This is a genomic window from Mojavia sp. (genome assembly GCF_059505145.1).
Window position 1 is genome coordinate 171227 of record NZ_JCACKA010000135.1, and the last position, 57671, is coordinate 228897.

The 57671-nt window shown below is 40.8% G+C and carries 44 protein-coding genes (1 of these 44 cut by a window edge); 23 read left to right on the plus strand and 21 right to left on the minus strand.

Annotation, left to right across the window (positions count from 1 at the left end):
* Window positions 1–98: 98 nt before the first annotated feature.
* Complete coding sequence (mnmH, locus tag AC5JL8_RS36450) at window positions 99–1166, minus strand: tRNA 2-selenouridine(34) synthase MnmH (protein ID WP_495884558.1); 1068 nt, start codon at window positions 1164–1166, stop codon at window positions 99–101.
* 764 nt (window positions 1167–1930) lie between these two features.
* Here mnmH and AC5JL8_RS36455 point away from each other — a divergent pair.
* Together AC5JL8_RS36455 and purB are read left to right on the plus strand one after the other, a co-directional pair.
* Window positions 1931–2482, plus strand: a complete 552-nt coding sequence (locus tag AC5JL8_RS36455) for a DUF421 domain-containing protein (protein WP_495884559.1) — start codon at window positions 1931–1933, stop codon at window positions 2480–2482.
* A 40-nt stretch (window positions 2483–2522) separates the two neighbouring features.
* Window positions 2523–3818, plus strand: a complete 1296-nt coding sequence (gene purB / locus AC5JL8_RS36460) for an adenylosuccinate lyase (RefSeq protein WP_495884560.1) — start codon at window positions 2523–2525, stop codon at window positions 3816–3818.
* A 601-nt stretch (window positions 3819–4419) separates the two neighbouring features.
* Here purB and AC5JL8_RS36465 read toward each other — a convergent pair.
* Together AC5JL8_RS36465 and AC5JL8_RS36470 are read right to left on the minus strand one after the other, a co-directional pair.
* On the minus strand, window positions 4420–5436 hold the full coding sequence (locus tag AC5JL8_RS36465; RefSeq protein ID WP_495884561.1) for a glycoside hydrolase family 43 protein: 1017 nt from the start codon (window positions 5434–5436) through the stop codon (window positions 4420–4422).
* Window positions 5437–5830: 394 nt separating this feature from the next.
* Window positions 5831–6640: a phytanoyl-CoA dioxygenase family protein gene (locus AC5JL8_RS36470; protein WP_495884562.1), complete on the minus strand. Its 810-nt coding sequence runs from the start codon at window positions 6638–6640 to the stop codon at window positions 5831–5833.
* A 578-nt stretch (window positions 6641–7218) separates the two neighbouring features.
* Here AC5JL8_RS36470 and AC5JL8_RS36475 point away from each other — a divergent pair.
* A complete protein-coding gene (locus AC5JL8_RS36475; protein ID WP_495884658.1) occupies window positions 7219–7791 on the plus strand; it encodes a DUF4126 domain-containing protein in 573 nt (190 codons plus the stop codon).
* A 126-nt stretch (window positions 7792–7917) separates the two neighbouring features.
* Here AC5JL8_RS36475 and hemH read toward each other — a convergent pair whose 3' ends face one another.
* On the minus strand, window positions 7918–9081 hold the full coding sequence (gene hemH / locus AC5JL8_RS36480; RefSeq protein WP_495884563.1) for a ferrochelatase: 1164 nt from the start codon (window positions 9079–9081) through the stop codon (window positions 7918–7920).
* Between the two features lie 93 nt (window positions 9082–9174).
* On the opposite strand from hemH, the gene AC5JL8_RS36485 reads away from it, so the two are divergent.
* Window positions 9175–9798, plus strand: a complete 624-nt coding sequence (locus AC5JL8_RS36485) for a class I SAM-dependent methyltransferase (RefSeq protein WP_495884564.1) — start codon at window positions 9175–9177, stop codon at window positions 9796–9798.
* A 29-nt stretch (window positions 9799–9827) separates the two neighbouring features.
* Here AC5JL8_RS36485 and AC5JL8_RS36490 read toward each other — a convergent pair whose 3' ends face one another.
* Both AC5JL8_RS36490 and AC5JL8_RS36495 read right to left on the minus strand, forming a co-directional pair.
* Complete coding sequence (locus AC5JL8_RS36490) at window positions 9828–10439, minus strand: NB-ARC domain-containing protein (RefSeq protein WP_495884565.1); 612 nt, start codon at window positions 10437–10439, stop codon at window positions 9828–9830.
* Between the two features lie 429 nt (window positions 10440–10868).
* Window positions 10869–11795, minus strand: coding sequence for a cation diffusion facilitator family transporter (locus AC5JL8_RS36495; RefSeq protein ID WP_495884566.1), 927 nt, complete (start codon window positions 11793–11795; stop codon window positions 10869–10871).
* A 1046-nt stretch (window positions 11796–12841) separates the two neighbouring features.
* Here AC5JL8_RS36495 and AC5JL8_RS36500 point away from each other — a divergent pair.
* Window positions 12842–14233: a tetratricopeptide repeat protein gene (locus AC5JL8_RS36500; RefSeq protein WP_495884567.1), complete on the plus strand. Its 1392-nt coding sequence runs from the start codon at window positions 12842–12844 to the stop codon at window positions 14231–14233.
* Between the two features lie 320 nt (window positions 14234–14553).
* On the opposite strand, the gene AC5JL8_RS36505 is transcribed toward AC5JL8_RS36500, so the two are convergent.
* Window positions 14554–14994, minus strand: a complete 441-nt coding sequence (locus AC5JL8_RS36505) for a hypothetical protein (protein WP_495884568.1) — start codon at window positions 14992–14994, stop codon at window positions 14554–14556.
* A 1225-nt stretch (window positions 14995–16219) separates the two neighbouring features.
* On the opposite strand from AC5JL8_RS36505, the gene AC5JL8_RS36510 reads away from it, so the two are divergent.
* On the plus strand, window positions 16220–21628 hold the full coding sequence (locus AC5JL8_RS36510; protein WP_495884569.1) for a PAS domain S-box protein: 5409 nt from the start codon (window positions 16220–16222) through the stop codon (window positions 21626–21628).
* Window positions 21629–21866: 238 nt separating this feature from the next.
* Here the strand turns inward: AC5JL8_RS36510 and AC5JL8_RS36515 are convergent, their stop codons facing one another.
* From AC5JL8_RS36515 to AC5JL8_RS36525, 3 genes are read right to left on the minus strand one after another with little or no spacing between them, the layout of a single operon-like run.
* Entirely contained in the window at window positions 21867–23495 is a 1629-nt protein-coding gene (locus AC5JL8_RS36515) for a CocE/NonD family hydrolase (RefSeq protein WP_495884570.1), read from the minus strand.
* Window positions 23496–23512: 17 nt separating this feature from the next.
* Window positions 23513–23755: a hypothetical protein gene (locus tag AC5JL8_RS36520; protein WP_495884670.1), complete on the minus strand. Its 243-nt coding sequence runs from the start codon at window positions 23753–23755 to the stop codon at window positions 23513–23515.
* Window positions 23688–23969 (minus strand): CHAT domain-containing protein, encoded by a 282-nt coding sequence (locus AC5JL8_RS36525; protein WP_495884571.1) that lies wholly within the window; start codon window positions 23967–23969, stop codon window positions 23688–23690. The genes AC5JL8_RS36520 and AC5JL8_RS36525 overlap by 68 nt, the downstream gene beginning before the upstream one ends.
* An 83-nt stretch (window positions 23970–24052) precedes the next feature.
* Between AC5JL8_RS36525 and AC5JL8_RS36530 the strand changes: the two genes are divergently transcribed.
* The gene (locus AC5JL8_RS36530) at window positions 24053–24379 is read left to right on the plus strand and encodes a hypothetical protein (protein WP_495884572.1); all 327 of its coding nucleotides are present in this window, start codon (window positions 24053–24055) and stop codon (window positions 24377–24379) included.
* 1061 nt (window positions 24380–25440) lie between these two features.
* Here the strand turns inward: AC5JL8_RS36530 and AC5JL8_RS36535 are convergent.
* Both AC5JL8_RS36535 and AC5JL8_RS36540 read right to left on the minus strand, forming a co-directional pair.
* Entirely contained in the window at window positions 25441–25896 is a 456-nt protein-coding gene (locus AC5JL8_RS36535) for a cupin domain-containing protein (RefSeq protein ID WP_495884573.1), read from the minus strand.
* 122 nt (window positions 25897–26018) lie between these two features.
* The gene (locus AC5JL8_RS36540) at window positions 26019–26801 is read right to left on the minus strand and encodes a cysteine hydrolase family protein (RefSeq protein WP_495884574.1); all 783 of its coding nucleotides are present in this window, start codon (window positions 26799–26801) and stop codon (window positions 26019–26021) included.
* 83 nt (window positions 26802–26884) lie between these two features.
* On the opposite strand from AC5JL8_RS36540, the gene AC5JL8_RS36545 reads away from it, so the two are divergent.
* A complete protein-coding gene (locus AC5JL8_RS36545) occupies window positions 26885–28306 on the plus strand; it encodes an amidohydrolase (RefSeq protein ID WP_495884575.1) in 1422 nt (473 codons plus the stop codon).
* A gap of 262 nt (window positions 28307–28568) precedes the next feature.
* Here the strand turns inward: AC5JL8_RS36545 and AC5JL8_RS36550 are convergent, their stop codons facing one another.
* On the minus strand, window positions 28569–28856 hold the full coding sequence (locus AC5JL8_RS36550) for a peptidase (RefSeq protein WP_495884576.1): 288 nt from the start codon (window positions 28854–28856) through the stop codon (window positions 28569–28571).
* A gap of 364 nt (window positions 28857–29220) precedes the next feature.
* Between AC5JL8_RS36550 and AC5JL8_RS36555 the strand changes: the two genes are divergently transcribed.
* Window positions 29221–30429, plus strand: coding sequence for a NupC/NupG family nucleoside CNT transporter (locus AC5JL8_RS36555; protein ID WP_495884577.1), 1209 nt, complete (start codon window positions 29221–29223; stop codon window positions 30427–30429).
* A gap of 7 nt (window positions 30430–30436) precedes the next feature.
* Here AC5JL8_RS36555 and AC5JL8_RS36560 read toward each other — a convergent pair whose 3' ends face one another.
* On the minus strand, window positions 30437–30859 hold the full coding sequence (locus tag AC5JL8_RS36560) for a hypothetical protein (RefSeq protein WP_495884578.1): 423 nt from the start codon (window positions 30857–30859) through the stop codon (window positions 30437–30439).
* A gap of 806 nt (window positions 30860–31665) precedes the next feature.
* Here AC5JL8_RS36560 and AC5JL8_RS36565 point away from each other — a divergent pair.
* Complete coding sequence (locus AC5JL8_RS36565) at window positions 31666–33690, plus strand: glycoside hydrolase family 10-like protein (RefSeq protein WP_495884579.1); 2025 nt, start codon at window positions 31666–31668, stop codon at window positions 33688–33690.
* A gap of 174 nt (window positions 33691–33864) precedes the next feature.
* Here AC5JL8_RS36565 and AC5JL8_RS36570 read toward each other — a convergent pair whose 3' ends face one another.
* The 3 genes from AC5JL8_RS36570 to glsA form a co-directional block, all read right to left on the minus strand.
* The gene (locus tag AC5JL8_RS36570) at window positions 33865–35043 is read right to left on the minus strand and encodes an acyltransferase family protein (RefSeq protein WP_495884580.1); all 1179 of its coding nucleotides are present in this window, start codon (window positions 35041–35043) and stop codon (window positions 33865–33867) included.
* Between the two features lie 715 nt (window positions 35044–35758).
* Window positions 35759–35887: a hypothetical protein gene (locus AC5JL8_RS36575; protein ID WP_495884581.1), complete on the minus strand. Its 129-nt coding sequence runs from the start codon at window positions 35885–35887 to the stop codon at window positions 35759–35761.
* Between the two features lie 633 nt (window positions 35888–36520).
* Window positions 36521–37531, minus strand: a complete 1011-nt coding sequence (glsA, locus tag AC5JL8_RS36580; RefSeq protein ID WP_495884582.1) for a glutaminase A — start codon at window positions 37529–37531, stop codon at window positions 36521–36523.
* 776 nt (window positions 37532–38307) lie between these two features.
* Between glsA and AC5JL8_RS36585 the strand changes: the two genes are divergently transcribed.
* The 4 genes from AC5JL8_RS36585 (at window position 38308) to AC5JL8_RS36600 (ending at window position 42955) form a co-directional block, all read left to right on the plus strand.
* A complete protein-coding gene (locus AC5JL8_RS36585; RefSeq protein WP_495884583.1) occupies window positions 38308–39417 on the plus strand; it encodes a septal ring lytic transglycosylase RlpA family protein in 1110 nt (369 codons plus the stop codon).
* A gap of 189 nt (window positions 39418–39606) precedes the next feature.
* Window positions 39607–41208 (plus strand): bifunctional pantoate--beta-alanine ligase/(d)CMP kinase, encoded by a 1602-nt coding sequence (locus AC5JL8_RS36590; RefSeq protein ID WP_495884584.1) that lies wholly within the window; start codon window positions 39607–39609, stop codon window positions 41206–41208.
* Between the two features lie 605 nt (window positions 41209–41813).
* Complete coding sequence (sodB, locus tag AC5JL8_RS36595; RefSeq protein WP_495884585.1) at window positions 41814–42416, plus strand: superoxide dismutase [Fe]; 603 nt, start codon at window positions 41814–41816, stop codon at window positions 42414–42416.
* A gap of 332 nt (window positions 42417–42748) precedes the next feature.
* Window positions 42749–42955, plus strand: coding sequence for a hypothetical protein (locus tag AC5JL8_RS36600; RefSeq protein ID WP_495884659.1), 207 nt, complete (start codon window positions 42749–42751; stop codon window positions 42953–42955).
* 126 nt (window positions 42956–43081) lie between these two features.
* Here AC5JL8_RS36600 and AC5JL8_RS36605 read toward each other — a convergent pair whose 3' ends face one another.
* The gene (locus tag AC5JL8_RS36605; RefSeq protein WP_495884586.1) at window positions 43082–45277 is read right to left on the minus strand and encodes a malectin domain-containing carbohydrate-binding protein; all 2196 of its coding nucleotides are present in this window, start codon (window positions 45275–45277) and stop codon (window positions 43082–43084) included.
* Between the two features lie 328 nt (window positions 45278–45605).
* Between AC5JL8_RS36605 and purM the strand changes: the two genes are divergently transcribed.
* The 8 genes from purM (at window position 45606) to AC5JL8_RS36645 (ending at window position 53712) form a co-directional block, all read left to right on the plus strand.
* The gene (gene purM / locus AC5JL8_RS36610) at window positions 45606–46661 is read left to right on the plus strand and encodes a phosphoribosylformylglycinamidine cyclo-ligase (protein WP_495884587.1); all 1056 of its coding nucleotides are present in this window, start codon (window positions 45606–45608) and stop codon (window positions 46659–46661) included.
* A 339-nt stretch (window positions 46662–47000) separates the two neighbouring features.
* Window positions 47001–47687, plus strand: coding sequence for a PHP domain-containing protein (locus tag AC5JL8_RS36615; protein WP_495884588.1), 687 nt, complete (start codon window positions 47001–47003; stop codon window positions 47685–47687).
* A 313-nt stretch (window positions 47688–48000) separates the two neighbouring features.
* Complete coding sequence (ygfZ, locus tag AC5JL8_RS36620; RefSeq protein WP_495884589.1) at window positions 48001–48984, plus strand: CAF17-like 4Fe-4S cluster assembly/insertion protein YgfZ; 984 nt, start codon at window positions 48001–48003, stop codon at window positions 48982–48984.
* Window positions 48985–49192: 208 nt separating this feature from the next.
* The gene (locus AC5JL8_RS36625) at window positions 49193–49966 is read left to right on the plus strand and encodes a class II glutamine amidotransferase (RefSeq protein ID WP_495884590.1); all 774 of its coding nucleotides are present in this window, start codon (window positions 49193–49195) and stop codon (window positions 49964–49966) included.
* Between the two features lie 423 nt (window positions 49967–50389).
* Entirely contained in the window at window positions 50390–51535 is a 1146-nt protein-coding gene (locus AC5JL8_RS36630) for a sulfate ABC transporter substrate-binding protein (RefSeq protein ID WP_495884591.1), read from the plus strand.
* Between the two features lie 171 nt (window positions 51536–51706).
* Window positions 51707–52576: a sulfate ABC transporter permease subunit CysT gene (cysT, locus tag AC5JL8_RS36635; protein ID WP_495884592.1), complete on the plus strand. Its 870-nt coding sequence runs from the start codon at window positions 51707–51709 to the stop codon at window positions 52574–52576.
* Window positions 52563–53438: a sulfate ABC transporter permease subunit CysW gene (gene cysW / locus AC5JL8_RS36640; RefSeq protein WP_495884593.1), complete on the plus strand. Its 876-nt coding sequence runs from the start codon at window positions 52563–52565 to the stop codon at window positions 53436–53438. Before cysT ends, cysW begins: the two co-directional genes overlap by 14 nt.
* 7 nt (window positions 53439–53445) lie before the next feature.
* Window positions 53446–53712 carry an NIL domain-containing protein gene (locus AC5JL8_RS36645; RefSeq protein ID WP_495884660.1) on the plus strand — a complete coding sequence of 89 codons (267 nt, stop codon included), beginning with the start codon at window positions 53446–53448 and terminating at the stop codon, window positions 53710–53712.
* A gap of 191 nt (window positions 53713–53903) precedes the next feature.
* On the opposite strand, the gene AC5JL8_RS36650 is transcribed toward AC5JL8_RS36645, so the two are convergent.
* The gene (locus AC5JL8_RS36650) at window positions 53904–54401 is read right to left on the minus strand and encodes a GNAT family N-acetyltransferase (RefSeq protein ID WP_495884594.1); all 498 of its coding nucleotides are present in this window, start codon (window positions 54399–54401) and stop codon (window positions 53904–53906) included.
* A 323-nt stretch (window positions 54402–54724) separates the two neighbouring features.
* Between AC5JL8_RS36650 and AC5JL8_RS36655 the strand changes: the two genes are divergently transcribed.
* Window positions 54725–55048 (plus strand): hypothetical protein, encoded by a 324-nt coding sequence (locus AC5JL8_RS36655; protein ID WP_495884595.1) that lies wholly within the window; start codon window positions 54725–54727, stop codon window positions 55046–55048.
* A 131-nt stretch (window positions 55049–55179) separates the two neighbouring features.
* Here the strand turns inward: AC5JL8_RS36655 and AC5JL8_RS36660 are convergent, their stop codons facing one another.
* On the minus strand, window positions 55180–55623 hold the full coding sequence (locus AC5JL8_RS36660; protein ID WP_495884596.1) for an HmpF-related protein: 444 nt from the start codon (window positions 55621–55623) through the stop codon (window positions 55180–55182).
* A gap of 119 nt (window positions 55624–55742) precedes the next feature.
* A protein-coding gene (locus AC5JL8_RS36665) for a valine--tRNA ligase (protein ID WP_495884597.1) crosses the window boundary here: on the minus strand, window positions 55743–57671 show its 3' portion. The gene runs 1080 nt beyond the window's last position; the window shows 1929 of its 3009 coding nt (coding positions 1081–3009); the start codon falls outside the window, past its right edge — the gene reads right to left on this strand; its stop codon occupies window positions 55743–55745.

Sequence of the window (57671 nt, forward strand, 5' to 3'; positions counted from 1 at the left end):
ATTCTGCTCAATACCGATAGAGGATTTTGTAGAGGATGTAAACGTAATTTTTATTAAATTTATCTATTACATCCATTACACCATCCGTTACCATATTCTCATTTTAGCGCCACACAATTCGGCAGTAAAGAATCTAACAATCTATCAATACTGCTATCAGATAAATTTTGGAGAAATAGCAATCTTTGAGATTGGCTAAAATACCGTTTTATTGAGCGACTATAAGTAGGGTCGTAGTAGGAATCCAATATATCTTGTACTAACGTTTCCCAATTACCAGCATCAATCAACTGATACCAACGACTTAATTTTTCCCAACCACAACGAGATTTGAGTTTCTCTAACTTTCGTTTTAAGATTTCAGGATAAGTTGTTAGGTGTGGATATTCTTGTAAAAGAAACTGGACTCTAGCAGCTATTGGTAGTTGAATTTCCACACAGCTAGCTTGTTTCATTTTCTCCCACAAAGACTGAGGCAAATATACTTGCCCAATTTTTGTACTTTCCGATTCTATCCACACTGGCTGATGTGGATTAAACTTTTGCAACTGTTCTAGTAGCAGACTTTCAAAGTATTTTTGTGAGGGTTGAGGCAAAAGTGTTCCTTGCCATTCTTCACCCAATAAGGAACCACGATGGTTAGCTAAACTTTCCAAGTCTAGAACTTGAGCGCCACGCTGACGCATTTTACCTAGAATGTAAGTTTTACCACTGCCAGTTAAACCACACAATATCTGGTAGGTAAATTTTTCTGGCAGATGTTCTAGCTGTTGGCGTACATAAGCACGATAAGTCTTGTATCCGCCTTCAAGCACAGTAACGCGCCAACCAATTTGCGCTAGCACCAAAGCCATGCTACCTGAACGTTGCCCACCCCGCCAGCAGTAAATTAGAGGACGGTAATCTTTATCTTTGGCCGCAAAGTGTTGACTCAGATGCTGGTAGATATTTCTGGATACTAAAGCAGCGCCGATTTTGCGCGCAGTGAAGGGACAAACTTGTTTATAAATTGTTCCCACTTCAGCACGTTCAGCATCGTTCAGCACTGGTAGATTAATCGCGCCAGGAATGTGGTCTTCTGCAAATTCACTAGGCGACCGAACATCAATGATTTCACTGTAAGTTTCAGCCCAAGGCTGCTGGGTATATGTAACTGAAGGAGGCATAAATTTTAAAATCTCACTTTTTTAGTTTTGGCACTTCCCTCACTTTAGTGGTGGAATTTTGTAATTGGGGTAATTTAAATAAATCTACGTAAAATATTAAGACAACTCCTGAAAAACCATTAATTTTTTGCTCTCATACATAAATAAGTAATACTGAGAATAGAGGCTTGTTGACTTAATATTTTGCATTGAGTAATTACGTCTAAACTGAATATTTTTGAACTTAAGCGATCGCATCTATAGTTCAATGCCTATTGCTAGTAAATGTAACTCTGCGGTCAATAATCAACTATCATCTATAAGGAATTATTTAGTAAATATAGCTTTAGGCTTAATTTATAAAAAATAAGCTATATCCGCAAGAGTGTGATCCCCATTAGAGTTAACCTTAGCAAGAGTAGTGCGATCGCACCACTTATTCTATGCCAAAAATCCAACTACTTGCAGATATTTCATGCTGAAAGTTATTGATTTTAACCTAAATTTCCTGGCTAACAGATGATATCTACCTAAAGGATGTTGCACAAATACCCTTGGTTAGATGCGAGCAACTTAAAACTCAGCTAATCTTGTTAATCGACTTATGAAGTATTTTTAGCAATCTAAGCGCCGAATCTCCAGTAGGGAAATAAGTAAATTTCATAATTGAAAGCTTGGTAATTTTATCTACCAATATGATAATTTGACCTATAATTTACGATTTAAAATTTTGGCATTTTATTAATTAAATTACAGCTTTATAAATAGGGAGAAAATCAGCGTTAATGGACAAATGGTTTTTTATAGATTGGCACGCAATTTTTGTTCCCAACATCAGCGTTCTAGAATTGATTATACGTGGGTCGCTAGTATACCTAGCATTGTTCTCAGTGCTACGTTTCCTCCCTAGCAGACAACTAGGAACTCTAGGAATTACTGATTTATTAGTAGTTGTACTATTCGCTGAAGCTGCTCAAAATGCAATGGCGAGTAATTATACATCTATTACTGAAGGAGCTATTCTGGTAGGAACTGTAATTTTTTGGAGTTACTTGCTGAACTGGTTGGGTTACAAACTTCCTCAATTTCAGCGTTTTATGAATCCTCCGCCACTGCTGCTAGTAAAAAATGGTCAGATGATTCACCGACATCTAGAACGGGAACTGATCACTGAGGAGGAGTTGATGAGTAAGTTGCGTCAGCAAAGCGTGGAATTTTTGGCTGATGTAAAGTTAGCTTATATGGAAGCTGACGGTAGCATTAGTGTCATTACATCCGACTCAAAAACTAATTCCATTACTAACGGAAAACCTAAATGGAAAAGCGATCTGCCCTAATTAAAATGTAAAATATGACGGTTGTATTCTGTGGCGGATTGTGATTGAGCGTTATACCTTGCCCGAAATGGGTAATCTGTGGAGTGAAGCCTATAAGCTAAAAACTTGGTTACAAGTAGAAATTGCTGTTTGTGAGGCGCAGGCTGAACTGGGTTACATTCCATCTCAGGCGGTTGAAGAAATTAAAGCAAAGGCGAATTTTGACCCCAAGCGGGTGCTAGAAATTGAGGCTGAAGTCCGCCACGATATGATTGCATTTTTAACAAATGTTAATGAATATGTTGGTGAAGCAGGACGCTATATACACTTGGGCTTAACCAGTTCTGATGTGCTGGATACGGCATTAGCATTGCAATTGCTTGCCAGTCTGGATGTGTTGATGCAACACCTAAAAAACTTAATTGAAGCGATTCGCCAAAAAGCCAAAGAACACCGTCATACTGTGATGATTGGACGTTCTCACGGCATTCATGCTGAACCAATGACATTTGGATTTAAGCTAGCTGGGTGGTTAGCAGAGGTGTTACGACACCAAGAACGCTTAAAAATTCTACGTGAGACAATTGCTGTTGGTAAGATTTCTGGTGCAGTGGGAACCTATGCCAATATTGAACCACGTGTAGAAGCGATCGCCTGCGAAAAACTCGGTCTTAAACCTGATACCGCCTCAACACAAGTTATTTCCCGCGATCGCCACGCCGATTATGTCCAGCAATTAGCCTTAGTTGCAGCATCTATTGAACGCTTTGCTGTAGAAATTCGCAATCTGCAAAAAACAGACGTTCTGGAAGTTGAAGAATTTTTTGCCAAAGGTCAAAAAGGTTCTTCAGCAATGCCGCATAAGCGTAATCCTATCCGTTCAGAACGGCTAACAGGAATGGCGCGGCTAGTTAGAAGTCATGCGGGTGCAGCTTTAGAAAACGTTGCACTATGGCATGAACGGGATATTTCTCATAGTTCTGTAGAACGAGTAATTTTGCCAGATGCTTGTATTTTGACGCATTTCATGCTGGTAGAAATCACCGATTTGGTGAAAAACCTACTCGTCTATCCTGAGAATATGGCACGAAATCTCAACTGCTATGGCGGAGTAGTGTTTAGCCAAAAAGTGCTACTTGCTTTGATAGACAAGGGAACTAGCCGCGAAGAGGCGTATGCGATCGTCCAAGAAAACGCTCACACTGCTTGGAACAAGCCGGAAGGTAATTTCCACGCCTTAATTACCAAAGACCCTCGTGTTACCCAAAAATTATCTCCAGCAGAAATTGAGGTATGTTTTGACCCCCAACAACATCTGCGGCATTTAGAAGAGGTTTACCAACGGTTAGGTATTTAGCTTAGATAGCAAAGTGCTGAGTGCTGATACCAATTCACGAAAATCCTGATACATATAGATTTTTTGTAGGGGTTTAGCATTGCTAAACCCTTACCCATTCTTTCCCATCTTTATCAAAATGTCATATTACTTTCTCATTTTGCTGTTTTGAATAAACAAAAAGGCATATTGCTTTCTCAAAATGCCATTTGACTTTTTCATTTTGGTGTTTTCCGCAAGCAAAATGACGTATTGCTTACTCAAAATGCCATTTGACTTTCTCATTTTGGTGTTTTCCGCAAGCAAACGGGAGTTTGCTAACTTATTTAACTTAAATGCTTTCTCATTTCAGTAGATCGCGCATTCCTTTTGGTGTGTGAGATAGTGCGTTCCTATCGTCTTGCGTCGGAAAGCAACTATCGAACCCTTAAGGGTCAACAGTCATTTATAGGACTTACCCACTGAAGTCTGAAACCCTGATCCCCCCTAACCCCCCTTAAAAAAGGGGGAACGTCTAAAGCCACGCCACTGAGGGAGTCGGGGAACCCGCAAGGGCGCAGGGCTGCCCCTTTTTAAGGGGGTTGGGGGATCTGAGTGCGTAAGTTCTTTTGCAAAAAGTCTATTATTTGCCAGAGATAGTTTGCGGCGTCCAAGTGGGGCCGTCGCAACGTGGCCCATCTGATGTCCAAATGAGTTTATCTAAACATATATGCCGCGCAGCCATGTTCATTCCCCAGGCATGGTAAACAATGTACTCAGTCTGACCATCTGGGCCCAGAACTATTGAGTTGTGTCCAGGGCCTATGACATGACCAGGAACAGATCGCAGCACCCGTGGCCCCGTTTCGTTACCCGCATCAGAGTAAGGCCCCATCACATTATCAGCTACTCCATAATCGACACCATAGTTTTCAGTTTCCCAGCGCCCACCGCTATAAAAACAATAGTAGCGATCGCCATGTTTACGAACACAAGGCCCTTCCAAAGTATGCCAATCAAAAATTTCACCGTACATCAAACGGTTGGCTAAAAATCGTTGCCAATCTGAACGCGCACGCAAGACGACTTTCCCCATGTCTGCGAGCTTCGTCATGGTTTCGAGCCGGGCTACCATCAACGCTGTACCAGCACGCACGCCACCCTCTGTATCTAGAAAATCACGGGCGTAAAATAAATACCACTGCCCGTCATCATCACGGAATGCGTGCGGGTCGATCGCAAAGGGGCAGGAATTTGGGTCTAGAAGTGGTTCGCCAACATCCTTATAGGGGCCTAACGGTGTATCGCTTGTAGCAACGCGCAACTGATGATTCTTGTCCTCATGTCCCACAGAGTAATAGAGGTAGAACGTGCCATCGCAGTAAGCAACTTCGGGGGCCCAAAAATTATCGCCAAGTGCAGGGTCTGGTCGCAACAGCGCGTTACCAACATATTCCCAGTTTAGGAAATCAAAGGAGCGTAACAGCGGAAAGACACACAGCTTGTTAGGGGAGTCAACGCCAAGCGCAGGAGCCATTTCATCTACCATTCCTTCTGCTTCTGCTGCGCCGGTTCCGATCGCATAATATACGCCCTGGTGTTCCCAGACAAAAGGGTCGGCAAAATAGCCTTTGTAGACCGGATTGGTATAAGTTTGCATCTTGATAACATCTCCAGGTATTGGCTCAATTTCGTAGAAGTGCGATTGCGCGGAGCGCAGCGCCGAAGGCGATCGCAACTAAACGATGCGATTAACGGAATGAGGATGAAAACAACAAATCATCCTCAATTTTTCTTCCCTCAGCCTCTATCTTTGTGCTGGTTCGGGTTCTTTAGTTTTTTGTAGTACAAATTAGTAAATTACGTTTAATGTGAATTAAGTCTTCAAATCTTTGTAATCTCATTGAGAGTAGGGTGGGCATTGCTCACCATTTCCCAGTTTTGGTGGGCAATGCCCACCCTACGTTTATGTTCTTTTATTTTTTTATATCAAAGACGTTATTTGTCATTAATCATTTGTACTTACCTGAGGACAAAAGATTAATGACAAATACTTAATACTTGAAATTCACGTAAGTTTCAACTTTCTCTTTTGGTAAGCGATCCACAACCTGACACCGCAATAGCTGCCTAACCTTTTCTGGCAGACTATCATAGTAGTCTTGCTCAAGAGCCAAATCGACTTTCGGAGTGTGTAACCAATGCATGGCGTAGCCCATGACTACCATTGGTCTTGGCTGACTGGTGCGATTTGGTGAACCTCGGTGTAGTGCCAAAGGCGTCCGAATCATCACATCACCTGGCTGCATATAGAAAGATTCCATCGCAATTTCACCAGTGGCAATTTTCCTCAAACCTTCTTCACGCGGTAAAAGATGAGTACCACGCGCCATTTGGAACGGGCCGTTTTCTGCTGTTACTTCCACCAATGGAAAGTTAACTGCTAGGGCGTAGAGTGGGGTTACTATCTGGTCGGAGAATAGGGGGCGATAGTCTCTATGGGTTTCCTGATATTCCGAACCCTGAAACGGGACATCAACACCCAACTGAACCATGACGTATTCTTGGTAAAACACGCGCTCAATAACACCCATAATCACTTGGTTAGCAAAAACCTCCACATTGGCAAAAGGCTTAACCCAAGGCAATGTCAGATAGTATCGAGCAATTTCGCGGGGAGCTAACCCACCTGGTTGATTTTGACGCTCCCGGAACAACAAATCAAAAGCTTGTGCCCATTCACTAATTAATTTTTTGTCAAAAAGGCCGGGAATCACACAAATTCCGTCTCTATTCAATTCTTTTGCAAATTTATCTAGGTCGGTAGCTGTAAATTTAGCTATACCTTCTATACTTTGAACCATATTTATATTCTCTCCCATTTCTAATGTTAGAGTCGAATTGCAATCGGACTCTTAACACCAAATTTTTGTAATTGCTAGATGATAATAGCGCACCAAATTCAAAATTAACCTGTCAGTTTTTGTTAGTTTTAAAGAATTTTGTAAAGATTATTAAACACGTCAACCCCCTATGGGAAGAATTTTGAATTTTGCAAAATTTAAAGTTAAAGACCTTAAGTTTGGAGTACCGCCGCTCAGATTTCTATGTGTGTTTATCTGCGGTTCGAGATAAAAAATAGACTATCTTATGCAAGAGGTTGATTATTTTACTTAGTATCTATAATTGCGATCGTATTCCCCTGCTTTAGGTACAAGTATTAAAGTTTAAAATGTGCATTAAGAGATATAAGGACTGTGGGATAAGCTCTGCGCTTTGTTTTATTCCTGCGCCAACATTTGATTAATATGACTTTACAGACAGATCAAAAGAGTACTGAGTATTTTAATATCTGATAAATTTCCATTTGTTGCTTAATTTCTGAGCAGCAATGGGTATTATAAATAACAATAATACCTTTATTAATGCTTTGAGTGGCCTGATGATTGAAATCCTGGCAACGCTTTCTGCATCTGCGGCAGCAGGAATGAGAATAGGCATACCTCTATTAATGATTGGGCTGTTGCAGGGCAATAACTTATGGTCGCAACTCCCAATTTTATCTCGCGTTTCGCCACCAATCTTGCTAGGCTTGCTCACTATTTGGTCTTTGGTTGAGCTACTGGCTTCAAAAAACATCCTGGGGCAGAGAATGCTACAACCGATAGAGTTATTATTATCCCCAATTGTGGGGGGAATCATGGGGTTAGCAGTAGTTTCATCGTCAGCAACAATAGCACCAAACTGGTTAATTGCCTTTATTGGAGGCTTGCTAGCTTTGGTACTCCAACTAGTGCAAGTCGGTTGGTTCTATCGCTTACGCGGCTTACCATTGTGGGCAGTATTTCTTCAAGATATCTTGTGCGTTGTTTTAGTAGTGTTTGCCTTTAATGCTTCCAGGACAGGAGGATTAATTACTTTAATCCTCCTTTTATTTGCAATTCGTAGCGCAAAGCATTGGTATGGCTGGTATTGGCACAATCGCCGTCGGCAGCCAACAGCTAAACGTTATTAGTGCTGAGTTCTGAATCGTAAGTTAAGAATAGGAATTTCTCTCCTTGTCTCCTTCCCAGTCCCCAACCCCCAATCCCCAGCCCCCAGTCCCCAATCCCCAACCTACGCAGTTCAGGAAGGCTAGTTACTACAAAAGGCCGATCATGTGCAACAGTCCGTGACCGGTTACTAGCTCAATGATTAAGGCGATGAAGCCAAGCATGGCAATACGACCATTCCATACTTCGGCGCTAGTTGTTATACCCCATTCCCAACGCTCTTGGGGATACATTTTGACTCTTTTCTTCATCTGGGCGGCTTGTGAAAGTTTGAAACTCGGTTGTTTGAGTGCATCAATCACTAAGTCTGCCAATGCTTTAATAAATACCGGATGGGTATTGGGCGCAGGTACACGACGGAAGTTGTGAATCCCCGACTCCTCAGCTATTTCCCGATATTCAATATCAATCTCCTGTAGTGTCTCGATGTGTTCGGAGACAAAACTAATAGGCACAACGACTAAATCTTGAATACCTTCGGCCCCTAATGCTTTTAGCGCATCTTCAGTGTAAGGTTGAAGCCACTCTACTGGGCCCACACGGCTTTGGTAAGCTAAGGTGTGGGGATTGGGACGATTGAGGGTACGCATAATCAGAACAGTACATTCCTCAATTTCTTGCTGATAGGGGTCGCCTGCTTCTTCAACGTAGCTTTTAGGCACACCATGAGCGCTGAAAAAGATATGAACCTGATCGGGATTGGGAAATTGATCGAGTTCTTGAGCAATGAGTTCTGCCATTGCTTGAAGGTAGCCTTGGTGTTTATACCAAGAGGGAATGACGGTGTAGTCGAGACGCTGAAGTTTTGGATCTTCTTGCCACAGCTTTTCTAAAAGCCGGAAACTGGAACCACTGGTGCTGATGGAAAATTGAGGATATAGAGGTAAGATTACTAAGCGTTCGATATTGTCTTGGGTTAGTTGAGCGATCGCTTCTTCAGTATAGGGATGCCAATAACGCATTCCCACATATATATTTGCTTCTTGCCCCAAATCACCCAGCTGTCGTTTCAGCGCTTCTCCTTGCGCTTCTGTAATCCGACGCAGTGGTGAACCGCCGCCGATTTGCTTGTAGTTTTCTTGAGAAGTTTTGGTGCGTCGTGAAGCAATGAACCAAGCTAGGGGTTTTTGCAACCAACGAAATGGTAGGCGAATAATTTCGGGATCGGAAAACAGGTTAAACAAAAATGGCCCAACATCTTCTAATTTATCAGGACCACCGAGATTGAGTAATAAAACGCCTACACGACCCATAGCTATTACTTTCCCCCAACCCTTTCAGTTTTTTTACTAATGTTAACAATATATCTTTATTAAATATAAAGGTTAAAAGGACGCAAAGTTTTTATGGCAACAATTTTAAGAGATTGGAGTTATCGCTATCAGTGGCTATATGATGGCATATCTGGTTTAGCAGCTTTGAGTGTTGGCGGTGAAGCTCGTTTTCGCCAACTAGCTCTACAAGGCTTAGACCTTCACTCAGACACTAAGATTTTAGATTTATGTTGCGGCAGCGGCCAAGCAACACAATTTTTAGTGAAATATTCACAAAACGTCACAGGACTGGATGCTTCACCATTATCTTTGAAACGGGCACAACAGAATGTACCTAGTGCTTCCTATGTGGAAGCTTTTGCAGAGGATATGCCCTTTATAGATAATGAGTTTGATTTGGTGCATACAAGTGTGGCACTACATGAGATGCAACCTGACCAATTGCGACAAATTATTCATGAGGTTTATCGAGTGTTGAAGCCGGGAGGAATGTTTACCTTGGTAGATTTTCACGCTCCCACAAATCATATATTCTGGCCTGGAATATCGCTGTTTTTGCTGTTGTTTGAGACGGAGACGGCTTGGCAACTTTTGCGAACTAATTTGCCTAAGTTATTGACAGCAATAGGGTTCAAGGTGGGGAACCAAACTTTATATGCGGGTGGAAGTTTGCAGGTAATCCAGGCAAAGAAATGAACTGCAAAAATTATCGAGGATATAACAGTTTAAAAAATTAAACTGTTATACCACTTTTGTGCAGATGCGGGCGAGCGCAGATGTACAATCCTCAGATGTTTATACTGCGGTTGTGCAAATAATTGAGGATACTCTCTACGTTTTTTATTGTAAGTTGTCAGCGCCCACAAAATAATTGAATCTTTACTAAAAGTTGTTTTCCAAGTTTCGCGGTTACCATTGCAGACTTCTTGTTGCGTTATTACCCGATGCAATGTCCGCCAAACCACACGACTCATAATCACTGTTAAAGCATAGTCCAGCCACACAACTGTATCAGCCCTACCCCAAACGATATCGCGTACTTTGCTGTAATTACCATCTACTACCCAGCTATTACCTGATAATACCTGAGAAACGCGATCGCGCATAACATCATCTGAAACTTCCACCCAATTGGGTTTCCAGTGCAAATAGTCTAGTTCCACATGGGGAATCTCCAGGCGCTGAGAAATTTGACGCGCCAACGTCGTTTTACCTGAACCACTAGTTCCAACTACAGAAATGCGTTGCATTGAATCGCCGCGCAATCCATTGGCTCCCCATGAGCGACTGCTGTGCATGGCTAGATGGTGATGGCAAGAGTAGTGGACTCGCACCATCAGTTAAGCTATTTTTTGATGTAAGAATTAAGGAATAAGGTTTGGCTCATCACCAGACCTTTAGATAAATCCAGTGCATAACAACATCCCGGATTAATTTACTCCTTCTTTTTTATATAGGTCATCTTCCTATGGGATGTATTTAAATTTCCAAAAAGCTGATAAGACCATGTAAGTACAGCTTGTGAATACCCAGGTGAAGATTATCAGGTGTAAACCGTATAAGTTTAAAATTTTACTTTCTCATAATTAACCGAACAAAGGTTTAGTAGCCCCAAGATGTTGTGGTATTGGAGTAAAAGTGATGAATTATTGGCGGATGTGAGTGAGGTAAGCAAGGGATTATGGTTCAACTAGATGAGAAACCCTGTCATTGGCCATTAAATTGGTCTAAGCATTTATTAGTTGTTTGTGCAAGACAACCATTATTTATTCAGGGTTCATCATGGCAAACCATTGCTCATCTTGAGTAAAAATAATATCGAGAGTTACATTCGGAAACTCTTGTTTTACAATTCCTGTAATATCGTGACGCATTGCATCTACTGCTTCGATACTTGTTAATTTATGGTCATTAGGTAGTAGCCAGTAAAGATGTAGATACATAGCCTGTCCTACTAATGTCATTCGCAAATAACGCTTAGTACAAGGCAATTTTGTTGTTGCGACATCAAGTAACTGATTAATCCGTTTTTGCAGTTCCAAATTGGGAGCGCCTAACAGAAGTTGATTCAGGCTTTCAAGGACAATTTTGGCAGGAATAGGGAAGCTGAGTAGTACTAAGATAGTGACAATTGTAGGATCTGCATAGGGAACAAACCAAGCAAAAGAAGTATTTTTAATCAATGCAACAATACTAAAGACAACTCCAACTGAAAGGCTAATTAACCCGTTAATCATCCAATTTTTGGAGTCTACGCTTACTATTGGAGATCCTGTCTTTCTGGCAATTATATTTTGTATAATCGCAATGAGCAGACAGCCAGATGCGGCGATCGCCGCATAAATTACTGCTGCCCCGGCATTCAGCGCCCTACCACCATGTAACAATGCTGCAACCGCAGAGGTAAAGGCAAACATGGACAGCCCGACAACAAGTAGCCCTTTACAAAGGTTAAGCAAGGGAGTAAATCCCGTGTAACCAAATTGGAATTTTTTCCCCTCTGGACGTTTCAACAACCGAGAAATCCACAAGGTGGCTAATCCCATAAGAAAACTAATCACATTGAAGAAGCCATCGAGCATAACTGCTGCCGATTGGATTGCTAATCCGAAGGAAATGCCTAAAATTGCCATAATTAAAGCACCACCGACAGATAAGTAGATGCCCCTTTGTTCAAGACGCGAACTATTCATAAGACTTGTGTTATGTACTTATTAATTTTGTTAACTGACTCATGCCTGTGAAACAAGCTATTGTCTATATTTATACTTATCCGTGGATATAGCAAGTGTTGTAATAAATGATGACAATTAAATGTTAGTTGTTCGTTACCCACATTTTTGCAACGGTCAAATTGTTGTGCTTACCGACCAACATCTAGCCCTGCATTGAAGTGTAGGGCTAACAGCGCAAGTCCACTCAAATAAACTTAAATATGCAGCTTAGTCCGCTTTATTAAAATTCTATTCCGAGGCGGATTGGTGAGAAAGCGGGAAAAGTTAAAAGATGCAGGAAACTACAAGTCATCAGAAGAGGGTTAACAATGCTCAGTAACTGTTATACCTCGTTGCTGTTCATCTTTGGCTGCACGCAGATTTAGTGAAGAAGCCCGCTCTCCTAACCCATAAATGCGTCCTTATGTCCGTAGTTGTGCTTGATGAATCCACCCTTGATTTTTGCTTTTTGGTGGGAGTTCTTCTCGAATAACTTGCCCTGAGCGATCGCAAAATTTTAGGCTAGCATCTACTTCAACAATTACTTTTAGTTGTTTACTAGATACAGAGCAGTTAATTATTCTACCTACAGGAAGTAGACAAAAGAATTTTCTTTAAATTTATAACTTCTACTCAAACCTAGATTCTAGGTTAACTTATCCCACAGGACGCGAAAACATCGCTTTGCTTGTTTACCCTTTAGGGACGCTACGCGAACATAAAAAGCCGTAAAATTTAGAGTCATTAATTATTGGTCATAGTGATTAGTCGTCTTATCCCTTGAATAGATAGGATTGCGCCGGTTTTTTTGAGTTCAGCAGAGAACTGATTGCCGAAAATTTTCACTAAACATACTAAGGATATATTTTACTTAAAGCTGAATATAAAGGGTTGGTAAAGGTTTAAGGAAGCAAATTTAAAGCTTATATAAAAACAGCGAAACTTTACCAAATCAACGCATAACAAACTACTAGAGAAATGCTACGTATTACTGTAATCCCTATTGGCTGCATAGCAATGCAGTCATGTTTGGCTTGGTTAATCAATACATTGCAACGCTACAGATGATAGTAGAAGAAGAACAAAATTTAGCAAACCTCCTCCGTAGGAGGCTTGCTTATTACCTAGAGAAGTTGTCAATCAGCCGACAAAGCCAAGATCAGCAAGAAGAACTGACTTGCCTGAGTCAGCTAGCAGGCATTTACGAAAAATTGTTCCAATTTCCACAAGCTTTGGAATACCATAAGCTGCTTCTTGCCTTATCTCAACGGATGGACGTTAAAGATTGGCAAGAAGTTGCTTTGTACAACATAGGTAATTGTTATCGCCAACTGAGTCAATATTATGAGTCCATCAAATACTTTACACAATTAATAAAAATTACTTGTGAGACTGGAAACAGGCTATTACATATTGCAGCTATTTGGGGGCTGGGTACTAATTACCAAAATCTGGGACAGTATCAACAAGCTATTGAGTTCTTTCAAAATCAGTTTGCCATCAGTTGTGAAATAAATGAGCGTAGTTCCCAGAAAACTGCTTTGGGATCACTTGCAAGTGTTTACCAATGCTTAGGAGATTATCAACAGGCACTTAATTACGAGCAAAAAGCTCTCGTGATTGCTCATGAAATGAAAGACATCAAAGCCACAGGAAGCTCACTAGCAAACATTGGTGGTATTTATCTTCAGCTACAGCAGTGGCAAAAATCAATTGATTATTGTAATCAAGCACTCCTGCTTGCTAGAGAAATTGACAACCACAACCTAGTGATGATTACTCTTCACATTCTCGGTCACGCATATAAAGGTCTTGATCAATATCAAACAGCAATGGCTTTTTTGACAACAGCCTTAGAAATTTCCTATCATACTGATGCTAAAAAAGTCCGAAATGCAATTTTGCAAGGCTTAAGTGATGTATGTAGTCAAATAAATCAACTTGAGCAAGCCATTGAATACAATATAGAATCTTTAAATATTAGCCGCGAAATTCGTAATAAATTTGGAGAAGCTTCTGCCCTAGCCAGGATTGCATCTACATACCAGCATCTAGGTAGACATGATAATGCTTTAGCATACTATAAACAGTCGTTGACTATTGTGCAGAATATTGGAGCTAAACACAGTCAACAACAATTATTATTTAATATTGGCAATATTTATTACTTTGAGGAGGAGTACTTTCAGGCAATGGGATTTTTGAGATCTGCTCTTATCCTAACTCAAGAAATGAAAAATACACGTGAAGAAGCTAAAATAAATTTTAAGTTAGGTGCAATTTTTCACAAGTTGAATCGTCATCAAGAAGCGGCTTTTTATTACCTTCAGTCATACACAATTTATAAAAGCTTAGGAGATGAAATTCAAGCGCAAGAAATATTAAAATCTATAAAAAAATTAGGCATAAAATTTTAAATTATTACTTTTATTTTGAACTAGACTAAATGTAATTATGGCTTCATATGGCTAACATTTGACTATTAAAAAAGTTAAATTAGAATTAATTTTTAATATTAATATTTAAGGCTGGATTAAGCTCATCCCACCCCTTGAAGGAGTGGGATTTCGCGGGCATAGGGAAGAGCCACCAATGCCCAATGCCCCAAATCAAGGGGAAGATTCATCCCACCCCTTGAAGGAGTAGGCTTTCTCGCCGGCTTTCGGTAAGTGTTAGCAATTCTTTTCTCTCCAGCCTTCAGGTGATATATAATAATCAGCTAGACATTTGCAGATAACTAAAGATGTGAATCAGAGGGTGGTTCTGCTGGTAGTGGTGGTGGCTCTGTGGGAAGCAATGTTTCTGGCGGCTCTTTTATTTGGGTTTGTAAAGCTTTGCCGAGAACGTAGGAAGTGCTGCTGATACCCAATAACCCCAAAATTTGATCTGGAATAGAGGATGGAAACGAAGGTGGTTTGGTACTAGTGATGATTAAAACCAAACTCATTGAAATGACAAAGGTAAAAATTAAGAGTTGAAAACGTGCTAAACTTGCATCACCTGAGCTTTCACTAATCAACTTAGCTAGATTAATTCCTCGCCTTCTACCTGATTTTAAATTCCAAGTTCCTTCCCAAATAAATATTAGGATAAATATTTCTAGAACGGCAACAAAGATAGTAATAAGGCAACCGATCACAAGCGCCAAGACAACGAAAAGGTCATTAATACTAGGCACGTTCTGACCTCCTCTCTCTGATAATTGAAGACAACTTACCCCAAAGGTAGGCAAAGTTGCTTCCTCCTAATGCAAATAAAAATTCTGTGCGGATTTGTGGCATTTTACATGGAAAGTTTGTAAGTTGGCATGAATTCAAGTTATGTCTAACGTCAAGCAGGTAATAAACAACAAATATCAAACTGAATATCAATAGTTGCAATCGTTCTGGGCTATAAGTTCGATTGCTTGCTTTTGTAAACAGCAATCCTCTGAAATTTATTTTCTTTGTTATGATGAGAAAAAATACAGAAGACATCAGCCCCACAAGAAATATCCAAATCTCAACCTGAATCAATTTAGATAAAAAATTAAATCCCCATTGTATTTCCAAAATTAATCCTCCATCTATATTTTTGATTTTTCAAGAAGTTCTAAGCCAGTCAATATAGTAGTAGATTCTTTTTTATACAAGAGGTTATATAATAAAAGTTTATTTTAAACAATCTAAGTTATTGCTTCTTAAAATTTATTCACTCAAAATTAGATATAAATTAATTATTCATAGATAACACGAGTCCACTTATGGGCGATCGCTACAATCTTGCTATTTTTGAGCAACGTAGTTTGTCGGAAAGCATGATGAGTAAAGACGGAGCAAAACTCATCTTAGAATGTTGTGTAGATTACATTACCCTCATACTTCTTCCATCACTGAACATTCATATAGCGATATCAAAAATTATTGGCTAATTTGGTTTTCTAAAAATTTAGAGTCTGAATCTCAGTATACTTTCGCTTAACTTAGTAATTATGATACTTCAAACTTGATTTATTACTTAATATATAAATTAAGTTAAAGATAATTTAATATTATCTTAAATTTATAGGAATCTATAACAAGCAAATCAAGGATGACTGAACATTTAAATGTGGGTTATATTTATAAAAAATTGCCAAACTTCACTAACACTTGTACTGCTTATAGGTTTTATCTTGTGAACAAAATAAACTTTGTTTTTCTTGCATCAATTAACTACTATGCCCAGAAAGTGATGAAGGGCTGAGATTTTGCATTTAATAAAGTAATTAGGAAGTTGTTTCACAAGCTTATTGCAGAGATAGCAGACAATCATATGTCTTGAAATCAGGCTTTGCAAGATTGGGTTAGACATATTCGTTTTGATATAATTATCAGTTTTACTTAAGTATTTTTCAATGATTGAAAAGAAAATCAAAAACTCATATGTCCATCGATACTCAGCAAATAAAGATTTTGTTAATTGATAATCAGCTAGAAACTTTAGATTTTTTATCCGATATTTTCATCGATCGAGGGTATCAAGTACAAAGAATATTTTCCGGGCAGATGGCAATCAATACAGTACTTGCTTCTCCTCCAAATTTGATTTTGCTCAACGTTACGAAGCCGGAAATGGATGGATATGAAGTTTTACCATATCTGAAAAATCAGAAACAAACAGAGAATATTCCCATCATTTTTATTGGTGATATAGACGAATTACCTCAAAAAATCAAAAATTTTGAATTGGGTATTTTTGATTATATTTTTATACCTTTAAAAATTGATGAGATTTTAGTACGTATAGAAAATTTACTGATTATTCAAAAGCTACTAGAGCAAGAAAAACAAGCACGTGCCGAACTGGACAGGCAAAATCTCCAACTCCAGCAAGAAATTCGAGACTGTCGTTTAGTAGAAGCTGCCCTGAAAGCCAGTGAAAGTAAATATCGCCATCTAGTGGAGACCTCACAAGACATGATTTGGTCGGTGGATATAGATGGATTGTTTACCTTTGTCAACTCTGCTGTCAAACAGTTTTACGGTTATGAACCCCAAGAAATAATTGGGCGTAACTTTACTGACTTCATCTGGCCTAACCAAGTTGCTCAGACTCAGGAACTTTTCGCTAACCTGCTCAATGGAGAGTCTGTCTTTCAACATGAAACTACCTGTCGAGCTAAAGATGGTAGTCTCCTTGAGCTAATGATGAATGCGATCGCCTTGCGAGATGAAGATGGTTTAATTGTAGGGATAACAGGCACAGCTAGCAAGATTAGAGAACGCAAACGCGCAGAACTAGTAAGAAGGGTTTCTGAAGAAAAGTTAGGATCAGCTTTTAGGTCATCTCCTGACCCGATTGGACTAAGCACGTTTCCGGATTTCTGCTATGTAGAAGTTAACGATAGTTTTTGCAAGTTTTTTGGTTATTCTCGGTCTCAGGTCATCGGTCGTACCAATCAGGAATTGCAGATTTGGGTAAATCAAGAAGAATATGCTTTTCTTTCCCAAATCCTGCAACAGACCCAAACCATTCGCAATCATGAGGTTGATGTTCGCACTGCAACTGGAGAAGTTAAGACAACTTTATTTAGTGCAGAAATTATTGTCATTGATGGGCAACAATATATACTTGGCACAGCTAAAGATATTACTGAGCGCAAACAGGCAGAAAATGAAAGCCGTTTGTTGCTGTTAACAACCCAAGCCATCACTCGCGCTATTGACGTTAACAATGCTTTAGCACTTGTCCTGCGATTAATTTGTCACAATATTAGTTGGGATTTTGCTGAAGCATGGATACCTAGTGATGATGGCACTGTTTTAGAACATAGTCTAGGCTGGCATGAAGACTCTAGCAATTTAGAAGAATTTTGTCTGCAAAGCAAAACGATTAAATTGCCTCTGGGCATAGGTTTGCCGGGGCGAGTTTGGCAAAGTAGGCAGCCAGAATGGATAGATGATGTTTCTAGCGTTGTACAACCGATTTTTCTGCGATCGCCACAAGCAGCAAAAGTAGGTTTAAAAGCAGGCTTTGGCGTTCCAATTTTGGCTGGTAACAAAGTATTGGCTGTTTTGGTATTTTTTAAAAGTAGTTCAGCGATAGTAGACAAGCGGTTGCTATTGCTAGTAGGTGCTGTTGCAGCTCAATTAGGTGCGCTAATTGAGCGCAAACTGGTAGAAGCCGCCCACAGAAAGAGCGAAGAACGTTTACAACTCGCTTTAGAAGCTAGCGATTTGGGACTATGGGATTGGAATGTTACTAATAACAAAATCTACCGTGACTGGCGATGGCAAAGAATGCTTGGGTACAAAGAAAACGAACTAGGGGATGATTTTCAAGCCTTTGAGCAATTAGTTCATCCAGAAGATTTGACCGCAGTTCAATCAGCCTTAAATGCTCATTTACAAGGTACTAAGCTAGTTTATGAAGTTGAATTTCGGATGCGCTGCGCCTCTGGAGAATGGAAGTGGATTCAGTCTCGCGGTCAGATTGTTGAGCGCGATACTTGGGGTGCGCCGCTAAGAATGACAGGTACGCACAAAGACATCACAGAACGCAAAACCCTAGAACGAGAACTAGCTTTAAGAGAAGCCCGCCTCAATGCTTTTTTCTGTAGTGCTCCTGTTGGCATGAATATATTAGATAACGAATTACGGTTTGTACAAATCAACGAACTGTTGGCAGAGATGAACGGACTATCTCAAACAGAGCATATTGGTAAAACTCTCCATGAAGCCTTACCCCAAATAGCACCCTTAGTTGCACCATTTTACGAACAGGTGCTTTTAACTGGTAAAGCTATTCTCAATATAGAAGTTAGCACTCCCTTACCCAAAGAGCCAGACATTATCCGTCACTTCCTAACTTCTTATTTTCCTATTCCTGGTGAAGGCGATCGCCCCTCTGGTGTTGGCACAGTCATTCTAGAGATTAGCGCCCGCAAATATGCAGAACAAGAATTGCGTTTAGCCAATGAACGCCTACAATATCTACTCACCTCTAGCCCTGTAGTGATTTATAGCTGCAAAACATTAGGTGATTTTGGCACTAGTTTTATGAGTGAGAACGTGAAGACAATGCTTGGCTACGAAGCACGGGAATTTGTCGAAGATTCTAGTTTCTGGCTGCGCCACGTCCACCCAGAAGATGCTGAGTATATATTAAGACAATTTTCGCAGCTAATTGAGCAGGAATCCAAATCTTACGAGTACCGCTTTTTGCACGCCGATGGAACTTACCACTGGTTATATGAACAAATTAGGTTAATCCGCGATGAAGCTGGCAATCCGATAGAATTCGTTGGTTATTGGGCAGATGTAAACGCTCGTAAGCTGGCAGAACTGGCTTTACAAGAAAGTCAGCAACGGTATCAACTTTTAGCAGAAGCTTCTCCCGCTTGTATATTCCACACAGATGTCAATGGCAATATTTTATATTTAAATCAACGCTGGAGTGATATCACTGGACTTTCTTTAGAAGAGTCCTTGGGAAGAGGTTGGACAAAGGCGATATATCCAAGCGATCGCAAAGAGCTTTTGAAAGCATCGCGGCAAGCAGCCGTATCTCAAACATTATACAAGCACGAGCATCGCTTTCTTCGTGCTGATGGCAAATGCATCTGGGTAATTTGTCAAGCATTGCCAGAAAATGGCGATGATGGAGAAATTAAAGGCTACATCGGCACAGTTACAGATATTACTGAAAGAAAACTGGCAGAAGAAGCTTTGCGAGAAAGTGCCGAACGAGAAAGAGCGATCGCCCAAGTAATTGGGAGAATGCGCCAGACATTGGATCTAGAAACTATATTTGCGGCGACAACCGAAGAATTACGGCAATTACTCAACTGCGATCGCGTCGTTGTTTATCGTTTCAATCCCGACTGGAGTGGCGAGTTTGTTTCCGAGTCGGTGGGAAGTGGTTGGATTTCTTTGATTGAAACCCAAAAATATGACCCCAGCCTCACAGACAACGCACTAGAAGATGCCGATTGCATCAAAACAATCTTGAATAATGTAGATAAGGAAATACAAAATACTTATCTGCAAACAAACCAAAGCAGTGTGTACAGCCAAGGTGAAAGTTTCTCCTGTGTCTGTGACATTTACCAAGCTGACTTTCAACCTTCTTATATCAGCCTTTTAGAGCGTTTTCAGGCCAAAGCTTATATTACTGTTCCCATCTTATGGGGTAATCAACTTTGGGGGTTATTAGCAACTTATCAAAATTCTGGCCCCCGCCAATGGAAAACAGAAGAAATCAATGTTGTAGTTCAAATTGGCAATCAACTCGGAGTTGCTTTGCAACAAGCACAGCTGCTAGCACAAACTCAAAGCCAGTCGCAAGCATTACAAGCAGCTGCGATCGCTGCTGATGCTGCCAATCGTGCTAAAAGTGAATTTCTCGCCAATATGAGTCATGAACTACGTACCCCGCTTAATGCCATTTTGGGTTTCACTCAGGTCATGAGCCATGAGGATTCCTTATCTGGTGAGCATCAGCAGAATCTCGCAATAATTAATCGTGCTGGTGAACATCTTCTCAACTTGATTAATGACATTTTAGAAATGTCCAAAATCGAAGCTGGCAGAACTACCTTAAATGTTAACGATTTTGATTTAATTCGGCTTTTAGAAAGCTTGGAAAAAATCCTCTGCTTTCGAGCAACTTCTAAAAACATACAACTAATATTTGATTATGCTCCCGATCTTCCTCAATATGTGCAAACCGATGAAAGTAAACTGCTGCAAGTCTTACTTAACCTCTTGGGAAATGCTATCAAATTTACTGATAGTGGTAGCGTAACGTTAAGAGTGAAACAAGGGGCTGAGGACTGGCGGCTAGGGACTAAGAAACAGACTCTTCCGAGTACCCAATCCCTAATTTTTGAAATTCAAGACACCGGGCCTGGTATTGATCCTCAAGAAATGGACTTACTTTTTGAAGCTTTTGGGCAAACCGAAACCGGAAGAAAATCACAACAAGGAACAGGGCTAGGTTTAGCAATTAGCCGCAAATATGTACAACTGATGGGTGGGGATATTAATGTTACTAGCGTTTTGGGTGAAGGCAGCAGATTTACCTTTAATATTCAAATCAGTCTCACCGCAGCTAGGGAAATTCCGATTCAGCACAATCAACGCCGAGTTATTGGTTTAGCACCCGCTCAACCAGAATATCGCATTTTAGTGGTTGACGATGCCCAAGATAGTCGTCTTGTGGGAGTTAAACTTTTAAAAGCTATCGGCTTTGTAGTGCGGGAAGCTGCCAATGGTCAAGAAGCGATCGCCCAATGGATGGAATGGCAACCACACCTGATCTTTATGGATATGCGGATGCCAATTATGGATGGCTATGAAGCCACAAGAATTATCAAAGCTAGAGAAATGGAACTTGAAAATTGTACTCATTACCCAATACTTAATACCATTATTATTGCTTTGACTGCCAATGCTTTTGAGGAACAACGAGAAGCAATACTCCAAGCAGGTTGTGATGATTTAATTAACAAGCCATTTCGAGAGGAAATACTTTTAGAAAAATTGAGCAAATATTTAGGGGTAAGATATCTTTATCAAGAAGATAACAATCAAATAGTAAATCTAAGTCAAACCTCATCAGAACAAATTTTAACGACTTCTGATTTAGTGCCTTTGTTATCTCAAATATCACCTGAATGGGTAACACAGCTATATAATGCCGCTGCACAATGCAGTGATGACTTAATCATAGCTTTGCTTGAGGAACTTCCTGTTGAAAATGCTGTATTAAAAACATCTCTTTTTGACTTAGCTCATAATTTTCAATTTGAAAAAATCATGGATTTAGTTAGTCAATTCAAGTTGGGTTAAGTTGGGGATTGGGGAGTGGCGACTGGGGATTGGGGACTGGGGACTGGGAAAAAGATTTTAATTTCCCTGGTTGTGCCCAAACTAGGTGTTAAATTGATTGCATGAGTCTAAATTTTTTATATCGAACCACAGATGCAGACCGATAATAGAACTTAGACACAATTAATTACATACATTTTCTTGTTCCCTGTCTCCACGAATAAATTTATTTTTGTCCAACTACTTACCAATTCAAAATTCAAATCACAGGTAACAACACTTGCGAAATAGCTTCGCCTCCACAACTCACTGTTAAAGTGATAACTTGAGCATCCAATAAACTTTCACTACTAATTACCGCACCAGTTCCAGAGTTCATAGCGTAGGCCGGAAAACAAGCCGCACTCAAACTGAGACGTAAAGCATTACCCTTGGCAATTCGCGCACAAGTCGCTTGCAATTGAATTTTTGTAGGTAAGGGATTCACCCCAGCTTGACAATGAACATAACCCTGAGTCAAATTATACGCTTGTCCATCAGGATGTACTTCTGAAAGCACTGCACACAAATCATAACTAGGTTGATCAGCGCTGCACCAAATTTCTACAACCACATCCCCCGCTAAATGTAAGTCTGCGGCTAGCGTTTCGCTAGTGTAAGTTAATACATCTGAACGCGAATCAAGGTGCGATCGCTCAAACATACCAGCCAGAAGCGCTGCATGACCACCCAAAGCTGGAACTGGTCGCCAAGGATCGTGAACTAATACGTCGAAGGTATTAGGGACTGGGGGCTGGGGACTGGGGTTTAGGGTTCCAGAGTCTTCGCGGATGCTGGCTAGTCCGGTGGTTGACAAAAAGTAAATTTTGTACATTGGTGTAGGGAAATTGGGGAAAGTCCGCCAAATATTGGTTCCCATTTCAAATAGGCAAACGGGAGATTCATGTAATAACCCTGTATCTACATCTTTGAGAAACTGGTCAAACCAACGAACTTGCATTTTGTCTACAGGACTAGCGGCTTTTGGGCCGAAGTCAACTGCGCCAACTTTACGACCCCAAGGTAAATGTGCCCAAGGCCCGACTAACAGGTGTTGAGGTGTATGGCTACGGCCTGCTATATCTTTATATAAATGCAGAGTTCCTCGCAAATAGGTATCAAACCATCCGCCAATGTGGAACATGGGCAAGTCAACAGTTTGCAAGTAGCGTTTGGGCGAAAGTTCTTCCCAGTAAGCTGCATCTGGTTGGGAATTTGCTAGCCACTCATGATAAAACGACTCAGGGGCAAGATGTTGGAGAATTTCTGGATTAGTTAAAGACAAATTGCGAGAAGCCGTAAATAATGCTTGATGCGCTGTTTTATCTCCTCTTAATCGGGCGGTTTCTGTAGCTAATTGAATCGCCCAAGCAAGGTTAGATTGTAAACAGAATGTGCCTCCTTCATAAGCCCAATCAGCATATAAATCATAGCCAATCATGGCGGGGCAAATTGTTTTTAAGGCTGCTGGTTTATTAGCGGCTGCATATAGCTGAGTCATTCCTTGATAGGAAAAGCCATACATTCCGACTTTGCCATTACTACCAGGAATGTTTGCTGCCCAATTTACTGAGTCTTCACCATCTGCAATTTCGTGACTAAATAATTTAAATTCTCCCTCAGAAGTGCCTCGCCCTCGGACATCTTGAATTACTACAATGTAGCCGTGGGCAGCATACCAAGTAGGATGGGCATAAACAACAGTAGATGCGATCGCTCTACCATAAGGTTGTCGCATTAATAATACCGGAAACTCACCTTCAGCATCCGGGCGATAGATATCTGCATCTAGGCGTACACCATCGCGGGTGTGCATGGAGGCAGTTTGTTTGGGGAGGACTTTAAGCATGAATGATAATCTTGGGCTTATTGCTGCCGTCTTTGCTTATGGGACTGCCAAAGTTTATCGCAACCCCAAATCAAGATTCCTATAGCGAAGCCAAAAAGTAAACTGTAGGTGATGGATGCGGTAAAGCGATTGGCCACTGGAGTGTGCAAAGCTTTGAGGATAGGATCATTTCCCACTTCCACCAAGGTGTAACTAGATGCCATGATTCCACCTGCGCCAATGCCAGTACCGACAGCTAAGATGGAAGGTGGACGAAACACAATCAGCTAAAGCAATGGCAGAATTTACAGGCGATTCAATATCAAAGTAGCCGTGACAAGAAAGGTGAACGACTTGCACATCCGGCGAATTTGCCACGGCTTGCGAAAAAGCTTGTTTGGTGGCTTGGGCTTTTTTTAAAACAGTGGTGGGGTGGAAGTAACGCGCAACTGTTTCTACTTCTATATTGGTATCGGATGCGGTTCCAGTAAGCAATACCCAGGTTGTTTTGCGTCATTGCCCAATCTATGGGAAAGCGATCCTGGGTAAAAACAGTGAGTGCAATTTCATAACCTGTGATGGCAATTTCCAGATTATTCGCCCGGTTCCCCAAGGGAAAATCCCACATCCGGTTACTGAAATTGATAATAACTAATGAAATACTTCGTGCTGTGTCTATTTCTAAGTCTGGTAGAGTTGCCATTGCCCAACTGCGTAAAATTTGGGCAAAGTTCATGTCTAGCTTGTCTCGGTTCGCTTTCAGCAGTGGGTGTATCACCTTGGCATCGCCGTCACTGTTTGCTGTAGCCTTAAGTACCTGCGATAAAAACTCAAGCTGGGGGTCAGATATAGGGGTTGTGTTTGCGTCTGTGCTACTTTTGGACGGGGATAATCCTAGCTTTTGAGTTATCTGACGGCGAATTGCTTGTAAAACATTCCACAGCATTGGTTTTTACCCTAACTTCCAGCACTCTCGGCATCAATTGAGGTATTCTTCACTTTACAAACCTGTAATTCCGCAAATCAGCATTCAGACGTAATGAATTGCGTCTCTACATGATACCAATTTGCATTTAGAAACGTAATTTCACAATTTTTATTCGCTATCTCCCCCACAGCAAAAATTACGTTTTAGAAGGCGGAATAGGATGAATACTTTTAGAGGTTGTTTCAAAAGTATTGTTATTAACATTAAAGTCTCTCAAACCTAACCCCCCTAGCCCGCTTCCCTTGTAGGGAATGGGGGTTTTTAGTATACTTTATGCCTTTCCAAACATCCTCGGCTCTTGGCGGAGGGCGATCGCCTTTCTTATTCTCATACTAAAGTAGTAATTTATACTTGTAGACACTACTTTGATAAAAAATAATCAGCATTTATCAGCAATTTTTTAAAGAATTTTATCTAAACTTCATGTTTAGGCTAAATTCAATTAGCAAAAGCTGCAATTACTTTCTCAAAAGTAACTTTTGCTTTCTCAAACTCCAGCTTGTTTTCTCATTTCGGTAGATTTAGCAAGCAAAATTAAGTTTTGCTTTCTCAAACCCCAGTTTGCTTTCTCATTTCGGTAGATTTAGCAAGCAAAATCAGCTTTTGCTTTCTCATTTCGGTAGATTCAGCAAGCAAAATCAGCTTTTGTTTTCTCAAACCCCAGTTTGCTTTCTCATTTCGGTAGATTTAGTAAGCAAAATGAAATTTTGGTTTTCAAAATGGTTGATTGCTTTCTCGTTTGAGTAGCTGAATGAAGATGCACTATATACAGCCTTGACGAATGCAATTCGCGGTTCATCTTGCACACAAACGAAGCCCGCCTGTGCTGACTAAAGTCAAATCAAGGTCTTGAAACCCATGGAGGTGGGTTTTGTTTGTGTAGACGCGGTTTCTAACCGCCCGTTTTGCGTTAAGTTGACTATAAAAAAGCAATAGGGTAGCACAGCTGTGCTACCCTACTAAATTCTGTATTCTTCTTCAACAAGGCATTAAAGCATCTAATCTCCCAAGCACTGCCATATCTTCTGCATCCAACTCCATAGGAATACCACTACGAATTAGTTCCGAAAAATCTTCATTTGGTACCATAATTGTCAATGTGTACAAGCGACTTGAACCTGTATTTTTAATCAAATGAGTGCCAGTCGGAGGTACTAATAAACTATCTCCTGTTTTAATTGGTACTTTCTTGCCATCACAAACAGCTATTCCTTCACCTTTGAGTACAAAAAACATTTCCACTGCCCATTGGTGGCGATTTGGTGGAGTTTGCCCACCAGCATCAAAAATTTCCACACAACAAGTCAAGGATGTATTAGCGTTTGCTGTATCGAAGATAATTGCTAATCGATTTGTGTCCTGGGGACTGATGCGATATACTTGGTAATCTTTCGGAGACTTGATCACAGGAATTACACATTTAGAAGCGTGCATTTATGTATCTCCTCTTGAGTTTTTGATAATTCTGAAAACCTATGATTTCCTGGCTCTGAAACTTGAGTTATTAGTTGTAAACCTAGCTACAAAAGTACCGATTACTAAATAAATTTCAGGTATTAGAACTCGCCATTTGTTTGCAATGCTGTAAAAATTGCTTGCGAGTCAGCCACAAAACCAAAGCATTGTTTGACGTTGTACAAAGTCGCTAGCCAACAATATTCGGGAGATGTGGTTGCGGTACAGTCTTTGACTAATACGCAGTCATATCCTAAAAAGTTAGCATCGCACAAGGTAGCCATCACACATTGGTCGGCATTCACACCAGCAAAGAACAGTGTCGTCTTTCCGAGGTTGCGTAAGATACTATCTAAGGGAGTATCCCAAAATCCACTCATGCGATATTTATCGACGCGAATATCTTGTGGTAGTTGTTGTAGTTCGTCTACTACTGCTGCTGCCCAACTACCAGCCATGAGTACCTTAGCACCATTACTAGGTAAGGGATTACCTAATCCTACGCCCTCGCCTGTAGGATTGTAGACGTGATGCAAGCCAGCACTAATATTGAGTAAATCAGGACGATTTCCCCAATTTAGCCAAATTATCGGTACACCAGCCAGACGGAGTTTAGGAAGTAAATTTTGTAAAGGTTCAATGGGCTGACGCGCCGGAGTCACGTCTACGCCAATATGCGCTAACCAGCCATCGGGGTGGCAAAAGTCGTTTTGCATATCAACGACGATAATGGCGGCTTTGGCCAAGTCTAGGCGCAGGGTTTTAGTTTCTGTTGATAAGATAACGGGTTGTGGGGTCTTTTGCGGACGAGTAATGTCTGCGATCGCATGATTCACTGCCCAAGCATTTGGTGCAACTCCCAATGTCCGAAAAGGCTGATTCATAAACTTGCAATACCCAACACCATTTTATATTTTGTAGCTTGAAATTCTCTTAAGCGTCCGATTACTTAATCAAGGTTAAAATCGTGAACTTTACTATCCAAAATGTTTTAATTGCCACCCATGATGCTTACACAACTGTTGATGTTCAGGTTGTGGATGGTAAAATCACCGCTATTGCACCGCATCTAGATGTGGTTGGCGCTGCCTTTGATGGTACAAATAAGCTGTTGCTTCCAGGATTCATCAACGCCCACACCCATTCTTCAGAAATGTGGCAACGAGGAGCAATACCGCCTTTGCCTTTAGAATTATGGTTGGCGGAACTTTACGAATTTGCCCCTCTCGATTTAGAAAAGGTTTATCTCAGCGCCTTGGGAACGGCGGTAGAAACTCTACTTTCTGGCGGTACGAGTGTAGTAGACCATTTGGTGTTAATTCCCGGACAAGAGGTAGAAACCATTGCCACAGCAACTCGCGCTTACAGAGAAGTGGGGATTCGCGCTTTTATCGCCCCCTTAATTCAAGATGAATCCCTGACAGCAGGTATCCCATCAGGTGAATCACAACAAACTCATGAGCCTTATTTTCGCTCAACGGTGGCAACATTAGAATTTATAGAAGAGGTGGTGAAACAGTTTCATCGCCCGGATGAAGGTGTCAGTATTTTAGTTGCACCAACTGGGATTCAATTATGTAGTGATGCTTTGTTTACTGGATGCATTGAATTAAGCGATCGCTATAATCTTTGCCGTCACTCTCACTTACTCGAAACCAAAGCCCAAGAAAAACTCGCCCAAGAGAAATACGGTTGTACTGCTGTTGAACACCTCAAGCGGATTGGTTATTTAGGCGATCGCACTTCTCTTGCTCATTGTGTTTGGTTGAGTGATGCTGATATTGCTATCCTTGCTAAAACCCAATCTACAGTTGTCCATAACCCTTTGAGTAATTTACGTTTAGGTAGCGGTATTGCCCCAATCTTAAAATATCGTCAAGCCGGGGTAAATGTTACCTTTGGTTGTGATGGAGCCTCTAGCAATGACTCGCAAGATTTGCTCGAAGCAATTAAAATTGGGTCTATCTTGCACAACATTACAGATTTAGATTATCAGCACTGGATTACACCCCGACAAGCAGTAGAAATGGCAACATTGGGAGGTGCAAAGGGGCTGAACATGGGAGATAAACTCGGTTCCTTATCTGTGGGTAAACAAGCCGATTTAGTACTTTATGATCTCAAAAATTTATCGTTGCTTCCCCGTACAGATCCCATTGGTTTGTTAGTTCTAGGACGTCCTACTAATGTTGTTGATAGTGCTTGGGTAAGTGGTAAGCAAATTGTTGCTAATGGCAAAGTTAATACCATCAACGTTGAGAATTTACAGCAAGAATTATTCAATCACAGCCAATGGGATACTCAGCGCCAGTCTCAAACTGTAGCGCAAATCGAAGCTCATTATCGCACAGTCATGGGTTTACCGACACGAGATTTGGGTTATTCTTGAGCAAAGACCAAAGTAGCCAACGCCCTAGAAGGATATCGCTACAATAAACCTCTTGCATAAGTTCATATTTTGTAGATCGAACCACAGATAAATATCGGTGGTTCTTTTAAGTTTTATTTGATTTTTCGCAACAAGCCTAGGGTAACTCCAAAAAATAAATTATCCAATTTTACTCCTTCAAAACGGCTTTCCCTGCTCCCTGCTCCCTGCTCCCTGCTCCCCTGCCATCAAAACGATGGAATATTTTTTTACTTGGAAGTCCCTACCCTCTATCGTGAGTGTTTTGATTTGAGCGTTGGTTAAATAAACCTGTCATACTCAAACCAGTGATCAACAAACCGACTAATCCCAAGCCATTTAAAATTGGATAAATTGTTTCTAAATGTAATATCTCTAGAGTGTGAAGCCGCAGAATAATACCGCCTAATTCATCTTGATGCAGCCATTCATGAGCAATTGTATAGCCCATTCCAGTTAGGACAGTCAAAAATAAGGGCAAGCATAAGGCGATCGCAATTTGGCGATGATACCGCCGAAACATCCGGTTCATAAACAAACTTTAAAAAATTAACTCTGAATTATAAACCCTGAACCTTCTCCCTGTACAGAATTAACTTCCAAAGTGCTGCTATTTTTTTCACAATAATTGTTAATTACATTCAGTTTCATAATTACAGGGTTATTCCAAAAATATGGCGATAGTTAACTCTTAGAGAACACTTTAACGTTTCAATTGTTTAGGCGCTAGATATCTAAAAATCGATTTATTTTTATAAAAACTAATTACTTGACTTTCGAGATACATTGTAGTACATCATCAAATAATATTTGCTAACAAAATTCTTTAATAAAAGACAGATTATTCTGTATTCTTTGTAGCTTAATGTTTTAGTAGTGCAAACTTGTGAGTCATTATGGAACGTGCAATTTCCGCGCTAGGAATATTAGTTTTCATCGGTATATCTTATGCCTTATCTGTCAATCGCAGTGCTGTGCGTTGGCGAACTGTGGCTTGGGGTTTGGGGTTAGAGTTTATATTTGCACTGCTGATTCTTAAAACACCAGGCGGTTTAATTATATTTAAATCTCTAGGAGATGTAGTCAGCAATTTTTTAGCATTTTCTGATGTTGGCGCAAAGTTTGTCTTCGGCGAGAATTTCAAGGATCATTTCTTTGCCTTCCAAGTGCTACCTACAATTATCTTTTTCTCTGCTTTTATCAGCGTCTTGTATTACTACGGTATCTTGCAACGGGTAGTGAATGGGCTGGCGTGGGTAATGATGAAGACAATGAAAACATCAGGATCGGAGTCTTTATCTTGTGCAGGCAATATATTTTTGGGGCCAACAGAGTCAGTACTAATTGTTAAACCTTATGTGGCGACAATGACGCAATCGGAACTTCATGCAGTGATGACTGGTGGATTTGCCACAATCGCCGGGGGAGTACTAGGAGCATATTTATCGTTTGGAATACCTGCTGAACATTTAATTGCTGCTTTTTTTATGACAGCCCCTACTTCTTTAGTGGTATCAAAATTGCTTTACCCAGAAACGGAAGTATCTGAAACCGCTGGTAAAGCAAAGATTGATGTCAGAACTAATTACGTTAATGTAATCGATGCTACCACCACGGGAGCAATTGACGGTGTGAAGCTAGCAGTTAACGTTGCCGTGATGATCATTGCTTTTTTGGGTTTACTAGCTGCTGTAAATGCGCTGCTGGGATGCTTGGGAGGACTAGTTAGTTTGCCGCAGTTGTCTTTGCAATGGATTTTGTCTTTTATCATGGCTCCTGTAGCCTGGCTGATGGGTGTGCCTTTGGCTGATTGTAGACAAGTAGGAGCTTTATTGGGTACAAAGACGATTCTCAATGAGTTTATTGCTTTCTTGGATTTAAAAACCCTAATTGCCAGTGGCAATATTTCCCAAAGAGGGATAATTATTGCCACTTATGCATTGTGTAATTTTGCCAATATTGGTTCTATTGGAATTACTATTGGTGGCATTGCAGGCATGGCACCAAATCGTCAACATGACTTAGCTCGTATGGGGGTAAAGTCGATGATTGGTGGTTTACTTGCAGGCTTTATCACCGCTTGTATTGCGGGAATACTGGTGTGAAAAGATATCATGTTTGCTCTTTTTTGGTATAGCCCAACTTCCAGTTACTCGGTTGTTTTAACTGATCTACTTTTCCGTGGGCAATCCACCACAGAGCAATCCTTGTGTTCAAATATCCTTTCACTAGATAATGTCCTGGCTTGGCAGAAATCCCCTCCATAGAATTACTGCGGCCATAGTTTATTGTGCCACAGTATGTCTTGGTTTCTGGTAATGTAACTGTAATTAAGTAGTCAGGCGTATGTCCATTTGGAACCATAAAGATACCATAGACATGATGCTGACCACGCCAAGGCTGAACTACTAATTTCTCTGGATACGTATAGTATTTTTCAGCTTTTGCGGAAATAAATCCCCATGAGTGACAACTAGTGACAGGCGATCGCTTGTTAGCATAAGAAAAGCCAAGGATGCCAACTAAACTAACCACAAATAAGATGTAAAAGAATTGATTTCTTCGCACTTTTTCAATCCAATACTACTTTTCTTAGTTTTATTTTAACCAACTTAACAAAAGTGCGATCGCAGTCAAAATATTACAATAAACGTAGTTTATGAAGTTGGTGTAAAATGCCAATTAATACATGATACATACTTCAGCATTATATAATTTCAATAATTTTATTAATTACTTATAAATACTGCCATGCTGCTTCTTCCTCTGGTTTTAACCAATCTTTTTGCAGCGATGGTTCACTCATAATAGTAATGTCTAGCATTTTACGCTGCTGGTGCTTGGCTTGTAAAAATAGAACAAAATCTAAAATTTATTGCAACAACGGTTCAGGTAATTTTTCTAGTTCTTGTGTAATCTGTTCTTTAATTATCAGTGTCTGTACTTATGTTTCAGCAATATCTGAAATAATATTTATCGTATCGGGTTTTAAAGTAAAAAATAAAATTCAATTAATTCTGCCTCTTCAAATTAGGAATCGCTTTACCATATATAAACTTACGGGTTGCATATTTTTCTGGTAGAGATAAAAATTCTTCTAAATTAACTTGACCTACTATGTTAACCATAAGTTGCACAAAAAATTAGCTCATCGATATATCCTACAAATGACAGACTTCTTAGCTAACAGGCATTACCTGAAGAATGCGGACACTTACCAAGGCTACCGCCTCAGCCTGAATTAACCTTAGTCTGTTAGCTGACATACGAGCAGCGATCGCTTCGATGTTGCTAAATTAACATAGGATAATCAAAATTAAAGCTAGCTAGCTGAATCAATAATGGTATCTACTCCTACACCGTTCTCGGATACTAAAAACCATTGGGCACGCTTATTTATTGAAGCTTTATCGGGGCGTCGTATTTTAAATGGGTATCCTAATGGGACTTTTCGCCCCGATAACTCAGTAACCCGCGCTGAATTTGCTGCCATTATTGCGGCAGTTTTTACATTACCTTTAAAGCGACAGTATGTCCCTTTTAATGATGTGCCTGCTAATCATTGGGCAGTAAGTGCTATTAAAAAAGCTTATGAAACAGGATTTATTACTGGATACCCCGATAAAACTTTCCGCCCTAACGATAGAATCGCTAGGGGTGATGTTTTAGTTGCTATAGTCAACGGCTTAGAGATTGCCAATAAGATAAAACCTGACCTGTTGAGTGCATTGCCGCAATTGTATCAAGACGCAGCTGCGATCGCAGGTTATGCTAAAAACCAGGTAGCTCTTGCAACAAGTGCAGGGTTAGTTGTTAGCTACCCAAATATAAAAATACTCAACCCCAATATAGCGGCGACTCGTGCTGATGTAGCGGTGATAGTCTATCAAGCTTTGGTTTATCTAGGGCAAGCTGACAAGATCACCTCTGCCTATCTGGTAATACCACCAACATCAACACCCACCCCAGTAACGCCTACTACCGTCAAGGTAAATCATCAGCGAGAGTTTCGCGGGGCCTGGGTAGCAGCAGTATGGAATAGTACTTGGCCTTCCAAAGCCGGACTACCTGTTGCTCAACAGAAATCTGAACTACTGGCAATTATCAATCGATTACAGGCGCTGAACTTTAACGCCTTAATTTTACAGGTAAGGCCAGAAGGCGATGCCCTGTATGCTTCTACTTTAGAACCTTGGAGTGCTTGGCTTACAGGAACTCAGGGTAAAGCTCCAGAACCATTTTACGATCCGTTAGAGTTTGCGATCGCTGAGTGCCGTCAGCGCAATATAGAAGTTCATGCTTGGTTTAATCCTTACCGTGCCAAGTCTTCCATTCAGCAAGGGTCGAATGTCCGTCCCCACATAGCTGTGACTAATCCCGAAGTTGTTTACCAATGGGGTAATCAGTTGTGGATGGATCCAGGCGTGAAACTTGTTCAGGACAGAGCTTATAACGTCATTATTGATGTTCTGCGTCGTTATGACGTGGATGCTATTCACTTAGATGACTATTTTTATCCCTATCCGATATCGGGTCAGACTTTCCCCGATAGCAAAACCTACGCAGCTTATAAAGCCGCTGGCGGTGGACTCAGCTTGAGTGATTGGCGGCGGGAAAATGTTAATCTCATGGTACTGCGTCTATATGAAGGAATTAAAGCCACAAAGCCTTACGTTAAATTTGGCATTAGTCCCTTTGGTATTTACCGTCCCGGACAACCACCAGGCACTACCGGCTTGGATGCCTACGATGTGCTGTATGCTGACGCGAAAAAATGGTTAGAACAAGGTTGGGTTGATTATATCGCTCCTCAACTTTACTGGCGCAACGACCAAACACAACAAAGTTATTCTGCGTTGCTAAAGTGGTGGACACAGATAAACACAAAGCAAAGACACGTTTACGCTGGTAACAATCTTACAGAACCAAGCAACAAGAGTCGGGAAAGTGAAGAGATTGAAAAGCAGGTAAAAATTAGTCGTAGCCAAGCAGGACTATTATCACTGGGGAATATCTTCTTTAATGTAGGTGTTTTGATGGACAATAGCCAGGGTATTGCTGATAAATTCCAAAGTGTGCTTTATAACAAACCTGCCTTGCCGCCAACTTTATCTTGGCAGAATACAACAGCACCAAAACCTCCCACACTACTACTATTTAATAACGGCAAACTCAATTGGCAACCTGGTGATAATCAGCCAATTCGTTCCTGGACGCTTTATCGGCAAAGTGGTGATAGTTGGGTACTTCAGCAAGTTTTGCCTGCTGGCACAACCTCTGCCGCTGTTGGGTCGGGAACCTATGCTGTGTGTGCAGTAGATAGGTTGGCGAATGAGAGTCTAGGTACTGTAATTACAGTTGGTTAAGTTTCAGATTGAAACCACAGATAAATTATCTGTGTTTATCTGTGGTTTTACTATATATCTTTCTCTATCTCGATGATATTGTTCGGTTCCAACTACTACCAAGGCAAAGCGTCGATAGTGAAGATTGAGCAAAATTAGCTCAACATTATGCCGCAATACAAAGTGTGTCTGGATTTAAATTACAGCATCGTTTACTTTGGGCTTTTTGATGAAACTGGATATAAATGGGCGTTCAAAGATTAAATAAAACGGATAGGCAAATACCAGCGACATTACCACACCCATCACGTAAGACAAGGTTGCAAACATGAATGGCGACAACGGTTGGCTAACAAGGAAGTAACGCAGCAACACTAAAATTGGCCCGTGAGTGAGATACAAACTGTAAGAAAATGTTCCTAGTGCGATCGCCCAAGGATGCTCTAATATCCTCAAAATTGACGGTAGCTTTTTTCCATCTAAGGAAAGCTTGGTGCAGTAAATAAATAGACAAGCAACCGCCAAACCAAAGAAACTCCGGCCAATCCAGATATCTAAACCTAGTTGTTTCCACTCGGTTACAAAAGCAATAGCAGTAAAGACAATAGCCAATAAATCCCACCGCAGAGAATTTCTCATCGCAATTAACTGAGGTTTTTGCGAAAATCCAATATCTGTTGCTGCCATTCCCAAAGCAAAGATGCCAAGCAACCAAGGATTGGCTGTTTCAAACAATCTATTCAAGAGATATAAAGGTGCTGTACCAATTAAAAAGGCACTAATAACAACTGTTAGCAACCCAAAACGCCGCCATATAGGTAGCAATAAGAGGGGAAAGAAAAAGTATAACTGCCATTCACTAGCAACAGTCCACATTGGTGGATTAATGGCAATATGTGTGCTAGGGCTGAGATTGTGAATTAGTAGCAGGTAGGATAAGACATCAATCAAGGAAAATTTTGGCTCAAATGACCCTTTTCCTGCAAACTCATTCCATTGAAAAGGTGTGAATCGTTCTATTAAAAAGATTGCGATCGCTAATAGTATACAGAAACCTAAAGCCGCATAGTAAGGTGGTAAAATTCGCCGCGATCGCCGTTTAATATAATCTAGTAAACCTCCTGAAACATAACCCTTTTGAGAGCGCACTACTGACAGCATTAACCCGTAGCCAGAAAGTACAATAAAAATCACTACAGCAAACGCACCATATCTCAGGAATTTACCAAACCATAACCATAATGTTGGCAATTCTTCTCCTATAGAAGGTTCAATGTGGACAAGTACTACATACAAAGCTGCTAGTCCACGTAAGCCATCTAGATAATGAAGATGTAGTTTCTTCTCAGAATGATTTTTCTGCAATTGATTCATGTAGCTAATCTCCTGCAAACTATTTACCAATATTTAATTTGCTTTTACTAAAGTGGCAAAGCAAATATTTGACATAACAAGCTGCCTTGGTTTTGTAGTTTTTTGACTTTAATATGCACAATGCAAGGAAAAAACCGGATGAATCTTATTGATTTTCCAGTTCACCGCAACAAGTACTGCTTATCTTTAATGCGACGTTAGGCAAATGCAAAATTACAAAAACTGCTTACAAACCAATCTTCTCTAGTTTGCAATCGAGCAAAATGATATCCAAGATATCCCGAAAATTAGATATTCTAGTTACCGATTCAGCCTGCATTTCTATTAGAATCCTAAAATTTCGTACTGATGCTAATTTGAAACAAGCTTTTATTAATTGGAATAGATTCACAACCAAATATTATCGCTTTATCAGATTATCTATTAGGTTGCCAGTGTATAAAATCTGGTATTGCTACAGGTGATTATCTTCAGTTACTCAGTGAAAAAATCACTTATTCCACAAAATTACAGCAGACTCAGCGAAATGATGAGTGGATTTCCTTCACTCGTATCCGAATATAATATTGAAAAATCTCCCAGGAAGTTTCTCAGATATCTAATACCAAGTTGCAATCAAAAGTAGCAACTGTCATTGCGAGCGAAACAAAGTGGAGCGAAGCAATCTCCCCTAACGAAACATTACTACAACAGAAGGCAACTTGGTCTAAGCACATCAAGGTGGGGTTTCCCCAGCTTCAGCTATGATGTTGAAGTTGACCATCGGCGCAAACAAATAAAAGTTACCCCGACTACTATAACGGCTTTCTTGTAGCCAGTTTCTAGAGTCTACTGCTGTAATCATGATATGCCAAGATAATTTACATATTAACCAGAGCGTCTTGATAGCGACACAGTAAGTTTATATAGATTATCCTACAACTAAATAATATTAATTAACAAAAATATTCGTTTAAATATTAATTAAAAATATCAAGTTATTATGAAGTATCAAATTTACAATTAAAAAGCCATTAAATGGTACATAAATAGTAAAAACTGTATATTTAGTTTCAAAATATTTGTAGCAAAATTATAATTTTTAAATAAAAACTCTGGAAATATCATAAACTTTTAACAGTCAGCTAGGAGTGGCTTGTATCATTTGGAATTGGATTTGATTAATTGCGGGTTTAACTATTGCCTTATTATTGAATCTGTGATTTCGTACACTAAACCTTTATCAGTTTCAGCTAATATAGTTGATTTGGTACAAGCTCTCAAATATTGTAAACCCAGGCAATATATCAGAGAGCCGCAAGCTGCTATTTTCTCAATAACAATCTAAACTTTGCTAATTCTTGCTCCTGTACCCACAACCATATCTATAGCCAAAATGACTAAATTATGCCTGCAAAATGTGTCACCTCATAATCCTAGTACCTGCATTAATAGCTATTGTTATTAATGACCTCAGCAAGGATGAAAAATTTATTTTTTATCCTTCATCCTTTAAATGGCATTGAGATAAATTTTCACCAAGCTTAGAGTCCTTATTTGAACATTCAAATAGATGTAAACCTAATTGCTGGGAAAGTTCTTCACACACCTTTACACCTCGCACGCTATTACCACGCATATCCAACAGTGGCGAAAATACTCCAATTCCCATCTGATGCGGTACAACAGCTATGATTCCCCCACAAACGCCGCTTTTAGCAGGAAGACCAACTTTATAAGCCCATTCACCAGCAAAGTTATACATTCCGCAAGTGTACATAACGCTCAAAATGTCTTTAATGTAACTGCTTTTTACTGCTTGTTCTTGTGTAATGGGGTTTCTACCTTTGTTCGCCAAAGTTGCTGCCATAACTGCCAAGTCACGGCAATTTACTATCACAGCACACTGTTGGAAGTAAAGATCCAAGGATTCCTCAATATTCTGGTCAATCATGCCAAAGTTGAGCATTAAATGCGCCATTGCTCGGTTGCGATGACCTGTACTGCGTTCTGAGGTAAACACCGAAATATCAACGAATACATCACGGCCAATGTATCGCCGGAACATATCCAACATCCGGTTAAGGCGTTCGGTTGGATCAGATCCTTTAATTAAGCTGGTGGTGGCGATCGCCCCTGCATTTACCATTGGATTTAATGGTCGATTTGATTTTTCATCCAGAATAATCGCGTTAAATGCGTCTCCTGTAGGTTCCACGCCCACTCTAGTCAAAAAATAATCTCGTCCATGATCCTCAAGAGCCAGTCCATAAGCAAACACCTTGGAGATTGACTGAATTGTAAACAGCTGCTCGTAATCTCCAACTTCATAAACCTGACCATCTACAGTCACAATGCAGATGCTGAACAAGTCAGGATTCACTTTTGCCAGCTCCGGAATGTAGTTTGCTACTGTACCTTCTTGCAGTAACTTGTATTTGGAATGCAAATCCTCGATAACGGATAGCAATGGCGATCCAACTCTCTCTAAATCTCCTTGATTTCCCATGAGGCTAACAGCTTGCTCTAAAAAATCATACTTAATTAACTACTGTAGGTATAAATGCGATTTTATTGCTTAGATTGACAAACTGATCTATGTATACCTGTAACTTTTGCTTAATTTTCTGATACTGGTTTTATTCAATTGTAAAAAATATAACATTAACCTTAATCTGTTATTTAATTTTTAGATTACGCAATTTTACGTATACAACATAAAGGTTTATTACCAGACTTAAATTTTAAATTTAAATATTTAGATAAAATAATAACTATAAATTCTAATTTATTTTCCATAACTTTTAGCCTAAAAATCTTTATCTTAGAGGGTTTAATGGCAAATAATCAATATGTAATTTTATTTTAAAACTTTTATATTGATAAAAATTTAAAATCAATTTTAAGTAATAGCACGTAATCAATAATACACGATAATTTTAAAACGCTGTGGCAGTTAAAAAGGCTGTTTGCTCAATTTAATCGACCAAAAATGTTAACTTTCCAGAATAAAAGTTTTACTTATCGAAAAAAACGTTACACAGCTAAAATCCGCATATAGGAAAGGTTTGACGCTTGAAATCGAAATCTAAATTTGCTAAAGTTACCAAGATCTACGCTAAAACCCTGATCCCCAAGCTCAATGGTTCGTGTTAGTCTGTTGCAGTTATAAACAAGAAGTGAAAGCGGAACGAGTTCGAGTTGTAGGGGAATAACACTTTCGGTGGTACAAAATTCCACGAACCATAAAAACTTCTGTTCTACAGTCGCTTTAAAATCGGACGCATGAATCAAAGACATTTGTGGACTATTGTCGCCCTGTCTCTAGCTGTTTTAGGGACATCCTCAGCCGGTCGGACTCAAACTACTACCAAGGGAAGTTCTATAGCTCCCCAACAATCACCTGTTAGCGATGTTGTCAAAGTAGGAGAGTACCAATCCTCAGCAGGGAAAGTTACCTCTGATGCTGTGATGACAGAAATTCATCCTCACAACATCAAAGGTCGTCAGGCGGCAACCCTTTTTATCCGAAATATTCCTGTTCTTACCTTTTTGAGTTCTTCGCCAGTTGCAAATGCTGATAGTAAAGTTGGCGCAACTGGAGACGCTGGGGGCGTACAAATGTACGCCCCTATTGCTAACAACTCACCCAAGGTTGCAAGTGTCGGGAATGTAGCGAATGTGGGTAACCAAATTAGTGCTACTCCCAATGACCCGGTTCAGAAAGCTGGTGTAATAGCAGCTAGAATCAACCAGTTACTCCGGGAAAACGTGGATGCTACTCAGATTATTGTTAGCTGGAAGGGAAATGGCGAATCAAAAGTTGCCAATCAAGCCCAGAATAAAGGTTCTTCTTCCCAGCAAAAGCCAGGCGATCGCTATGTGATCAAACTCAAGGGCGAAGAACTGGTGGAAATTAATGAAAATACACGCCTAGCAGATTCCACCAATAATCTTGCACAAGATGCATTGCAAGCAACCAACCGCCTGCGTAGGCTGATCGGCAATGCATCTCCCATTAGCGAAATTGCCGATTTACCAGTTCGCCTACCAGTGTCAATGCCAAAGTTGCCACAAAAAATTGCCATTGGCCCAGTGCGACTCAACTTCAGAGGCATGGCTTCTTTTTACGGCTATGATGGTTCTGGTACCCGTACTGCTAGCGGTAAAAGGTTCAATCCCGAAGGAATGACTGCCGCTCATCGTAGCTTGCCCTTTGGTACAAGGGTTCGCGTTACCAACACCCGCAATGGTCGTTCTGTAGTGGTGTCAATTGATGACCGAGGCCCTTATATTCGGGGGCGGATTATTGACCTTTCTTTTGGCGCAGCTCGCGTTTTAGGAATGATCAGCAGTGGCGTTGCTCCAGTACATATTGAAGTTTTAGGAAAATAAAACAACTGAGTAATGTTCACTTTTGACAGTTGGCGCTTAATTTTCAACTGTCAACTTCATCTCTACTTGCTACTCCCTACACTCTGCTTTCTATTAGCTATCACTTAATTCCCCTAGTTCAAACATTTCTTACCTCTGTTTCAGATATAAACTAACGGGGGAGGGATAACGAAGAACTAGGGGTATTTTGTGCGCCTGTTGACAACAGTTGCAGCTTTAAGCTGCTATTTAACTAAACGCCACTCGGAAAATAAACAAGCATTTCCAGAGGATTTGGTACTAGATGAAATGACTAGCTGGTACCAGACTGCGGTCGGTCTTGTGCCGACGATGGGAGCATTGCATGAAGGTCATTTAAGCTTGATTGAACGAGCGCGGCAAGAAAATTCCACGGTGATTGTTAGTATTTTCGTCAATCCCCTGCAATTTTCTCCAAATGAAGATTTGCAACGCTACCCCCGAACTCTGGAGCTAGACATACAACTATGTAAACAAGCTGGGGTAGACGTAATTTTTGCACCTACTCCGGAAGAACTGGGAATTCCCCAGAAGAGTATACAAGAATCGAAGGTGACACAAGTAATCCCTCCATCTGCTATGATAACAGGCTTGTGTGGTGGTTCCCGGCTAGGTCACTTTCAGGGCGTGGCTACGATTGTGACCAAGCTTTTTAACTTGGTACAACCTGACCGAGCCTACTTTGGTCAAAAGGATGGTCAGCAACTGGCAATTATTAGAAGATTAGTAGCTGATTTGAATTTTCCAGTAGAGATTGTTGCTTGTCCAACGGTGCGAGAAGTGTCTGGTCTGGCATTAAGTTCTCGCAATCAATATTTGACTGCAACAGAAAAAGAGCAAGCAGCGGTGTTATATCGCAGCTTACAAGAAGCTGAGGCTGCCTTCAAAGCGGGGGTTCGCAACAGCAACCAGCTGATAGAGGTAGTTAAGCAACAAGTGGCAATGGTCAGTAATGTCGTAGTGGAATATATTGAATTGGTTGAACCGTCTACGTTGATGTCTATAGAAAAAGTTGAGGAGGAAGCAATGCTCGCGATCGCAGCTCGTCTTGGTTCTACACGTTTAATTGACAATATCATCTTGTGCGATCGCCAACCTATCATCGCCATTGATGGGCCAGCTGGTGCTGGAAAATCTACAGTAGCTCGTCAAGTTGCAGCCAAACTAGGGCTGGTGTATTTAGATACAGGCTCTATGTATCGTGCCGTTACTTGGTTAGTGCTGCAAAAGGGAATTGCCATTGACGATGAGTGCGCGATCGCTGAATTAGCCCACAAATGCGAAATCCAACTTACTCCCAGCCAAGATTTGCAATCGCCCGTACAGGTTTGGATTAATGGTACTGATGTTACTCAAGTAATTCGGTCTATTGAAGTAACATCTAAAGTATCGGCAATAGCTGCACAGAGTTCTGTACGTAAAGCATTGGTGAAACAACAGCAAAGCTGGGGTAAAAGAGGTGGTTTAGTAGCCGAAGGACGAGACATTGGTACGCATGTGTTTCCTGACGCTGAAGTAAAAATATTCTTAACCGCTTCTGTCAGTGAACGCGCACGTCGTCGCCAGCAAGACTTTAAAAAACAAAGTCAGCCTGAAGTAAGCTTAGAGCAACTGGAACGTGACATTGCTGAACGTGACTGGAAAGATAGCAGTCGCAAAGTTTCGCCCTTGCAAAAAGCCGCAGATGCAATTGAGATTAAAACTGATGGTCTCAGTGTTGCTGAAGTCACAACACAAATTGTTAATTATTGCCAACAGCTTTTATCTCGTTAGCCTCTTGGTCATATGAGCGGTGAATGAGTGTTAGTTCATTCACCATTCTTACAAGCTAGAGATTAAAAGATGGTATCAGATGATTTTACAATCAGCTAAAATTTGTCTAAATCAAACTAGTAGGTATGATAATTAGTTAATTTTGATAATAATTCATCTGGCCTGAGACTGATTTGAATTAATTTTTGTCATGCTATTAGGGAAATCTTTAAAGCTAGAGCCTGATCGCTAACTCCTAAAGGCTAATTAACTCATACCTCGGCGCGCGAAAACATCGATTTAGTTATTGGTCATTGACCATTGGTTTTAGTACCAATTAGTAATTGGGCTTTTCCTCCCATCCCTTAAAGGGATGGGAGGAAAAGCCGATTTTTTTGGCTATGATTACGAACTATTAGCTATTTTTATTTATATTTATTAATTCCTGGCGATTTAACTTATTAGAAAAGTCCTTTGTGTTAATCTTCACTTTGGTAGTAAAATGACCATGTTAAGTTTTATATTCCAGCATCAAGGATATAAAATCTCTAAACACAAAACCTGTAATTTCCTAAGTTTCTGCGATCGCTTTAAACTGGAAAACGGTAAAGAGAGGATTTCACACAATGGCATTTGTACAGCCCCCCCTACCCTACGACTTTAATGCTCTAGAGCCGTATGGCATGAAAGGAGAGACTTTTGAATATCATTATGGCAAGCATCACAAAGCTTATGTAGACAACCTAAACAAGCTCACTGATGGTACAGAACTTGCCGATAAGTCCTTGGAAGAGGTAATCCAAGCTTCATTCAAAGATTCCTCTAAAGCTGGAGTCTTCAACAACGCTGCTCAAGTTTGGAACCACACCTTCTTCTGGAACTCCCTAAAGCCAGCTGGTGGTGGTCAACCTTCAGGTGAACTGGCTGACAAGATTAATAAAGATTTTGGTAGCTTCGATAAATTCAAAGAAGAATTCTCTAATGCTGCTGCAACTCAATTTGGCAGTGGATGGGCTTGGCTAATCGATGATGGTGGCACACTGAAAGTTATCAAGACACCAAATGCAGAGAACCCTCTAGCTTATGGGCAGAAAGCACTCTTAACCCTAGACGTTTGGGAACACGCATACTACATAGATTATAGAAATGCTCGTCCTGCGTTTATCAAGAATTTCCTCGATCAGTTGCTCAACTGGGACTTCGCTGCTGAAAATTACGCCAAAGCTTAATCATTTGTCAGTGTGGAACTAGCTACACTAGTAGCTCTTGCCAGCTTTGTAAAGCCGAACAATCAGTTGGTTAAATTCATTAAAATCCCCAGCAGTCACGACTAGTATCGTGGCTGTTTTTAATTCGCTGGGTAAATTGACAGCAGTTCAGTTCAAAACTTACGCAATGAAACGAAAAATCAAGCCTTTGGAAGAAGTGTAGGTGTTCAAAAGATTTATACCCAGTCTTAAGGGACTTGGTACATAAGTCCTAAGTTCGATAAAAGTTATCGCTTGTAGCCGCCTCTTGTATCTTAAAAAGTAATGACATTAACATCCAAAATATAAATATGATGGATAGCACAGAACTAGCTCGATACCTTGAGGCAACCAATAGCATCGCTAAACCTTGGCTCTTAGTGCAACTACGCCTTAAGAAACTCCAAGAACGTCGAGCCACACTTTCAGAAAATGCCTATGCCGAGGAATTAGAAGATATTTACCAAGACTTAATGAGCTTGGGGGAATGGTGGCGCGGTATCGAAGATGAAGTGTTTTAACGCAGTAGGGGTAAATTGATGAAGACGTAGATGGGTTGCCACACTACGCCTTCCACATTTCTAAACGTCTTACTAGAGTACCTTCTACCTATTGACGAGTAGCATGACCATCAAATTTGTCATGTTTTAAAAAATTTCCAAAACGTCGGAACTAGAGTGCCCTACTTTTGTGCCACCTCCAGCAACATAGATCTCATTGCCATACACTAGAGGGAAGATGCCATGCCGAGCAGTTGGCATAGAGTTACCGAGCTGCCAAGTATTCGTTTTGGGGTTGTAGATATCGACGCGGTTATAGACCTGATTGGCAGTTGCTCCCGCACCGCTTAGAGTTTCGCCGCCCATGACATAGAACTCGCCGTTAAAATAAGCAGCTTTACCCATCCCACCTCGTGCCTGTGGTAGTGGCTTGAGAGATGAGCCAGAATCTAAGCTAGAAATCCAAGTATTAGTAGCAGGGTCGTAGATTTGCACTGTATCAAATCCATTAGCTGGAACATTTCCATCACCGCTACCAAAACCACGCCCACCAAAGACATATAGCTTACTGCCATCGGTAGCAGCAGCAGTGTGGTTGCGTCCCTGCTTCATAGATGCCAGCATCGTCCAGGTGTTGATTGCTGGATTATATTTAGCTACTTGATCGGTTGTAGAGGAACCAATAATGCCGCCAGCTATATATATTTCGCCATTAATTAAAGCAGACGAACTAGAGCCAGCTGCGAAGGGCATATCAGCGCCTAAAGTCCAACTGTTAGTAGCAGGATTGTAAATTTGTACTTTCCCTGCCGCACCACCACCTAATCCACCAAGTAGATAGAGTTTTCCATTAAAAACTTCTGCTGCATGGTGATGCCCAACGAATGGTCGTGTTGCTAAATTGCTGCTCCAGGTGCCAGTTGCCAAATTGTAAGCAAGGGTAGCATTGCTGCCTTCTCCGACTACATAAAGTTTGTCGTTAATTACTCCCGCACTAACTTCACCTAGTGCTATAGACATTTTTGCACCTGAATCCCAGATCCCTGGAGTTGTCAAAGGCGTTCCGGGGTTGATGTTGACTGTAAATACCCCTAAAGCACCACTTTGGAGATAGTTGTTGCTGGTGTCACTAACTTGATTAGCTTGTACTGACACAGTATAACTACCGTTGTCAGACGCATCCCAACTACCACCCGGAGCAGTAATCTGGTAAGTTGCAGTTCGGGGTGTACCGTTGCTGTTGGTATTCACTCCTACCAATTTTACCGACGGCTTCAACCCATTGGGGCCAGTCACCACAATATCCTGAGAATCCAAGGAAGATACATTTACTGCTACGTTGTCGCCATAGGACACCGTAAAATTGTGACTTGTCCCACCGCTAGTAGTGACGTTTGCAGCAGATAAACTTGCCGTTGGTGGTGTTGAGTCTGTTGATGTTTGATTAGTGGGAATAAATTCAATGTAATCAAATCTTGCGTGTTCTAACTTTGTTGTGTCACCTGGGATACTCTCCTGACCTTGGATCTTGATGGCAGCTCCATTGTTGATTACTAGCCCAGTAGCAATGGTTCGACGTACAAGAGTCTGAGCATTAGCTAGATTACTACCGAAATTTTGATCAAGATTCCATCCATATTGCTGAGTGCCAATATTGACGTCAAAACGACCAACTCCGTCGTTTTCGTCATAGTAACCAGCTACAACATTGTAGGTACTAGTAGGGCCATTAAAGGTAGTTTCAGCTATACCTGTTTCGTCAGTAGGGCCCCCTACAAGGCCAATTATTGCGCTGCCAGAAGCGCTGCTATTCGATTCAATGCGGTAGTTCGTTAGGCTCATTTTTTCCGCTTCGAGGCGGATGGGTGCTAGCGGTGGAGAGGTGATTGAGCTAGGAATAACCTCAATAGCGGAAACTTTTGCATTGTCTACACTTGCAGAAAAGTCTATATTGAGAACTCCATCTTTAACCTCAACATCTACTGATTTTCTCCAAGCTGTATTTGCGCCAACTTGTGCCACAAGATCCAGATTGTCAAGGATAAGTGAACCTTCAATATTTACGTCAAAAACTCGCTGTCCTGGATTAGACCAGTAAATTTCAGCAAAGTCGAGATTTACTTTGTACAAGCCGCTACTAGCTACTGGAATATTGTAGGAAAATTGGTTTCCCCAGCGTTCTGTCTGATATAGTATGGGATCGCTAGTGCCACTAATGGGTTTGCTTGCACTGTAAGTATTACTACCAGTAAAATAAGCATCTGCTGACCAAACATTACCTGTTAAATCTGTGTAAGTTGTTCCACCAGTATTAATCCTTATATTTGATGGCATATTTTCCATATACGTTCTCTACTTTTCAAGAAGTTTATGAGCTAAGAAACAGCTGTATTTCCGCCCATTGAGTAATGCTGAAATATTTAGGGTAAGGTTTTCATACTTTTATCTGCTTGATCAAGCTATTTCTCTATCTCAGGAGAGATGCAGTAATGTTAAAATCCTATTAGCAAATGATGCTGTAAATGCCAAGTGAATATGTTTTTTCAATTAAGTTAAGCTAGTTTATTAACGGCTTATCTTATGGATTTGATGAATTTCTTATTTAAAAACAGCTTCTAAATGTGTGATGATGTCCTAAGTTTGTAGCAGATTGATAACGGTGCAGTAAGGAATGGATTATCGGGATGCTGGGGTTGATGTTGAAGCGGGTCGAGCTTTTGTAGATCAAATTCGCAATTTGGTTCATGGCACCTTTAGACCGGAAGTAATTGGTGGGCTGGGTGGCTTTGGTGGCTGCTTTCAAATTCCAGGGGGTTTTCGGGAACCAGTATTAGTTTCCGGCACAGATGGCGTGGGTACAAAGCTGAAAATCGCTCAAATTCTTAACCAGCATGACACCGTTGGTATTGATTTAGTGGCCATGTGTGTTAACGATGTGCTGACATCTGGCGCAGAACCGCTGTTTTTTTTAGATTATTTGGCAACAGGTAAGCTCGATAAAGAGCAATTAACTCAGGTAGTAACTGGTATAGCTTCTGGATGTAAGCAGGCTGGTTGTGCTTTGCTGGGAGGAGAAACAGCAGAAATGCCTGGTTTCTACCAAGTGGGTGAGTATGACTTGGCTGGATTTTGTGTGGGCATTGTAGAAAAAAGCCAGATGCTGGATGGTTCTCAAGTCCAAGTAGGAGATGTAGCGATCGCTCTTGCTAGTACTGGCGTACACAGTAATGGCTTGAGTTTAGTGCGAAAGATTATCAGCGATCAAGGTTTTGCTTGGAGCGATGCCTGGCGGCAAGTTGCTCCGCACCTACGCCCAGAATTATTAGGTGGCGCAACTATAGGAGAAGCGTTTCTCAAACCTACGCGCATATACGTCAAACCCGTCCTAGCAGCGCGTCAAGCTGGAATAGAAATTCATGGTATGGCTCATATTACAGGCGGTGGGTTGCCAGAAAATCTGCCCAGATGCTTAGGGAAAGAGCAAACGATCAAAATTGACCCCAATAGTTGGGTAATTCCACCTCTATTTCAATGGCTAGCCGAAGTTGGAGGGGTTAGTTCCGAAGCTATGTACAATACCTTTAATATGGGCATTGGCTTTGTGCTGTTGGTTCCACCTACTCAGGTAGACCAAACAATATCCTATTTTCAATCACAGGATATTACTGCTTTTGCGATCGGTGAAGTAATTACTGGCTCTAATTCTTTAGTGGGATTATTGAAGTAAATTGCAGAATTGATACGCAAAAATCAAGCTTTTTGAGGTTTAGTACAGCGGAGCGCTCTAAATAATCCTTATATTTACTCATTTTTTGCCATAAGCCTTGTTACTAACTTCCATGGGCTTTTTGGCAATATTTTTTACTTATCCTAATTAAAGCCATCGAAAATACTCATGTCCGTCAGCGTTGAGATTTGCTAACGTAGTCTTAACATATTGAAAAAATTTACTATTGAAGTCAAGAAATATATACCAGCACTAATTTAACGTGTTGGTTGTTTCTGATCTGGAAAGGTGTGGCGTGTTGGTGTGTTTAGAGTAATGTAATTCTGTTCAGAGGGGGTTATGGTTGTAAATATTGCCTGTACTTCGGCTTCCACGGTGCTTTTGAAGCAAGTATTCCAGAATATTGATGCTCAAAGTTGTCCGAGATTGTTCAACTTTCATATGCATACTGTCTACTCAGATGGCAGATTGCAACCAACGGCGTTGATGGAACAAGCGATCGCCATTGGACTACAAGGGCTAGCGATCACAGACCATCATAGTATTGGTGGCTATCAAGCAGCAAAAGCTTGGTTAGAAGACTGGAGGTGGAATAATCCTGGTGCAACCATTCCTCATTTGTGGAGTGGTGTAGAAATTAATGCCAATCTTTTGAACATTGAAGTTCATATTTTGGCTTATTCCTTTGAGCCAGAACACCCTAGTATGAAACCTTATCTGCAAAGAAGAATTACTACAGGTATAGAATATCAAGCAAACAAAGTAATTGCTGCTATTCATGAAGCAGGAGGATTAGCTGTACTTGCTCATCCAGCACGCTATAAGCGATCGCACTTAGACCTGATTCCTGTTGCGGCCGAAAATGGAATTGATGGCGTGGAAACTTTCTATGCTTATAACAACCCCAACCCTTGGAGACCCAGTTCTTTGGAATCACAACAGGTGCAACAGTTGGCTAGTGAGTATGGTCTTTTTAATACTTGTGGCACTGATACTCATGGTTTAAACCTGCTCCAACGTTTGTAATCATGGAATTTTTTTCTTAAAACTCCTGGTTCTTATAGCCAAGGAGTTAATCTTATTTTGATGTTTTTATTTTTAATAAATAGGGTCGAAAATAAACAAGAACAAATCAAGACCCAAACAAGGTATTACAGATAGACCAAAAATGTTATAGCACCTGTCTGGTGTAAGTCAATTTAGGATAATTACCAATAGTTCAGCAAATAGCGTAGATAGTTTCTTCATAGCTCTACCTTTAAATACATTGAACCTGCAAACTGTGATTTGCTAAGATTTCCAATGGGTAAACCTTAAAACAGGGCAACTCTTCATCACCATGCCAACATCTGCAATTGACAGTAAAGACGCAGCAGCTATCGAAGCCGCAAAAGCAGGGGTTGCTGTATGCGATCGCTCCCACTGGGGGCGTATCCGTGTTTCTGATGATGAGCGTCTTCGCTTTTTACACAACCAAAGTACTAATGACTTTCAAAGCCTCAAGCCAGGACAAGGCTGTGATACTGTGATGGTAACATCCACCGCTCGCACAATTGACTTGGTTACTGGCTACGTTTTAGAAGATGCGGTTTTATTGTTGGTTTCGCCCAACCGCCGCGAGTTTGTCATGCAATGGTTGGATCGCTATATCTTTTTTGCTGATAAAGTGCAATTGACCGATGTGACTGATGAAACTGCAACCTTTAGTTTGATTGGCCCAGGAAGTGACGCAGTTATCGAAAAATTAGGTGCTGGAGCTATTATCGGTCAACCCTATGGCAATCATCTTCTAGTCAATGGAGGAGTAATCGTTGCTGTGGGTAGCGGCTTGGCTGACCCTGGATATACCCTAATTTTGCCAGATGCTGAGAAACAGAAGGTATGGAGCCAAATTTTAGAGTTAGGCGCAGTGGAATTGAGCGATCGCGCTTGGGATTTGTTGCGAATTTTACAAGGGCGTCCGGCTCCAGATGCAGAGTTGACAGATGATTACAATCCTTTAGAAGTTGGTTTATGGCAGACCATTTCTTTTAACAAAGGTTGCTATATCGGACAAGAAACCATTGCCCGTTTAAACACATATAAAGGTGTAAAGCAACATTTATGGGGTATTCGCCTCAGCGCTCCTGCTGAAGTTGGAGCAGTAATTGCAGTAGGAGACGAAAAAGTTGGCAAACTAACCAGTTACACTGAAACCACCAATGGCTACTTTGGGTTAGGTTACATTCGCACCAAAGCAGGTGGTATTGGCTTGAAAGTGCAAGTAGGAGAAACTGAGGGGGAAATAGTGGCCGTCCCATTTGTTTCTCACGAGTATCCTTAAATCTATATTTAATTAAGAGCAGCTTAATACGGTTCAGTTAAAAAGTTATATCAATTTGAAAAAAGAATGTGATTCTGGTTCTGCTGGGAATAGCTTGAAAAGTATCGGCGCTAAATTTCCAGATTGAAGCGATCGCACCAGAACTATTGCAACATTCTGAAGTATCTTAATCCCAGACGTTAATCTCAAATTCAAAGCGGCAACATCAATGTGTCAACTGCTGGGAATGAATTGCAATACCCCAACAGATATTTGCTTTTCTTTTGAAGGCTTTTCTGCACGAGGAGGAAAGACTGACCATCATTGCGATGGTTGGGGTATTGCTTTTTTTGAAAACAAAGGATGTCGAATTTTTTTAGACGCTAAACCCTCGGTTAATTCTCCGGTGGCAGATTTAGTGCGATGTTATCCCATCCACTCTACCCATGTAATTGCCCATATCCGCAAAGCTACCCAAGGTGAAGTTGCCCTAGAAAACTGTCACCCTTTCCAAAGGGAACTGTGGGGAAGGTACTGGGTGTTTGCTCACAACGGCAATTTACCAGACTTTAATCCTGAAAACATGGGCTTTTATCAAGCCGTGGGTAACACCGATAGTGAAAAAGCATTCTGTGTAATCCTTGAAACTTTGCGTCAAAGCTTTCCTCAGGGCAAGCCTCCTCTCGAAGAACTATATCCTGTACTGCGTAAAGTAACTGAAAAGCTTGCATCACAAGGTGTGTTTAATTACTTACTTTCAGATGGAGAACACTTTTTTACCCACTGCTCAACTCACCTGAGCTACATTGTGCGTCAAGCGCCTTTTGCTGCTGCTCACTTGATTGATCAAGACATGACAGTAGATTTTCAGAAGTTGACTTCGCCAAGCGATCGCGTCGCTGTCATCGCTACTACTCCTCTGACTGATAACGAGGTTTGGACTCCCATCTCAGCTGGAGAATTACTAGTTTTTCAGGACGGTTTACCTCTTACATCTAAATAAATTAATAGCGTGAAGCCTGATTTTAAATTTGGTAATAATTCCTAGTTTTTTGAGTTTTAGCTCGCCAATTTGTGCTTGCTAGCTTTTTTTAAAATAAAAAACGGTTTGTCAAATTAACTTTATACTGTCTTTATTCAAAACTACGGTGCTTGTTTGAAGTTGCCACATAGTACCAGGCGATCGCGCGGCAGAGAAAAATACGAATCCAAGCAGGACAGACTTACTAATAAATCAGCTATTTCCGAGAAAAGTTGTTTGAGCAGTTTTAATTGCCCATCAACTTGGTAAAATCTCCATAATTACTATCGAGAATATGCAGTTTCCCTCTTGCTTTTTTCTAGGGATACCTGCAATCATCATATATACCAGCGTATATACGGTATTGCTCTAGAGTAACCGTATTTTTTTAGAGGAGGATCTGGAATGAATCTGTGGCCGCGTCCCCTGAAACGATTGCAACTGAGTACTGAGCGGATAACTAATCGGTTCAGGCTAAATTCGCTTCAAGGCTTTGTATCGCTCTTTTTGGTAGGGACAATCTTAAGTGTAGCGCTTGCGGCCTGCTCTGGCGGCAATAGTGGCAATTCTTCTAGTGAAACCCCTACGGCTAGTAATGTTTCTGCCACCAAGCAAAATGTTGAACTAACGCTAGTTTCCTTTGCTGTCACTAAGGCAGCGCACGAAGCTATAATTCCCAAGTTTGTAGAAAAGTGGAAGCAAGAACATAACCAAACTGTCACCTTTAAGCAAAGCTATGGCGGATCTGGTTCCCAAACTCGTGCTGTTATTGATGGTTTGGAAGCAGATATCGTTCACTTGGCACTAGCATTGGATACCCAAAGGATTGAGAAGGCTGGATTGATTCAGCCAGGATGGGAGAAGGAAGTTCCTAACGATGGTATTGTTTCCAAATCGGTTGCTGCATTAGTTACTCGTCCAGGTAACCCTAAAGGTATCAATTCCTGGTCAGACTTGGAGAAAGATGGAGTAAAACTAATTACTGCTGATCCTAAAACATCAGGTATTGCTCGCTGGAATTTCTTAGCTTTATGGAATTCTGCGATTAAAGCTGGGGGAGATGAGGCGAGAGCTACTGACTTTGTGACCAAAATCTACAATAATGTACCAGTCTTGACTAAAGATGCGCGTGAAGCAACGGATGCCTTTTTCAAACAAGGTCAGGGTGATGCATTGATCAACTATGAAAATGAAATTATTCTGGCAGAACAAAAGGGCGAAAATGTTAATTATATCGTCCCTGATATAAATATCTCCATCGATAATCCGATCGCTGTAGTCGACAGAAATGTTGATAAACATGGCAACCGTGAGGTAGCAGAAGCGTTTGTTAAATTCCTCTATACTCCAGAAGCTCAACAGGAGTTTGCCAAGTTAGGGTTCCGTCCTGTAAATGAAACAGTAGCTCAAACTAAAGAAGTTGCTGACAAATATCCTAAGATTAAAACTTTGGGAACAGTTCAGGACTACGGTGGTTGGGATACGGTTCAGAACAAGTTCTTCGCAGATGGCGCTCTTTTTGACAAGATTCAAGCTCAAAAGAAACGCTAATTAGTTATTAGTCATTAGTCATGATTTATCTACAAATCTAAAATGAAAAATGACTAATGGCAACGACAAAGTACTGCGGTGTATGAGTTTCGATGCTCTAGGTTATTTACCTTTGGCATCGTCAAAACTTGAGTTTCATGATTTTGGCATTCAACTTTTGAATTTTTGACTATGGCTTTATCTCCTTCTGTAGAAGTTGACCGTAAAACTCCAGCCTGGAAAACGTTGCTGCATCAGTTGCATCAGATTCCCTGGACTTGGCGAATTACGCTGGGATATTTGACAGTGATGTTATTTATCCCAATTGGGGCCATGTTCCTAAAAGCAAGTACGGAACCTCCAGCCAGATTTTGGGAAATCGCTACCAGTGATATTGCATTAGCAACATATAATGTCACCTTTGTCACCTCATTGTTCGCGGCTCTGCTCAATGGAGTTTTTGGAACTCTGATTGCTTGGGTTTTGGTGCGCTATGACTTTCCGTTGAAACGCATAATTGATGCCACCGTAGATTTACCTTTTGCGCTGCCAACTTCGGTTGCAGGGTTAACACTGGCAACAGTGTATAGCAATAATGGCTGGATTGGTTCACTGTTAGCACCGCTAGGAATTAAAGTATCTTTCACCCGTGCGGGAGTAGCAGTGGCAATGATATTTATCTCGTTGCCATTTGTCGTGCGGACAGTGCAGCCTGTGCTTCAAGAAATGGAACATGAAATTGAAGAAGCCGCTTGGTCTTTGGGTGCTTCTCAATGGCAAACTTTTTGGAAAGTGATTTTGCCGCCTTTATTCCCCACGATTTTGACTGGTGTTGCTTTGGGGTTCTCCCGCGCGGTTGGGGAGTATGGCTCAACTGTGATTATCTCTTCTAATACGCCCTTCCAAGATTTGATTGCACCGGTGCTGATTTTCCAGCGGCTAGAGCAGTATGACTACTCCGGCGCAACTGTTATTGGCGTGGTTTTACTAGCAATTTCGTTAGTGTTGCTCCTAGCAATTAATTTGTTACAAGCGTGGTCAAGAAGATATGACAGTAAATGAGCCAAGTTTTCACTCATCTGCATCTCAAAAAGATACAGGCAAACCTCAAAAGCCTAAGAGTTGGGTACCAACAATTTTAATTGGGATTGCGATCGCCTATTTAGTTCTAGTTCAATACATCCCTGCTATCAACGTTTTTATTCAAGCTTTCAGCAAGGGCGTTGGCCCGTTTCTGTCTAACTTGAGCCGACCCGCTTTTCTCCATGCAGCTTGGCTGACGCTGATATTGGCTGTGATCGCTGTCCCTGTAAATGCTGTATTTGGTCTGTGTGCAGCTTGGGCGATCGCTCGTCACAATTTTCCTGGTAAGGCTGTAGTCTTAAGTATTATTGACCTTCCCTTTTCTATCTCGCCCGTAGTCGCTGGATTAATGATTGTGCTGCTATATGGCCGAAATGGCTGGTTTGGCCCTTGGCTTCAAGCACATGATATCCAGATTATCTTTGCCTTGCCAGGTATGATACTGGCTACAGCATTTGTTAGTATGCCTTTTGTTGCAAGGGAAGTGATTCCTGTTTTAGAGGAGTTTGGCAGCGATCAAGAAGAAGCTGCAAGAACTCTGGGTGCAAACGATTGGCAAATATTTTGGCGCGTCACCCTACCTAGTATTCGCTGGGGCTTACTCTACGGCTTAATTCTGACCAATGCTAGAGCCATGGGTGAATTCGGAGCGGTTTCAGTAGTATCTGGCAATATTGCCGCCAAAACCCAGAGTTTACCACTATTTGTAGAGGATGCTTATAAACAGTATGAAACTGAAGCTGCCTTCTCTGCTGCTGTACTGTTGGCATTGCTAGCAGTAGTAACTCTGGTGCTGAAAGAGATTCTCGAACGGAAAACCCGCATTAAAGATGTTGAATAAAACAGATATGGCTAGTGACAATTTACTTACCAATAAACGCATTAGGGTAAGAATTCCCAAGGACTATCATCAGGAACCTGTGATTTCTCGTCTGGTGTCTGATTACGGTCTAACTGTGAATATTACTGCTGCAATTCTGGGAGCTAATGCTGTTGGAGATGGTTGGTTTGACCTGGAATTACAAGGAACAGATGCACAAATTAAAAGTGCGCTCAACCATCTTAAAGAGTTAAATTTACAAATATGGGATGAAACAACAGCAGGCGATTGGTAATACCAATTTGAAAAACAATGCGACAGATGGGTAGGGACACAATAATGTTGCGTCCTTACGAATAATTTATATGTCGCAAACATTATTTGAATTGGTATAAGTTCGTTTGATTCTTACACAGAGAAAGGAAAATAATAATTTTTACTTAATATCTGCAATACCCTCCTCATTATGTAGGAGGATATTTTTGATCATTTTTTAGAGTTAACTAATGTTTTACTCATCTTAGCAACTGGAACAACTACCCTTTTTCTTAACTGATGAGGTTCCCTTTTGATCATAGTAAAACCCAAGCGTAAATAAAAACCTTCAGCATAAAGGCTAGCAGTTGTTAGCACCTTATCTATACCTTGTTGACTAGCTTCGTTGCAAAAATGTTTAACTAAAGTTCGCCCTATCCCTTTACCTTGATGGTTGGGATGAACATATAACGCGATAAGTTCATCAACAATGAAACTTGCGAATCCTGCGACTACATCATGCTCAACAGCAACCCAGCAATTGTCTAGCTGTATATTCTTCAACATATTTGAGCCATCAGGCTTTTCAAGGTAATTGCGCCAAGCCAACAGTTGTTTCTGGGTGTAGAAAGTAGCAGGTAACGCTTTTATAGCAGCAATATGAATTGTACTAAGAACCTGTGCATCTTTTTCTACAGCAGGTCGAAGGGTTATTTCGTTAGCGTCCATATTTTTAGATCTGGCATATTTAGACTACATGCCTTTTCGACTTTCTTGTATAAGTATATCTAGTTTGTTTATAAAGGATTGTATACGCGATCGCTAGCAAAAAAGCCAAATTTGGAATTGTATACTGAAGTTTTTTATAATCTCCTAAATTACAGCTACAAATTATTCACCCCTTCTCCCTTTGCGCTTATTTATAGCGACCTAAAAACGAAATGATTTCACATCAACACTATATTCAGTGATGCTAACAAAAATACTATTTCTCCGGATAAGTCAAAATAAAACTGAATAAAATTTTATATATAGTTTTTCAACTAAAACTTATGGAAATGCCACAACGCGTATCAATTCGATACAAAGATGCGTCTTACAACATTAACGAGATACGCTTGAAAACATTTCGGTTAGCGTTTCAAACATGGGAAGAACAAACGAAACCTAGAAAAACAGAACTTTACGCATTTATAATGTCTTGCTTAAAACAGATTGATCGTCAAGATCGTTTTATGATTCCTTTATTATTTGTAGAATTAACAGATATTATACGTGATTCTGCTCTTGAAAGGTCAATGAAAGAGGTGTTAATTAAAACATCTTTTAGAGAATTTGCTTGCGCGTTAACTGATGTTGAAGATGCTGCTAAATAAAATTATATTTATGCAAAATCTCAATTTTTAAAAGTCACGATATCAGCTACATAGCACAATCCAAAATACACAAACTGCTGATTGCTATTACTTGCGATCGCTAATTTTAATTTATTGCTATTTTGAATTATTTAAGACTCAGCCCGCTCCTCTTTATGGAAACTATTTCTATCTTTTTTAAGACTCTCTTCTAGGGCTTGAATTTGTTCACGGCGGGCTTCCAATTCTAGGGAACGACGGGCTAAGTCTTGGTTTTGCAATGTCAGGGCTTGTCGCCAGTGTTCTGCTCGCTCTGCTTCCTCTTGCAAAAAGTCTGGGGTAATACCAGTAGAAAGATAAGCTCGCACCAAGTATAGTACCCAGTTTGTGGCATCTTCCAGTCTTTCAATATCGCCTGTGGGTGAAAGCTCCACTAACACCAGCAATTTCTCGCACATGGTGTTTCCTTTTCCCAAAAGAATAAAAGCCTCTTCTGGGATAATCGCCCAGAGATCATCAGTTTCCTGACGCGCCAATAAGCGCAACTGGTATTGCTCTAAAAATTCGTTTTTATGTACCTGAGCTAGATATAGCATGACTGTCGCTTCACTCCAATTCAAAACTCAAAATTAATTTTTGATTTTTGATTTCTGATTTTTCAAGGGTTTCTAACTGGTAATGGGTAAGTTTACAAATTACCCATTACTCATTGCAGCTATGCTAAACCACGCAGGCGATCGCGCAAAATTTCTGCTTGTTTTTCAGCCTCTGCTAAAGCATCTCGCGCACCCTGTACCACATCTTTGGGAGCTTTATCCACAAAATTGGAGTTGCTTAACCTGGAACTTAGGGATTGGACTTCTGCTTCGGCTTTGCTGAGACTCTTTTCTAGTTTGGCACGTACCGCTTCGATATCTACTACACCCTTGAGAGGAATTACCACTTGTACAGTACCCACAACACCTGCGATCGCGTTTTCTGGTTCCTGGGGTTGTTGTGGTTCTGTCTGTGGTAGATGCTTGTCAGTCCTTGGCTGGAACAAATTTGCCCAAAACCTTTGTCTAGCCTGAGCCGACAGTAAATAGCGGAGAGCAAACCAAGTTGTGTAAACAAGACCAACTATTTCAAAGAAAGTTCCAAATAGAGGAACATCATCAATTGCATTCCCAACAGCGTAAGCCAACCTAGTAAAGACAATTCCCACAATAATCAAACCTATTGTTTTTAAACCCCTCAGAGGTTTTTTCGGTGTAACCGTTTGATTATTAGACTTGTCAGCAATGGTTAAAGTCTCCACCTTAGCCAAATCTTTAATATAAGCTTGTCCAGCAGTCAGGATTTGCCGTTCTTTAGGGCTTTCACTTTGCAAATTGACAGTCACTTTCGCCCCTGGTTTAATATCCGCCTCGGCACGTAAATTGCGAATAGTGCGGATAGTGCCAATCAGCATTTCAAATTGTACCTCAAGTTCCGTATTGATCAAGTTGGTATCAACTTGGGGATAAGGTTGTAACGATAAAGTTTCGGTTGAATCTGCTGGTTGTTGGGTAAGAGTTTGCCAAATCTCCTCAGTAATGTGAGGCATAAAGGGATGAAGTAATTTTAAAATCCCTTCTAGCACATAGGCGAGGGTTTGCTGGGCTACCCGCCGCGATGTGGGATCTGCACCTTGTTGGAGGCGAGACTTCACCAGTTCAATATACCAATCGCAGAAATCGCCCCAAATAAATTCGTACAGTCCTTTCGCGGCTTCCCCTAGCCCGTAGTTATCGATGTAATTAGTAGTTTGCTTAATAACTTGATGGTAGCGGGATAACAGCCAGCGATCGCTAAGTTCAGTACTGAGTGGTTGACCTAGTTGGGCTGGGGTTTGTCCATCCAAATTCATCATTACAAACCGGGCTGCATTCCACAACTTGTTAGCAAAGTTGCGGGAAGCTTCCACCGATGATGATTCATCTTTTTTGCGATCGTACTCCAACCGGATATCTTGACCCGCGCCAGCCACTTCCCTAATTAAGGTGTAGCGCAGAGCATCAGTACCATATTTGTCAATTAATAATAGCGGGTCAATGCCGTTACCTTTGGTCTTAGACATCTTCTGACCTTTCTCATCCAGCACTAACCCGTGGATGTAAACATCCTTAAATGGCATTTGCCCAGTAAAGTGCCCACCCATCATCGTCATTCTGGCAACCCAGAAGAAGATAATGTCAAAGCCCGTTACTAGAGTCGTGGTGGGATAGTAAGTTGCTAAATCCTGAGTTTGTTCTGGCCAGCCTAAAGTTGAAAACGGCCAAAGTCCTGAAGAAAACCAGGTATCCAACACATCTGGGTCTTGTTCAAGCTGGACATTTTCGCCAAATTGTGCTTTAGCTTTTTCCCAAGCTTCATCTGTTGATTTGGCGACCACAAACGGAGTGTTATCGGTGATTTGCCCGTCCGTTTCACTCACAGCGTACCAAGCTGGGATTTGATGTCCCCACCATAGTTGGCGAGAGATACACCAATCTTTCAGCTTGACTAGCCAATCACGATAAACCTTAGTCCAACGTTGAGGAACAAACTCTGGGGAATTTTTCTGGTCAAGAAATTCTAAAGACTTGTCAGCTAATGGGCGAATTTTGACAAACCATTGAGTAGA

What these genes read in the sequence shown, in the direction of transcription:
- mnmH (WP_495884558.1), bottom strand. Translation starts at nt 1,166, where the DNA reads ATGCCTCCTTCAGTTACATATACCCAGCAGCCTTGGGCTGAAACTTAC.
- AC5JL8_RS36455 (WP_495884559.1), top strand. Translation starts at nt 1,931, where the DNA reads ATGGACAAATGGTTTTTTATAGATTGGCACGCAATTTTTGTTCCCAAC.
- AC5JL8_RS36465 (WP_495884561.1), bottom strand. Translation starts at nt 5,436, where the DNA reads ATGCAAACTTATACCAATCCGGTCTACAAAGGCTATTTTGCCGACCCT.
- AC5JL8_RS36470 (WP_495884562.1), bottom strand. Translation starts at nt 6,640, where the DNA reads ATGGTTCAAAGTATAGAAGGTATAGCTAAATTTACAGCTACCGACCTA.
- AC5JL8_RS36475 (WP_495884658.1), top strand. Translation starts at nt 7,219, where the DNA reads ATGATTGAAATCCTGGCAACGCTTTCTGCATCTGCGGCAGCAGGAATG.
- hemH (WP_495884563.1), bottom strand. Translation starts at nt 9,081, where the DNA reads ATGGGTCGTGTAGGCGTTTTATTACTCAATCTCGGTGGTCCTGATAAA.
- AC5JL8_RS36485 (WP_495884564.1), top strand. Translation starts at nt 9,175, where the DNA reads ATGGCAACAATTTTAAGAGATTGGAGTTATCGCTATCAGTGGCTATAT.
- AC5JL8_RS36490 (WP_495884565.1), bottom strand. Translation starts at nt 10,439, where the DNA reads ATGGTGCGAGTCCACTACTCTTGCCATCACCATCTAGCCATGCACAGC.
- AC5JL8_RS36495 (WP_495884566.1), bottom strand. Translation starts at nt 11,795, where the DNA reads ATGAATAGTTCGCGTCTTGAACAAAGGGGCATCTACTTATCTGTCGGT.
- AC5JL8_RS36500 (WP_495884567.1), top strand. Translation starts at nt 12,842, where the DNA reads ATGTTTGGCTTGGTTAATCAATACATTGCAACGCTACAGATGATAGTA.
- AC5JL8_RS36510 (WP_495884569.1), top strand. Translation starts at nt 16,220, where the DNA reads ATGTCCATCGATACTCAGCAAATAAAGATTTTGTTAATTGATAATCAG.
- AC5JL8_RS36515 (WP_495884570.1), bottom strand. Translation starts at nt 23,495, where the DNA reads ATGCTTAAAGTCCTCCCCAAACAAACTGCCTCCATGCACACCCGCGAT.
- AC5JL8_RS36530 (WP_495884572.1), top strand. Translation starts at nt 24,053, where the DNA reads ATGGCAATTTCCAGATTATTCGCCCGGTTCCCCAAGGGAAAATCCCAC.
- AC5JL8_RS36535 (WP_495884573.1), bottom strand. Translation starts at nt 25,896, where the DNA reads ATGCACGCTTCTAAATGTGTAATTCCTGTGATCAAGTCTCCGAAAGAT.
- AC5JL8_RS36540 (WP_495884574.1), bottom strand. Translation starts at nt 26,801, where the DNA reads ATGAATCAGCCTTTTCGGACATTGGGAGTTGCACCAAATGCTTGGGCA.
- AC5JL8_RS36550 (WP_495884576.1), bottom strand. Translation starts at nt 28,856, where the DNA reads ATGAACCGGATGTTTCGGCGGTATCATCGCCAAATTGCGATCGCCTTA.
- AC5JL8_RS36555 (WP_495884577.1), top strand. Translation starts at nt 29,221, where the DNA reads ATGGAACGTGCAATTTCCGCGCTAGGAATATTAGTTTTCATCGGTATA.
- AC5JL8_RS36565 (WP_495884579.1), top strand. Translation starts at nt 31,666, where the DNA reads ATGGTATCTACTCCTACACCGTTCTCGGATACTAAAAACCATTGGGCA.
- AC5JL8_RS36570 (WP_495884580.1), bottom strand. Translation starts at nt 35,043, where the DNA reads ATGAATCAATTGCAGAAAAATCATTCTGAGAAGAAACTACATCTTCAT.
- AC5JL8_RS36575 (WP_495884581.1), bottom strand. Translation starts at nt 35,887, where the DNA reads ATGATTACAGCAGTAGACTCTAGAAACTGGCTACAAGAAAGCCGTTAT.
- glsA (WP_495884582.1), bottom strand. Translation starts at nt 37,531, where the DNA reads ATGGGAAATCAAGGAGATTTAGAGAGAGTTGGATCGCCATTGCTATCC.
- AC5JL8_RS36585 (WP_495884583.1), top strand. Translation starts at nt 38,308, where the DNA reads ATGAATCAAAGACATTTGTGGACTATTGTCGCCCTGTCTCTAGCTGTT.
- sodB (WP_495884585.1), top strand. Translation starts at nt 41,814, where the DNA reads ATGGCATTTGTACAGCCCCCCCTACCCTACGACTTTAATGCTCTAGAG.
- AC5JL8_RS36600 (WP_495884659.1), top strand. Translation starts at nt 42,749, where the DNA reads ATGGATAGCACAGAACTAGCTCGATACCTTGAGGCAACCAATAGCATC.
- AC5JL8_RS36605 (WP_495884586.1), bottom strand. Translation starts at nt 45,277, where the DNA reads ATGGAAAATATGCCATCAAATATAAGGATTAATACTGGTGGAACAACT.
- purM (WP_495884587.1), top strand. Translation starts at nt 45,606, where the DNA reads ATGGATTATCGGGATGCTGGGGTTGATGTTGAAGCGGGTCGAGCTTTT.
- AC5JL8_RS36615 (WP_495884588.1), top strand. Translation starts at nt 47,001, where the DNA reads ATGGTTGTAAATATTGCCTGTACTTCGGCTTCCACGGTGCTTTTGAAG.
- ygfZ (WP_495884589.1), top strand. Translation starts at nt 48,001, where the DNA reads ATGCCAACATCTGCAATTGACAGTAAAGACGCAGCAGCTATCGAAGCC.
- AC5JL8_RS36625 (WP_495884590.1), top strand. Translation starts at nt 49,193, where the DNA reads ATGTGTCAACTGCTGGGAATGAATTGCAATACCCCAACAGATATTTGC.
- AC5JL8_RS36630 (WP_495884591.1), top strand. Translation starts at nt 50,390, where the DNA reads ATGAATCTGTGGCCGCGTCCCCTGAAACGATTGCAACTGAGTACTGAG.
- cysT (WP_495884592.1), top strand. Translation starts at nt 51,707, where the DNA reads ATGGCTTTATCTCCTTCTGTAGAAGTTGACCGTAAAACTCCAGCCTGG.
- cysW (WP_495884593.1), top strand. Translation starts at nt 52,563, where the DNA reads ATGACAGTAAATGAGCCAAGTTTTCACTCATCTGCATCTCAAAAAGAT.
- AC5JL8_RS36645 (WP_495884660.1), top strand. Translation starts at nt 53,446, where the DNA reads ATGGCTAGTGACAATTTACTTACCAATAAACGCATTAGGGTAAGAATT.
- AC5JL8_RS36650 (WP_495884594.1), bottom strand. Translation starts at nt 54,401, where the DNA reads ATGGACGCTAACGAAATAACCCTTCGACCTGCTGTAGAAAAAGATGCA.
- AC5JL8_RS36655 (WP_495884595.1), top strand. Translation starts at nt 54,725, where the DNA reads ATGGAAATGCCACAACGCGTATCAATTCGATACAAAGATGCGTCTTAC.
- AC5JL8_RS36660 (WP_495884596.1), bottom strand. Translation starts at nt 55,623, where the DNA reads ATGCTATATCTAGCTCAGGTACATAAAAACGAATTTTTAGAGCAATAC.